This window comes from Chryseobacterium sp. Mn2064 (assembly GCF_049319685.1).
GTDB lineage: Bacteria > Bacteroidota > Bacteroidia > Flavobacteriales > Weeksellaceae > Chryseobacterium.
On sequence record NZ_JBMOUE010000005.1, the window covers coordinates 288357 to 346027 of the forward strand.

The window sequence follows — 57671 nt, forward strand, 5'->3', positions numbered from 1 at the left end:
CGCCTAACGCTCTGTTCATTCCCACACTTTTTCTGATGCCCGGATGAAGTTCTCCAAATAACGTTTTTACGTTGATATGGTCATCACTCATCGGATAATCCAGATAGAATCTCTGGCTCTGATTCTGAAGCATATTCAGATCATAGTTTCCGTAGCTTGCCCATGTCAAATCTTCGGAATCGTATTCGGCTCTTAGAATATCAAAGGCATCTTCCAGCAAAACGCCTTCATTATCCAGCATATTTTGTGTTAGCGTCGTAAGTTCTGTACAAAACGGACTTACTTTTGAATATTGAGGTTTTACCAAAATACCCTCATTTTTAGAGATTCTACCGGTCCTGGCATTCATAATGCATACACCGATCTCGATGATCTCGCTTTCCTGACCTCTCGGCGGCCGGTTGTCCCAGCATGTTGCTTCAAGGTCTACTATTACTATATTTTCTGTTGTTTTCACTTGTTTATATTTTTAAAAGTATGAAAGACAGATGCCGATAGAAAGCTCTTTGTATATCTAAACTTTCTGTCTGCACCAGACTTCAAACCTTAATTATTTTATTCCAGAATTTTACTTTAAATTCTGGAGGCACTATCAGTTTCTTGGTGCAAATGGTGGTTCCCATTTTTTCTGTTTCATGATCTCTTTTACTTCTTCGTAAGAAATCGGGTAGAAATTATGACAGTCTACCCCTACATCAAAGCTCAGCGCCATTTCATCATCCGGCAAGGTTCCGTGTGAGTGACCGTACAGTTGCCAAACTCCACGGTGAGAGCCATTCCAGGTACGCATAGCGTAATGAAAAAGAATGATTTTCTGTTTTCCGTTCTTATTATCGGCCTCATCAATTCTTAGCTCGTGATAATCTCTGATGGAAGCAAATCGTTTAGGATAGGTAAGAGCTGCACCTTCATGGTTTCCTTTTATTAAATGGATATTACCGTTCAATTTATCAAGGATTTCCTTGGTAAAATCGGGTTTCCCTAAACTGAAATCTCCCAAATGGTAGACGGTATCCCCTGGTTCTACCTTTTCGTTCCATCTTTTAATCAGTTCTTCGTTCATATGCTCCAAAGATTCAAAAGGTCTTTCGGAGAATTTTATAATATTTTCATGACCAAAATGATGGTCTGCTGTAAAAAATATATTGGGTTTCATATTTTAATTATTTTTTTAAATGCTTTATAAAAAGCGGTTTCTATTTCCTGTTGATCACTTTCCGTATATCTTCTTGAAAAGTGAATCGGGATGGCTTGTTTTACCTGACAGTCATTCATTATTTTTCCTGAGGCGGAAGCAAAGCTGTGATAATTCAGATTCGCAAATTCCTGATCGGCGTCTTTGTAAAACGTTTCAATATACACAAGATCAGCTCCTTCAAAAACGGTTTTTATTTTTTGATAATTGTCTTCTATAGCCGCATGATCCATAATAACGCCCAGTTTATATCCTGGATTTCTTGTCAGCAAATGAAAGAGATCAGAAGCTTTATGCATTGCTTCTTCAATTTCTATTTCTCTATCTGCGTTATTATTTTCAAAAGCTGTTTTCAGTTCACCAATCCATTTTCCTTTTTTGAATGTAGAAGCATTTTCATGGAACGTTACTGAGTCTTTTTCTTTAAAAAGATAGGCTACAGAGTCTGTTTTATGATCCAGAATGGTAAAATCAACGGTTATATATTCATCTTCAAAAAGGAAATCCTGCGTTTTTACGGATTCGAGATTCCAAAAAGGAGGACGAATTCTATACACATGTATTTCTTTTTCTGAAATGATTTCCCGAATTTCATATTCGATAGCGTTTTCGTCTATTAAATTCCAGGTGTAAGATTTTAATCTGGCTTCAACCTGATGGTGAATATTTTTCGGACCGCAAATCACAACTTTTTCTCCACTTCCGATCTGATGTCTGAAAATTCCGTCAAAATTCGAAAAATGGTCAATATGGGTATGACTGATAAAAAGCGCCGATATCGCCTGAGTTTCTTTCACCGTTAATAAACTTGCTTCGCCACAATCACACAGATAATGTTTTCCTGAGTTGGGAACTTTGATCAATATGCTAATGTCTTCCTTTAAAAGACTTTTTATTTCTGCCTGTAACATTTTTTTTATTTTTTTAAACCACTCTAACCACCCCGTCAAAAATTCTTTGAATTTTTGCCACCCCTCCAGAGGAAGGGAATTTCTGTACCGTCAATTGTATATTTATAATCGGAAATCTTAGGTCTACTTTTTAAACTTAGTTACAGCCTAAAAATAACGAAAGTGTTCATTTTTGTGGTTGAGTTTATCCATAAAAAAGTTTCGATAAAATGAATTACCGAAACTTAATTTCTATTTTAAACAATAGGTTCTTTTATCGCTTTTCTACGTACACCAAAGTCAGATTTCCTGATCTTACACATACGGTTGTCTGCTGTATGATGAAAAACAATACCTTCCATATTATTCTCAGCATTGCTTAAAAAGTTTTTGATAAACTCAAAATCCAAGCTTTCTAAACTAAGAATATTATGGCCATGTTTTACGAGTAAATTACCTTTAATATTTTCAGGATTGCCTTGTACTTTCTCACCGATAAGTTCGTAAGTACCATCTTCCACCTTGCCTGATGCAGCCAAAGCATTGAAGCCTTCCCAGAAGTATTGATCATCTTTTTTCGACATACTACACTCTACCCAATGCGGATGATGGCCTGTAATAAGGTCTGCTTCCTGACATGGAATTGCGCCTTCAGGGGCTGTTTTACCTTTTTTGGCATCGTATCTTTTGAATAATTTACCGTTGATCACTGCGCATGCAGAACCATCAAACTTTTGTGTAGCAATAGCGTTTCCATCAAAAACCCAATTGTTTTCAGGATTAATTTCGTTAATAACTCTTCCTAAATTATTTATATCTTTTTTGAATAATGTACTTATCTTTTTCATTTTTAATTGTTTTAGCGGCAAAAGTTCTTCATCCATTGGTATTGTTACCTCTGCACTGCTTTTGCTGAAATTAATTCTTCTTTAACAATGTCTATCACTAAAGAATTCAACTTTTTGTTGATTCTTTTATGCTCTTCTTTCTCAATAACAGTGAAAGCGGCTGGGAAATCTTTTTCAAAATCCTCCAAAATATCCTGTGCAAAAAGGCCAATCACCTTTCCTACCATTTTAGGTTCAAACTCACCTATTTTGCTCAAAACGTTATTCAAACGATTTACAGTTGCATACTTCTGGATTTCGTCCCAGGTATTCTGAGCTGTTTCGCTGAATTGGATCTGTTTTTGAACGGTTTTATTCTGTTTTCTTACTACTTTGGACTTTTCGATCCATTTTTCATTCTTATTTTTAAGAATAACTCTGGCTCCATTTCCAAAATAACGGGTTTTCAAAGTTTTGATAATGGTTCCTTCACACATATTGTTCAATTCCGGTAGCTCTAACCAGGTTGGAATTTTAGAATTGAAAACATTCGGGAATTTCAACGCTTCATCCAAAGTTCCCTGAAATAAGGTTTTTGCATAGAAAAATCCGGTTTCTTCGAAAATTGGGTTGATGATATCGGTATCCAGATAGGTGGCTCCATTCAACTTAATATCGAAGGCATAAAATTCGTTGTAAGGTGCATATTCAATACCTTTCTGAACTTTTACAGCACCTTCTACAGGTTCTACTTCTTTATGTTTATAGCCGCCACCGAACAATTCACCATAGATCACAACAGTTTCAACATCCGGATACAATGCTTTCACTTTTTGAAACATTTGTATTACATTTTTTCTGTAACGTTCCAAGATCTGATGGGCATTGAAAAATTTTTCATCCTTTTCAATGAAAGCTGTTCTCTTTGCTATTTTAATTTCCTTTCCATCGGTAAAAAAGGAAAAGTTAGCTCCATGAACTTTTTCCTGTACGATGAAAACCTCATCTCCAAAGCCCTGTAACCTGATCTGATCGATTACCCTGGCCTGGTAAGCATTTTCTATAGCATTATATGTTTTGAAAATCATTTCTTTAATTTTTTAATAGTTTTTGAAGTTTTCCAAAAGGCTTTCAATATTTTTCTTTCCTACAGGATTCATGGAATGGCAATAGAATTTGGGTAAATCTAAATAGTTCTCCATACAATATTCTACCAGCCATTTTGCACAATCATAACCTGTTTTTTCAACATATTCGTTGGAAGCCTTTAGGTAATGTTCGTCTGCAAGATCATGGTCAAAAGAGATCATTTCCGGAAGTCCTTTTTTCAAAATCCTGTTGACAAACTGTTCGAAATTTCTAACGATATGCCAGTCACTTCTGAGGAAAATGTCCTGTTTCGTGTAATGATAAGCCTCAATGGGATATCTTATATCATCCAGAAACAATAATCTTTTTGTAAGTTCCATGAGTTATTTTTTTAAAACATGATACAGTAATCTTGCGGTGTTCATTGCATCATCTGCACCATTATGGGGCATCCCTTCAAATTCCATATTTCTTGTATGAAGTTCTTTCAACAGTCCAATAGGTTTTTCACCATGCATCAACGTCAGCAGCACTTTCAAATCAAGATAGGTTTCACTGAAAGGAAATTTCACATTCAATTCTTTACACTGGCTTTCAAAAATGGATTTGTCAAATTCTCCATAACCAGCATAGGTTCTTCTCAAAGAGTTATATCTGTTTTTTATGTTTGAACAGGCCTCTTTAAATAAAACGCCTTCTTTTTCCAGCTTTTCTGAAGTAATTCCTGTAAGTTGTGTACAATAGTCGCTTACTTCAGATTGTGCAGGTTTTATCAGATAGCTTCTTTTATCTTCGATACTTCCGTCTTTCATATTGAGTTTACAGATTCCAATTTCAATGATTTCCGGTTTCTGATTTTCGGGAATTTTTCCCTTTTCCCAACAGGTAGCTTCAATATCTATGACTATTACTTTATCGTATAAAAACATTTTAATCGCTGTTTTAATTGGAAAAGTAGATATTCAATGCTTTGATTACACTTTTCACGTTCGTATTAGGATAAAATCCCGAACTGTTGATACAGTTTATTTCTACAATTTTCCAGCCTTCACCGGTTAAGCAAATATCCATTACAAAGGCTTTTTCAAGGTTGTAAAGCTGAATCATATCTTTAGCGAAAATCAATCCTTCTTCTGAAACTTTTTCTTCAAAAGGAGTATTATCATTAAATTTATAATATCCGGCATGTATAATTTTTCCATCTATAATCCAAAGTCTGGCTTCCTTTAAGGTATCTTTAGCTTCTGAAATCTGAATTAAAGATTGTTCTGTAATTCTGTTTGATTGATTTTCCAAAGCTTCAAAAACAAAATCTTTCCATTCTATTTCCGTAAATACTTTTCCGGTAAAAATCTTTGCTTCATCGTAAGGCTTGATGAATTTTTTTTCATCTGTTCCCCAACTTAGTTCTTCTGAAATCTTATGAACAGAAATCTTGTGATTAAGTAGATTTTCACCATAAAATTGAGAATATACTTCATACAGATGATTACCTCCATAAAAAGAACCGGGAAACCAATGTGCATTCTGCTTAGCCAATCGTGCAATGGTTACAGAACCATATACAAAAACGTCTTTTCGATCTGTTTCGAAATCTATTTTTTCTGCAGATGGATGAATATTAATAACTTCATAGTCAATATTTAATTCTTCCAAAGCTTCAAAAATTTTGTAATGATCGGGGTCTAAATACACATTAGCCTGAACTAAAAAAAACATGGTTATTAGTTTATTTTTATTATTGATTTAGGTTTATACCATCATATCAGCACAGTTGGAACTTGCGAAAGCAAAAGGCTTAGCTTTAAACACATATCCCATTCCCAGAATATATCCCATGGCATCTTTCAGAGCCACATTGGATTTGAAATCCGGGTCGGTATTAATGTCTGCGTGTACCTCCATTTCCACACCATAAGTATCCAACACAGAACAGATAGCGTATGCGATTTCTACGGATTTGTTTACCTCATTCAACATTCGCTCTTTGATACTGATATTCTGTATTTCTCTTTCTTTTCTAATAAAGGTAAACGCTCCTTTTCCTTCACGAATAAACACTACTGCCGTAGCATAGTTGATGGCATCTCCGTATACATGGGAATCTGATCCCACACACACTTTAAGACGGTGTCCGTCTGCCTGTTCGCGGATAATGGCTTTTTCTACCAGCTGTGTGATAGAGTCCTGGAAAATTTTTCCATTCATATTCTGCCATGTTTGTTGTTGCGTTTCCATTTTTTCTACATGTTTTAAATTTCGTTTTAAATTAATTCTTGAACGATGAATCGTCGTTAGTTAAATTCATTATCGACTATTCATTTTTTGCACTCCGAACCGGACTCGAACCAGTACTATCAGTTTTGGAGACTGAGATGCTACCATTACAATATCAGAGTAAATAGAGTTGATTCATCAGGACTCGAACCTGAACAACAAGAGTCAAAGTCTTGTATGCTGGCCAATTACACTATGAATCAGATATATTGAAAACATTTGTAAGCGTACTGATTGCTTATTGTATGTTTTGTGGAACAGACAGGAATTGAACCTGTACCTCTAGTTTTTCAGACTAGCGTGCAACACCTTGTACACCACTCTTCCTGATATTATAAGTAATGAGTAATTGGTTATGAGTAATATGGCAATCTGCCGTCAGTATCATTACTCAATACTCATTATTTATATTCTGGTACGGAAAGAGGGACTCGAACCCCCAGAAGCCTGATCCTAAATCAGGAGTGTCTACCATTCCACCATTCCCGCAGTTTTTATAAGTAATCATTACTGTTTTTATGAGTACTTATTATTTTAGGTTTGAGAAAGCTCTGTCTATATTTATAAACTATGCCTGCTTTTGTTTGAAAGATCTTCTGCTCTTGACAAACCTTTCTCATTGCCTAATTCTACTATTCATTTTTTGATGTTCAGAAAAAAAGGCTGTCATTATTTTTATTGACTAAAGATCTCCTACGCTCGACAGACCTTTTTTCTCTTCTCTTATTTTTTGTGAGTGATAACTGGCCAATTCATTTTTTACATTTGAACTTTCATGGTATTATTATCAATTCAGGATTGACCAGTTCATTCACATCTGTACTCTATAAGGGAATCGAACCCTTGTTTTCTGCTCGAAAGGCAGGCGTCCTGACCGTTAGACGAATAGAGCAATAAAAACCAACCGACTAGGAATCGAACCTAAACAACAAGAGTACATTTCCTGCATGCTGCCATTACATTATCAGTAGGTATGGTGGAAGTAGTAGGATTCGAACCTACTCAGCAATGAAGCAACAGATTTACAGTCTGCCCCGACTCTCCAACTTCGGCGTACTTCCGGATTTCATGAGTTATTAATAATTTTTACTATTCACTCATTTCCCTGTTTTAAAAAGAAAAGGTCTGTCTTTATTGAATGTTTAATTAAAGATCTTCTGCGCTCGACAGCCTTTTTCTTTCTTAATAAAGGATTATTGAGATGGTTATGGGATTCAAACCCACTCAGCTTATGCAACGGTTTTGCAGACCGCCCCGACTCTTCCACTTCGGCGAACCATCAGGTTATTAGTTCTCAATGATCATTCATAGATGATCTCCCTGTAATCATTTTAACTTCCATTTATTGCCATTTCTAAAAAAAATAAAGCCTGTCTTAATTTTTTAATTTGATGTAAGAACTTCTGCGCTTGACAAACTTTATTTTTACCTAAAATTTTATAAATGATATGTTTTACTTTCTAACTGCTTTCATTGAGATCAAGAAAAGTTTGTCTGTTTTTCTGTGTTTGGCGTAAAGATCTTCTGCTCTTGACAAACTTTCACTTTTTCTCCTGAAACAATTAACATTTAGTTACCTGCGATTCTGGAAAGATTCGAACTTTCAACTTCCGGTTTAACAGACCGGTGCTCTACCATTGAGCTACAAAATCTTTTGTATTCCATAAGGGAGTCGAACCCTTGTCGTTCGGTAGAAAGCCGAATGCACTTACCACTATGCTAATGGAACCTATAGTCTGGAAAGCAAGATTCGAACTTGCGACCTCCTGCGTCCAAGGCAGGTAAACAACCACCGTTATCTTTCCAGTTTTGCAGATTCACTTCAATATTCTGTTCCGGGAGACAGCCGGAACTTACTTTTCTATGAATCTTTGCGGTCTATGCGAGAATCGAACTCGCAGTGCCCAAGAGACAGTCGGGCAGGTTAGCCATTACCTCAATAGACCTTTTATTGTAGTTCCGACAGGATTCGAACCTGTAACCCTGGGTTTAGAAAACCCATGCTCTATCCAATTGAGCCACGGAACTGTTTGTAATCCCAGAAGGACTTGAACCTTCAACCTTCGACGTATCAGGCCGACGCTCTAACCAATTGAGCTATGGGATCTTATATTTTGGGGTATCTCCGGGGATCGAACCCTGTTCTCCGGTTCCACAGACCGGCGCTTTACCAAATAAGCTAGAGAAACCATAAAAAAAAGCGCCTCTTTTTGGGAGGCGCTTCATATATTTTAACGTAAGAGATCATTAGCTGACCCACGTATATAAGCACCTTTCATCCACAACTTCACTATCAAGAATACACACAGCTCCTGTCGGTTCTTGTCCGAATAGTCTTGAATATTGATTGAATATGTTATGAAATTGTTTCATTTTATTTTTGTTTGTTTCTAAATTATTTTTAATTGAATCCTGAAAACCTGTTGCTTTCAATTTTCGGTTGCAAAGTAAATATGATTTTTTTTAACTCACAAATAAATTTTTAAATCAACTATTTGATAATCAATTAATTAAATGTAAATTTCAGAATAAGAAGTTCCTGTCCACAATAGTTTGTGGATATCTTAAATACCTAAATGACTGTCTCTCACTGGGTTACTTATCACTCTTATTTATCGTATTAAAGTTTCATTGTTTATTAAAAAATTTTCATGTTTATGGTTATTTTTTTTCATTCTAAATAATTTCTGACCTAAAAAACAAAAAACGCCTCGAAAAATCGAGGCGTTTCTGTCGTATTTTGATTAATTTTTTACAAGTTTACAGTAAATAATTTCCAAAGTCAGCACATTTCGCCTCATTCCATATCGTCCATTCATACCCGAATAATCCTTTATTAGAAGGACTTCCGAATAGTTCTGCATTGATATGTGCTCTTTGTATTGTCATAATTTTCTGGTGCAAAGATAAATCTTTTTTGTAATTATTTTACTATTTCTACAATAGGAGGAGATAAAACGGTTTGTTTCTAAGCCCTTTCTATAGCGGAATTGCTGGCTTCATATATAAAATTTTCAACGGTTCATTTCTTCGTCCAGCTTTTCCAGGCTTTTAAGTGTTACTGGAAGTTCTTTTAATTTCTGAACATTTTGTTCCTGCTTGTTTTAAATCTGGAAATATCTTTTAGGATTACCTCATCGTCAGGATTGAAGTATTTCAATTCATTCACAATTTCTGATCTTGACGCTACTTTTTCGGCGATGATTTCGTAAGCAATACTTCTGGCGGCTTCCTGTAATTTTACATCTTTTTTAAATTCATACTTCATTGCTTCCAGATAGGTGATCTTTTTGTAATCGGGAGTTTTTTCATATAAATCACGAATTTCTGTTTTCAGCTCGTTGATATCGAAAATATTAGCGAAATAATTATTCAAACAGTTGAATGCGTCTTTATCTTCTTCCCAGCCTTTCAGAAGTATTTTTTGAGCTTCCGGTATTTTCTCCATTTTTTTACGATAGATTAAGGAAGCCTTTACCATCTGATTATTGGCTGTATAATCATCTACAACCATTTGATAATAGGTATGGGCGTTTTTAAGATCATTAATTTCTTTATATAGATCGCCTACCTTTTCTTTCTGCTCCATTTCTTTGTAAAGGTCGATGGCTTTTTTATATTGCCTGGCCTTTTCATAACAGATGGCAGCGTCGGATTTGTTTTTTAGTTTTTTAAGATAAATAGCAGCTGCTTCATTATAAAATCCGCCGTCTTCCAGTGTTCTGGCTCCTCTATAATAATCTTTCAGAAGGTTGATATATACTTTTGCTGCTCTTTTATAATCTTTTTCAGCTATATATTTTTCGGCAAGATCTTCATATTGGCTTCTGATTTTATCGAACAACGAAGATTCTATATAGAAATTTCCACCGCCGGCTCTACTTCTTCCGCCGCCGGAACTTTTATCTTTCTCCTTATCTTCCAAAAGGGTAAGAACTACGAAAATGATTAAAGCTACAATGATAAAAATCACCAAAGTTCCGATAACGCTCCAGAAACTCTCATGAAAAAGCTGTGCTAAAATCCCAATGACCTTGATGACCGCCAAAATAAAAAATGCGGCCACGAATTTATCTATAAACTTCTGCCTATTCATCTTTATCAGTTTTTAAAATGGTTTTGTCTTCGCTAAAAAGACGGTAAAGAAGCAATATAACGCAGATTATGAGAATCCATACAAACCAGTTGTAGCCGAACATCTCGATCAAAGGATAGAAAATATACAACAGCATCCCAACCAGAACAACGATAAGAAAAATTTTAATTCCGTTGGGAACATTTGCTCCGCCAATATTCAAAGATTTTCTTTTTACGATAAAAGAATACAACCCTACAACACCTGTCATGAAAATAATTAACCAAATAATTTCAGAAAAAGAGATGTCCTGCTTCGAGTAAGGTTTTTCTTTTCCAAATGTTTTTACTTTTTGGGCATTCTTGGGATCAACAGGAGGTTCTATATTTTCTTTTGTACCATAAATTTTTCCTAAAGAGTCTTCCACCAGCATCTGTTTCTTTTTCAGAATGGTTTTTACAATTCCCTGATCGGCAGGCTTTCCTGAGCTCATCTTATTAAGAGAATCTGTAATTTTTTTCTTATATTTTTCTTCACTTTGAGCTAAATATTTCACAATCTTTTTGCGGTAAACTCTTCTTAAAGAATCTCTTGCCATTGTCATTTTATGATCCAGAGAATCAACGTCTCTGGATACTTTTTCAATAGGTCTGCCTCCGTTTTTCAGATATTGTTCATAGAGATTTTCTTTACTCTTTGTATAGTATAATGCCGTTACAGCAACATGTTCATTCATCAGATGATACCGTGTTGCTCCGTACATCGAATCGACCTTCATATCAATATCCGTAACACCGGATTGATAAGCCACAACAGGTTTTATCATATCTTTATTTATATCCGAAACGTTTTCTGATGTATTAAAAGGTATGGTCTTGTCAGAATCCTTTTTATTGAAATACATAAACAGTCTGGCCAATCCGATAACAATTAAAAAGACCCAAAATATCCAACGGTATTTTTGAGAATAGGTTGAATCTGAACGACCTTCCGAATCTCCACCGAATAATTTCCCCAACCATGAACTATGAAATTTAAATTTTCCAAAACCGTCTCCTCTTGAAGTTCCCATAATGTCTAGCGGAACTCCCAATTCTACAGCTCTGTCAGGGTATTTTTCAATATATTTTAAATACTTTTCAATTTCTTTTTGATTTCCTGCCATTACTTTTTTGAGATCAAAAGGAAGATTTTTCATCCATTCTTCCTCTGTTTGCGGAGCTTGTAATGCCTGGAGAACTTTTTCATCATCCATCTCCACGGTGTAGCTTTCTATTTTTTCAGGAACAGAAACACCGTTCAGAGGTTTTCTGATATTGGCTTCTATTTTTCCTGGTTCCAGAATCAAAGCCAGCCAATCTATTTCATCTGATAGTTTTACCAATCCAAAGTCGGGATGCATAATAATGAAAGAAGAGTCCAGCTGTTCCCAGTCTTCAGGATTGATTTTAGGATAAAAAGTAGTGTTTTCAGGAATAAAGAAACGGTTATCTACACATTGGAAGTAAGCATTTCTTCCGATTTCCTGCGGAGCATGGGGATCGAAAATAAGAAAACATCCGTACAATTCATTAGGGATATTGGATGGAATAGGAAAAGACTGTACGTCATTCAAATGAATCCCAAGATTTTCCATTTCCTGAAGCCATATCAATGGTGAGGTACCTTTAATCAAAAGGCCTCTTCTCGGATAATTATTTTTCGGGAAAGGTTGTATTCTAAGTTCCATAATCCAAAATCTGCTGTATAAATGCTTCTAAAAATCGGGTATACATTTCTTCAATCGGTTTCACTTTCAACAAGGTATGTTCCGGAAGGTAATATTCTGTTCCGCCAAATTCGCTGTACGTGGCCAGAGAGAGAAGTCCAAATGTAGTGGAAGGAATAAAAAATTCTTCAATTCCTTTATTACTGCTCCTGAAAGTTAATATTCCACGATTGTCAGCAATAATTTCGCTTCCATCGGGAAATATGAATTTATTTTTGTTCTGCTCTGCTAAGATTTTCATCTCCCACTCGTTCTTATAAAGGTTTAATGAATTCTTAGAGGTATTTTCCAGCTCATTTCCGGAAATAACGATATTATGGTTTTCATTAATTCCTATATTATAAAAATTGCTGATAATTTTCAAACCGCTGCCGTTCAGCTTTGTAACTTCCAGGTCTACTTTTTCACAGCTTTTCTCCAGTCCTCTGTTTCTCTCGGAAATCAATTCCAAGGAAACATTTCCATCCATATTAATTTTATAATACTCAGGATTGGCGAGGTAATACAGGTAGAAATTCTTACTAAAATACACCAGCTTGTAAGAATTGGAAAGATTCAATCCTGTAAGGTTTTGTTCTGAATATTCTTTCGTGTTCAGATTAAGCTTTGATATTAATTTTTTATCAGGTTGATACTGACAAAGTATATAATGCTGCTGTTTATTTCTTGCCAGAGCAAACTGTCCGCTTCGTCTCAGAGAAATATTTTCAAACAAAACTTCGCAACCGTGATAGGTTTTATAGTACTCATAAGAATATCTGTCATAATAATTATCTGAAAGGTAAGTCTTGAGCAGTTGCTTTTTCGAAGTCAGAATAAAAAACTCACCTTCATATAAAAAATGAGCAATCTTACCCTTCGGAGTTGGAAATAAAAGTGGGTAATTGAGCGGAAAATCGGTTTTCTTGCCACCGAAATTGCGTACCACATTTTTTTGCTTAGGCGGATTGGCCCATAACTCATGAAGAGGGAGTTTTATTCTCTGAATATGCTTTCTTGCTCCTTTATGATGCTTATAAAAATTAATTTCTCCATCAGAAGCAGTGGTTACCAGGAACTTTAGCCGGTCTCTATTTTCATGAATAATTTTCTGAAGGTTTTTCTCCGCCAGATTTTCATGATTGGTGATAAAAAAAACTTCAATGTCTTTTTGTGAATGTTCTTCGTTGAAAAACTTTTCCAGTGCTTTCGAAACTTCCAGTACAGGACTTACCTGATTCAGGCTTTCAATCACTTCTTCTACTTTATCTAAAGAAATCGGAGTTCCTGTCTGTCCCAGTGCAAACACTTTACATTCTGAATGGGCTTTGGGATGTTTGATCACAGCAATTGCGGATGCAAAAGCCAACACTTTCGGAGTTCCCCAATTTCTAAGTGAGGTATCGATCAGGATAATTCTTTCAAAAATATTTTCTTCGGGTGGGATTTCTCTTTGAATGTAGAGAGCCTCATTGTTGGCTACCCTATTCATGAATACTTCATCCTCATTGGCAAATTCAGACAGAAGCATTCTGTTGAAATCTCCTTTATTGGTCATATCTGAGATTCCTCCAATGGGCTGCTCTCCCGGAGAAAGATGTCGCATAGGAATTTTGAGTCCGCTCCATATTCTTTTGATAAGACTTCCAACCTGGAATGTCTTGGGCTCTTCTACCAATTCTTTTATAAAGTCACTATCGGTATCAGCAGTAGCTTCTTCTTCCACGACCTCATCATCAAGCTCCGGTTCTTTCACAAGACCTTTCATCGCATCAATGATAGACTGAACAGAGGGAAAGGCTTCGTTTTTGTTCAGAGTTTTAAGATCCCGATATACTATGGATGAAGTTGCTGCTTTTTTCTCAGCGCTTTCGGCAAGCTCATAAGGTCTTTTATAATATCTGTTTAAAATTGCCTCTGCCTGAGCTGAAGTTATTTTGGAATCTTTGCTTAGTAGCGTCTCCAGCAGAATGATTCTGTTTTGACCTTGTTTATAAACATTAGGCAGGTTTTTTATTTTTTCGAGGAATTCAATCGCTTCTTCAGTATCAAAATCCAGATCGGGTGTTTTGTAAAAATCTGCTGTACGTCTTAAAGGTTCTGCAAAATCAGTATAACCATCCTGCATCGCATATAAAACCATAATCAATGCTCCAAATGGAGGCCATCCGTACAGCTGAACCTCTTTAAGAGTTTCTATTACATAAGGTCTATAAGCTATTGCCCCTACTCCAGGGATAGAGAGGAGATTATTCTCATGATATCCGGCATCACCGGGAACATCTTCATCGGTTTTCCATTCCCAGAAATAATTTTCATAAGACTGGAAGTATCGCTTTAGTTCCATTCTGTTGATTTTTCAGTAAGACGGAATGAACTGATAGAAAGCGGCCGGAAATCTGAACTTTTTATTGAAAGACATTTCCCATTCTCATCCCATAAAAGCCATCCGTCTGATTCATTGTTATATTTTTGGTTTAACAGCGTACTTAGATTCTTAAACTCAAAATCCAGTCCGGCAGGTAATAAATGTTTATTGCTTGCCCAATATGTTTTTCCCGGAAGACTTAATAATGGGGTTCCCAGAAATAGAGCTTTCTCTCCAATCATCACCCACTGTATTTTTTCAAGTTTAAATTTCGGTATTGCAGCCATGCTTTCTTTAATATCGGCTATTGAAGACAATAATGCGATTACCGGCTGTTCTTCATTACTTTCCGTAAGGTTGATCTGAACTTTTTCATGGATTCCGAAATAATTATTGTTGGATATCGGGAGCGTCAGTTTTAAAGCCTTATCAATGGATACCCACAATAATGCCGTTCTCATCTTTTTGCTGGGCACCAATGCATTCTTTCTAAACAAAAGATTTTCACGAAGTTCATAGAGAACAAAATCCGGAAGCTGATATATTTCCGAAGATTCCGATTGTTCTTCTGTAAAGCCTTTCAGCCAGATCGTCTCATCATCCAAAGCAATCTGAATGTTTTTCCAGTCCCGGATGAATCCCAGATAGTCTTCTCCCGAACGGGGAAGTTCTGCCCAAAATTCTTTTATATGCTTTGAAGGATTTTCTGCCATAAGCTTTCAATTTCCTGTTGAATGTATTGTTTCTGTTCAGGGTTTCTGACCCAGTCACAACGGGTTTGCAGATATCTCAGTTTATCTTTGATCACGTTTTGTTCCTCGAAGTTCAACGCTCCTGTATTCCATTTATCCACAAGAATTTTCACATCTTTCATGACTTCTTCCGGATTGGGAGTTTTGTTCTGCATGGCCTGAGGATGAGACTTTGGATGATCATCTTTTTCGATGGTTCTGTTGATAATTCCTTCAAGAATTTCAATCTGTTCCTCGGTGTCCCAGATATGTTTCAGCACCCAAAGGTCTGAAAGTACCGCTTCATTTCTTCCGCAAATTAAAGCACTGGCTGCAATCAGATTCTGTAGCTTCACTGCTCTACGGTCAGAGATTGCGATGCCTGTATTCCTCAGGCTCATAATGGTATTCAGGTATACTTCGTAAATAGGTTTAAGATCTACCGTTTTACACAAGTTCTGAAGTTCTTTTATTTCCTCGGCATGAATTTCCGGGATTTCGGTTTCTTCTTCGTTTTCCAGTTTTCTTCCTGCGAGAAGAACCTGCTGCAATAGTTCAGGATTTACGTAATCAACATTAATTCTCACCAGAAAACGGTCGAATAAAGCATTCAAAGCTTCATCTTCAGGAAGAACGTTACTTGCTCCCACAAACATTAGTGCGGGAAGATGTTTGGTTTCTTTTCCTCTTTTAAATATTTTCTCGTTGAGAGCCATCAACAGGGAGTTCAAAATGGCAGAATTCGCGTTGAAAATCTCATCCAAAAATACCAAAGACGCTTCCGGCATCATTCCTTCGGTATTGGTAAGGAGTTCTCCTTCTTTGAGTTTTCTGATATCAAAAGGGCCGAAAATTTCGTTGGGTTCTGTAAAACGGGTTAACAGGTATTCAAAGTTTTTACCATCTTTTACTGTTTTGGCCAGTGTTCTTACGATAGCCGATTTTGCGGTTCCCGGAGGTCCATACAAGAAAGCGTTTTCTCTTGCCAGAAGGCAGATTCCCAATAAGTCTACTACATCATTCTTGCCTACGAAAGTATCTTTTACGTAGGTCAGAACCGTATTGAGTTTATGAATATTTTGAGTCATTGATTTTCTTCAGTTATTATTTTTAATTCTCTCCAGAAAGCATCTTTATACATTCCGAATTCTGCGATCAGCAGTTTATTGATGAACGGAATTTCCGCCAGTTTATAATCTTTTTTATGAACAATTCTTTCCAGATAGAGTTTCCGGTAGGTTTTGTCTTTAAGTTCTTCTTCCCAGTTTATTTTTTCAAGATCAAAATCGAGATCATATCCAATTCCTGAATAATGAAAAACGGACAGAATATCTTCAAGTATTTTTATGAGTTCGTCTTCCGGATCTACGTCATTTAACGCAATGATGATCTGAGGTAAAAATCTCAGTGAAAGATCTGCCGACAATATTGATGAAACATCTCTGCGTCCTTTAAACAATGGAATTAAAGTACTTATACTTTTGGTTGTATTTTCTCTGACAAGATAGAGTTGGGCACTATGATACAGAACTTTTGCTGCCCAGACTGCTGTTTCTTTATCACAGGTAATCTGGTCAGATAAAAATTCAAGTCTTTCTTTTTCAAATTCAGTTTCGAAATAATCTGCTGCCTCCGATTCTTCTTTTGAGGAAATCTCCTGTAAGTCTGAGAAAAGGGTGATGCATTCATTTTTTCTGAGAAGAAAGATTGTATCCAAAAACGGCGATTGGTTTTCCATCATCTAACAAAAATAAAATTATTTTGTTGAGAATAAAACTTTTAGTTGAAGGGATTGTCAATAAAATAGTAACTGTATTATTTTTTTACTACCAAACGTTGGAAAATATCATACAATAAAGTTTTAAAGAGATATAAATGAATGCTTCCATGAACTTTAAAAAAAAAAAAACAGTTCACACTTGTGATGTGAACTGGATCAGCCAACACGAATTTGGACTTTGAGAATTAAACTGTATTTTATTTTTTTACAATCAATTTATTATTCAACCATCTTCTGACCGGGATGTCATAGAATTTCATGAAAAGATATGCAAAGACAATAGAAATGATGACGGTTGCAATTCCTACCAACCATGTTAATGGTTCATTCAACGTATGTTTTCCGTTCACGGCCCAAGCCATATATACATACACTAGAGGAAAATGGGTAATATAAATAGGATAGGAAATATCACCTAAAAATTTACATAATCGATTGCCCTTTTCTCCGATAACTTTTCCACCTGCTCCCAATAGAATCACAATTGGGAACATTATGACCAAAGTAAAGCACTCATAAAAAGCATTTTGCCAATGCGCCGTATTTCCACCTAAACGAGGAAATACAAAAAGGAAAATAAGAAGAGCACTGGTTATTAAAAAAGCGTTTTTGGTATATTTTAATTTAGCTGTTCTGGCTAAGAAAATCCCCATTAAGAAAGGGAAAGCGAGTCTTGTAAACCCTATTCTCATCTGAACGGCATCATCAATAGACCATCCTCCAATGAGATCTCCATTAGGATTGGTAAAAGCATAGTGGATGGTTACTCCTGCGGAAATCAATACCAAGATTCCCAATACTAGTTTTGAAGCTTTCCTCAGGAAAAGAGCATATGCTATATTGGCGATGTACTCGAAAAATAATGACCAGGCAGGTCCATTCAGCGGATGCATTTCATTCCAGCCCCGTATATCCAGACCTTTACCTACGGGAATTACTGTCATTCCGATAAACATGACCAACAGTAATTTCCAGACCGGCGTTACAGCAATATTGCTCCAGCCTAAACCTTCAGAATATTGAAAATAAAATAAAAGAGCACCTACTAAGGAACCTATAATAATCATAGGTTGTAATCTTACCAAACGACGTAAGAAAAAATCTTTTAAAGTCATTTGGCTCCAACGGTTGTCATAGGCATAACTGATGACATAACCAGAAAGCATAAAGAAAAAATCTACCGCCAAATATCCATGATTGATCATTTGCTGGGTGTGATCTCCATTTGAAAATGTTTCAAAAACATGAAAAAAAACGACCACAATTGCCGCTACACCACGAAGGCCATCAAGAATTTCGTAATGAGGTCTTGATTGAGAAAGATTAAAAGATTGATTCATATTGTCTTAAAATGATACAATACAAAAGTAATATGATATTATTCGACTATATTGTCTTATATTTTTTTATCATTGTCTTATATTTACTTCATCATCCTGCTATGAAACAACAGTTAAAATATTATCCAAACAACAAAACCAGCACTTTCCATTTTGATCATGTTCATATTACATGGGATCAGCAGGTACCTCTTCACCAGCAGCAAACTTGGGAACTATCTTATATTATTACAGGAAGCGGAGTAAGAACTATTGGAAATACGGTTGAGAATTTTTCAAAAGGAGAAATTATTCTTATCCCTCCCAATATTCCGCATTGCTGGGCTTTTGATGAATCTGTATCCGATAATGATGGTAAAATTGAAAATGTAACAATAGTTATTGAGAATGATTTTCTGATACAGTGCAGTAGTCTTTTTCCTGAGTTATCTTCAGCTATTTCCGAACTTCAAAGCAATGAAAATGCAGTATCTTTTGAGGGCGAATTATTGGACAAGCTTCAGCTTCTTATGTATTCTATGATCTTTCAAAATCCTATTGAAAGACTTTCTTCCTTCATCCATTTATTAGAGTTGATCTCCTATTGCAAAGAAATGCATATCGTGGGAAGACCTGTTCTTGACAACAAAGAAGAAAGAACACTCCAGGCTATCCATCTTTTTATTTTAGGAAATTTTCAGCGAAATATTACCTTACAGGAAATTTCAAAATCTGTAGGAATGCAGAAATCATCATTTTGTGTATTCTTCAAAAAAATGACAAGCCAATCTTTTTTCACCTATGTCACAGAATTCAGGATAGAATCATCCTGCCAAATGCTGTTAAAAACAAAGCTGTCTGTAGCGGAAATATGCATAGCCTCTGGCTTTAACGATATTCCATATTATAACCGGGTGTTTAAAAGAATAAAAAAGGTAACCCCTACACAATATCGGAAACAATTTGAAGAATAGAATCTCTTTCTAAACCTTATCTCGATTTGTTCTCCTCAAAGCTTAGAAATCCCAAAGACTTATCTAAAAACGAATGTTAAAAAGTAAACTGTAGATGCTCCTCATGGCACAGTCAATCTAAAAGTTATTATCTTTGTCTATTCAAAATAACATTATGAGTATTCACATCAGTGCAAAAAAAGGTGAAATTGCCAAAGTAGTATTACAGCCGGGAGATCCTCTTCGTGCTCAGTATATTGCTGAAAATTATTTAGAAAATGCCAAGCTGGTAAGCAAAACCAGAGGAATATTTTATTATACAGGTCTTTATAAAGGTAAAGAAATTACGGTGGGGGCAAGTGGAATGGGCTTTCCAAGCATCGGAATCTACTCTTTTGAGTTATTTACAGAATATGAAGTAGAAACCATCATCAGAATCGGAACTTGTGGTGCTTACAATACGGATCTTAAACTTTTTGATATTTTAAATATTGAAAATGCAGCCAGCGAAAGTACTTACGCAAAATATGCATGGGGAATTGAAGAGGAAATCCTTTCTCACCAGGGAAATGTTTTCAATACCATCAATGAAACGTCTAAAGAACTTTCATTAGACGCTAAAGCGATCAACATTCACAGTAGTGATATTTTCTACAGAAAAGATCCTGAAACTCCGGCTATCGCTACAAAATATAACTGTCCTGCAGTAGAAATGGAAGCTTTCGGACTTTTTGCTAATGCTCAGCACTTAGGAAAAAATGCAGCAACTATTCTTACCGTAACAGATATTATCCCAACTCACGAGAAAATTTCTGCTGACGAAAGAGAAACAGCTTTAAAACCAATGATGGAGTTGGCTTTAGAGTCTGCAATAAAGAGTCTATAAAAGTAAATCGGCTTATTATCTTTTAAATATTACTAAGCCTTTTACAATTTTACCATAAAAAAAGAGCTTTACTTTATCAGTAGAGCTCTTTTTTATAGTCTGAAAAAATCTCGGGTCGTTTCCGTAGTTTCGTCTGCCACTTCAGCAATGCTGATTTTTTTGAAATGAGCAATCGTTTGTGCCACATAGGGTAAAAATGAAGGTTCATTTCTTCTATTCTGAGTCCTGGACATGTTCTTCGGAAGCATAAAAGGAGCATCTGTTTCAATCATCATACGTTCGAGAGGAACGTACCTTATTACTTCTTCCAGCTGTTTAAATCTTTTTTCGTCACTGATTGCGCCTGTGAACCCAAGATAAAAACCTTTATCCAGATAAACTTTTGCTTCATTCAACGTTCCGGTAAAGCAATGTACCACCGCTTTGGGCAGTTGAGAAAGATAATGGTCTGTGATCTCATTAAATCTTTTAAAGGCCGATCTTTCATGCAGGAAAAGTGGTTTATTGACTTCAATAGCCAATTCCAACTGTGCCTGATAGCATTTTTCCTGAGCTGGTCTGGGAGAAAAATCACGGTCAAAATCCAACCCGCACTCTCCTACTGAGATGACATGATCCTGTTTTAATAATTTCCTGAGCTCAGCAATGCTTTCCTGATTAAAAGATTTGGCATCGTGAGGATGAATTCCCGCTGTTGAAAAAAGGATATCAGGATATTCTTGTGCAATTTCAGCAGATTCTTTACTTCCACGGACACTTGTTCCGGTAAGAATCATCTGCTCTACCCCATTATCCAAGGCACGGTTAATAATTTCTTCGTGTTCATTATAGAACTGTTTATTGGTCAGATTAATGCCAATATCAATGTATGTATTCATTTATTATTTTATTATTTTTTCAATCATTTTCTTTAACTCCGGTAAGGCTGAAGAACTGCTTTCTTTCAGGATCTTCAATGTTTTTATCCCTCTTACAATATGGTGAAAATAAGTATCATCTTCTGGATTGATAATCACAATATGTTTAGCTCTTATTTTTACCGTTTCTACAATGCCAACGGGTAATGCCGTAGAACCTGAAGTTCCGATTACAAAAAGAATATCTGTATGATCTGATATATGATAAGCGGTATCAAAATGATAATATTTTTCATTATAAGATTCATCAAACCATAATGTATGAGGCCTTAGCCAACCTCCACATTGGGTACACTTCAATCCGTTTTTGTCTTCTTCTGTAAGGTCTTCGTCATATTCCTTTTGCTTTACACTCTCCGGGAAATCAATGGGACCGCTGCATTCTTTTGAACAGCGTACTTTCTGCTTATTCCCGTGAATTTCATAAACTTTTTGAGTTCCGGCTCTTTGATGAAGTCCATCTACATTCTGAGTAATGAGCTTGAATCTGTCGCCTAACAGCTTTTCTATTTCAGTCAATGCAAGATGTCCTTCATTGGGTTGAGCCTCAGCGATCAGCTTTTTCCAGAAAAGGTTATACTGCCATACTTCTTCTGTTTCTTTACTGAAATATTTGAACGTTCCAAATTCTTCAGGGCGATGATATTTTGTTCCTTTAATCCATATTCCGTCTATGGATCGGTAAGTAGGAAGTCCGCTTTCTGCTGAAATTCCGGCCCCGGTAAGAAAAGTAATATACCCTTGCTTTTCTTTGATAATTGTATTTAAAATTGCTTGTAGCTCTTCCATGATTATTTTTTTTAAAACAGAAACAAACCGGAATCGAACCGGCAACTCTTCAACTTATTGGAATGTTTTTCCTATTAAACTATTGTTTCTGTATATTTTCTTTATGATTCTGCTTCAAGAAAACTAAAATATTCTTCAGCAGTTAAAGGTCTTACATTTCCTTTCGGTATCACTTCCGTTTTCAGTTCACAGATTAAAAGATCTCCCTGTCTTTTCAGACATTGTATATGAGGAATTATGTTCTCATGAATTCTGAATGTAGAGGCAATGGCAGCCAGGGCGTCATCTTTATACTGCGGTTCTATCCACAGCCAATGTTCTTCTAAGGTAGAAGGGCACCAGCATTTTACTGCGTAAGAGTATTTTTCTCTGCCCCACAACGAAAGCCGAAAATTTTCATTCTCTACTTCAAATATTTCATAGTGATTTGTTCTTCTTAAAGACTTTTTATTCCCATTTTTATCATAGGTACAATAATTCACCAGAATTTCTTTCTGATTGATTTTCTTTGCATTCAGTTTCTCCATCAAAGCCCCTACCCCGAAATAACTAAAACAGAACAATCTAAAACCTCTGTCGTAATGGGTGAAAAATTCTTCATAAGTAATAGGCTCTACAGAAGTCCATATTTTTTCAATATTATGGAGAACTTTCGAAAAATTGGGAGAACTGTAATTGATCCATTCTCTTTCGTATTCACGAGTTATAAAGTTTTGAAAACTTTTGTGCCGCAGCTTCAAAATAGAAACCAATTTTTGCAGCGGCTGAAGAAAATGTTCTGAAATATTGTTGGGGAGTGTCTGTGCAATGTAGCATTTGTCGGGAGTGATGTAGAGATTATCTTTCACTTTGAAATAAATCTGTTCCGCAAAGTCTTCGAACGCATCATTTTCATCATATAAATAATGTCCGATCTTTTGCAATGAAGGAAGCTTTGATCCTTTTTGTTTTTCATTGGTCAGACATCCGATATATTCTAAAGATTTGAAGTTAAAGCTCTCATCAAATACGACCACTCCACCAATTTTTTTCAAATGATCAAATTCGCAGTATTTATTCATAACCAGATTCCCAACTTCTTCAATATTCTTAGCAATGATTTTGGAGGTATAAAATGTTCTTTTAACCATTTTCAGTTCTGTCATCTCACATTCTTCATAACTATCACTAGCAAGATCTACCTTTACTTCTCTCAATATGGGAAATTTTCCTCTGGAATTATATTTGATCCGAACATTTCCAGCTTTTTCCAACAATGGAAATGCTGCGTAAGAACTATTCTTGATTTCAATATTTCCTACGAGCTCCTGAAGTGCAGGAAAACACACATTAGGCTTATCCACAGTCAACACTCCCATCATTTTCTTAAGCGTTGGAAAATCGTGATCGAACTCTACTTCATTTTTTTTCTGGCTTTTTATTTTTAGCTGCCCATGGATATATTCAAGGTTAGGAAAAGAAACATTCTTCCCATATATTGTCATCTTTCCACGGATTTGCTGATGTAAGAAAGTAATGTCATCACCCTTAACATCCACGTTAAAAATACCGTCTTTGGGTAAAAAATCAACCTGATACTGATGAAGAACTTCAATGATTCGTTTTAGATCCTTCAGTTTTTTATCGGCGGCGTATACTTCTGCATTTTTTAATTCAATGCTGCCTTCAATTTTGATGCTATTTTTAAATCTAAAATTGACAATGCATTTCAAGTCTCCTTTTACTTTTTCAAGCCTGTCAAGAACTGCCGAAGCATGTATCGCAACATTACCGCCTACATTTTTTAGATTTGGGAAACTACAATTTCCGGCATCCACAGATAGATTGCCGTTAATATTCTGAAGATCAGGAAAACTGCAACCTTCTCCTCTTACTAAAAGATTTCCTTCTATTTCTGTAAAACTGAAGGTCATATTTTTAGCATAAATCTCTATTGAAGCATATTCATCCGTAGAAACTTCCCGCAAATCTTCGTGGGAAAATATCTTATATCTTTTTATAGGGTTAATCGTATGCATTTTCGTTGAGTTGGGTTATCGGATTGTATTCCTGTTGAATGTATTTTACAAAATACGAACTTTCTATACGAATCATCTGATGTTCGTTATGGGTAATGAAAGCATCTCCCTGAATGGAAAAGGTTTCAGTACTGTCATTACGGTTCAGTAACTTATAAGAAGATACTTTCATCATATGCTGATTACTCGTTTTTTCAAGGCAGTATTCAGTATAATTTTTTGTATGTTCTTTGAAGTTTTTAATTTTCTCTTTTTCAACGGGTTTTATTTTTCCTAAAGGCACAATTCCGGAAGGAATGATTATTTCAGCGGCTTTTTTCTCTTCTACCTTTGTTCCTTTTTCTTTCTCCGGTTTAGCTAAAGGCTTTCGGGCTGATCCTCTTTCTAAAGGAACAGGCATCTGAATTTCGTCGATAATTCTGAAAAAAATTAATAGTTCTTTAAACATGACATTCTATTTTAAAAGTAAAAGAAAACCGGGATCGAACCGATAATGCATTCTCCTGAATAAGTTTTTCCAGATTAAACTATTTCTTTTACTGTTTTAATGGGGAGATAAGCGGGATTCGAACCCGCATTTATTCCGGAGCAGGGAATACTTTTTCCATTAAATTACTATCTCCGTTGTTATTTTGGGAGTACAGCAGGACTCGAACCTGCAACCTCTGCCGTGATATGGCAGCATTCTTCACTGTTGAACTATGTACTCCTTGGGAAACGTACGGGACTCGAACCCGTAACCTCTGACTTGGAGGGCCAACGCTCTTCCTTTGAGCTAACGTTTCTGTTTTGGGAGGTAAGCAGGATTTGAACCCACAACTCATTTTAGCATAATGTATTTTTCCATTTTATTACTATTACCTCCGTTTATCATTACCAGGTATGAATTTTATAATTTTTCAATAAAACTCCACTGAAATAATTCCCCTTGATTCCTTCTGCAATCGGATGAAGAATTCTAGAAGCTCCATCTACAGAATCCAATGGCGGAATATATCCCTGCTCAAACTGTTTTTTTCTGAGACTTTCTTTAGCTCCTGTAGAAATCCATCCAACATCTACGGCACTCATATAAATCTGATCTTTTTCAAATTCTCTGGCCGAGGTAAGCGTCATCATATTGAGTGCAGCCTTTGTCATATTGGTATGCGGATGAAATATGGTTTTATTATCGTAGCTGAAGATTCCTTCCGAAGATGTTACATTAATGATAAACTTTTCTTTATGGGTAGAGTTTTTCATTAAAGGTTTCAATTCTTTGATCAGAAAATAGGGCGCAATATGATTGATGAGATTTACTTCTACCAGCTCATACATAGAAACTTCTTCCAGAGTTGAATTCCAGCTCGTTTTATCTCTATTATCTACTGGCTGACCGAAACGGGTGAGCTCAACCTGGGTAACTTCATTTTCTGCGTATTCCAGTTTTGCCGTTTCATTTGAAATTTCAGTCTGATTGGGAATAAGTTTTGGGTTATTCTCATATTCCAGAAGCATTTCTTTTTCCCGTTTTATAATAGGCAAGTAATATTCATCAGGATATTTGATCGTCTGTGCTGCATTATTAATGAGAATATCCACCGTCTCAAACTTGGATTTATAAAAATCTATAAAATCCTGAATGGCTTTAAGGTTTCTCAAATCCAGACCGTAGATCCAAAGTCGGTCTTTCCAGTTGTCGAAATCTGCTTCCTGCTGCATGAATTCCATAGCCAATGCCGGGAATCGGGTTGTCAAAACCAAATGGGCTCCGTTTCTCAGCAATTTCAATGCGGTGGCAAAACCTACTTTTACTCTTCCTCCTGTAAGAATTACATTTCTCCCTGTGAGATCTGCCGTTTCAAATCTTTTTTCATAATTTTCTCCGGCACACTGTGGGCATAATCTTGTGTAGAAAGAGTGAGCATACTGATAGCTTCTGTTACAGCAGTAGCAGTTTTTGGGAATCTGAAGTTGTGTCAGTTGTGTTTCTTCTTTTTCATCATCGTAAAAATCTGAAACTCCAGCTAAAGCTTTCTGTACCAATACAGAGCCGAAATTCACAGCAAGGTCATGAGACTTCATCCCGGCATAGCTGTTATTACGGTTTTGCTTTTTGGCATTTTTGTGAATTTTTGTAATCAATCCCGAAAAAGTGTTGTTGTCAGGATTAATAAAAGGGTCATCTTTCAAGGCATTCAGTACCTTGAGGCAGTTTTCCCATTCTTCTTTTGAAAATTTTTGTTCTGAAAAATCCATTGCTTCAGTTTTTACATCTGCAAAACTAGAAGCATAGTGCGCAATCTTTTTACGCAGATAAAAAAAGAAGAAAATTCATTAAAAATTGTATGAAATTAAGTCAACAGTTTTCCTCAAGATGTAAAAATGACCGATTAGAAAATATACTTTTCAGTGATTGGTTATTCGTTGATAAATTTTTCCAGAAATCCAATAAGTTTTGTTCCTCCATGGCTCCAGCGGATTCCGTGACCTTCTTTTTCCCTGACTTCAAAGACGAGTTCATGTTTATAGTGAAAGAAGACGTTCCACCAGGTTTTATGATCCAGAATATCATGAATTTTAGCCATTACTTTTTCCTGCTTCTGCTGATTATTTCCTTTGATTTGTCCCCAGAAGTCATCATCCATTCTTCCAACGTGTTTCTCCCAAGCTCTTTGCGCAATGATAATTTCACTGTTAAAAGGTTCTTCACAGGATTTTATCAATGTTCTTTTCAAGGGAGGAATAGCATTTTCATCTCGAATACTTGCAGAAGTAAGTCTTTGTCCTAAAACATTCAACCAGTCTTCAAACGGAATTGTCTCTATTTGTTGGGCTTTTACCTCATCAGAATCTCTGTTATTCAGGATATGAATAAATTTTTCGAAGCTTTCTTCTCTGTTGATTTTAATTTCTTCATTAAAGTACGGCAAATCCCACACACAATTATTTTCCTGAAATAATCGAATATTCAACTCTAAACGATCCAAATGTTCTTTTGCTATAACCGCCTGATATTTTTCTTTCCAGGTCTTTGAAAGGAGCGGGATATATTTTTCAATATGATACATACTTTATTGTGTTCTAATAAGGTTAGCCGGAAGGTTTTCCTCTTTGATCAGGTATTCGATAAGATTGAACCATTTTTTACAGTGATCCAAAATCCAGGCATCTGAAGAAACAACAATTTCGTGACTTTCTGCCAAAAATTTATCCGGATTATATTGTAATTCAGCATCCCAATTGAGTTTATGTTCTGCTGCAAACTCGAGAATAATCTGCTTTATTCTTCCGCTGTTGGAAACCGGCTGATCAAAAATCCAGACCAGCTTATGAATTTCATTCTTTGTAAAAAATTCTGCAACCGCCTGAATTACCCCCGCAGTTTGGTTTACTCTTTTATACGTACCGTGAACTCCAGAAAGATCTCGAAAGCAACCGTCTACTCCTTCAAAAATATAGGCATCAGACAATAAGCTTTCTAAAAGGATCAATACATTGAAGCCATCAAGATAAACTGTTTGTTCTTTTACCTCTTCTGCTTTCAGCTGCTTCAATTTTCGATTACTGATTTGTATTTCTGAAGCCGAAGCTCCTCTTAAAGCCTGAATTTGTCGTGTTTTTAAACGATAACGATTGCCTACTAATTCTGAAGCGGCTTTCTCCGGATATTCTCTTGTCAGCAGATATTGCATATCCTGTACAGCCATTCTCAGCTTAGTAAGCTGTTTTTCTGAAGCAAATAAAGTATCATCTCCTGTATTTTTTCCACGGTTCCTGTTATTCATATTCAAAAATAAAATTTTTATTGAGTGAAAGCCTTATTGATCATGCTTTTACCATGAATAAATTCAATTTACTATTAATAACATGATATATTCTATTCAAACCAAGGGATTATTTGTTATATATTCTACAACAAAAGAGAGATTTTATACAAAGTTTCTAAGATGTATTACTTCTAAGTTTGCAAAGACTTAAAAAATACTACTATGAATACTCTGAAAAAATTATGTTATCTGTCGGCGGCACTTCTTTTATCTGCATCATTCGTGTCGTGTTCAAATGACGATACAGAAATTATGATTGAGCAGCAGACTTCCTCACAACTTCTGTCTTCTACTCCATGGGAAACTACGGGGGCTAAAGATAAAAACGGAAATAATGTTGCACTTACAGATGCCAACGTGTCCGGATATGTAGGGTTTGCTTATTTTAAAGCTGACGGGAATTTTGCGATTTACAATTTAACCGATGTTCTGAGATCAAGGGGAACATGGTCTGTAGATCCTCAGGGGAAAACAAGAACTATTGCGTCTTTAAATCCTGATGGAACAACAATTTTCACCCGTGATGTTGAGATTCTTGTCCTTAATAAAAATGAGTTTACGTATCGAATTCGCCCGAATTCCAGTGATCCATCTGTGTATTATGACATTATCCACACAAAAACATCCCATACTGAGCCGAGCAACGGACAGCTGACTTTAGCTTCTACTCCATGGGAAACGACAGGAGCAAAGGACAAAAGTGGAAATACTATTGCTTTAACCGATAGCAACGTTGCCGGATATGTAGGATATTCTTACTTCAAAGCTAATGGAAGTTTTAAAATTTTCGGTTTAAATGATGTTTTGAGATCTGAAGGAACATGGACTATTTCTCCGGATGGAAAAAAGAGAACGATTACAACGGCAACTTTCACCCGTATTGTGGATATTCTTGTTCTGAATGAAACGACATTTACGTACAGAATTATTCCTGATGCGACCAATCCTGCTGTATTTTATGATATTATCCATACTAAAGTGAGCCATAAGGAACCCTAGTAGAAATTATTTTTTTGATCATAAGGAAAAAGCTGCCCAATAATTGGACAGCTTTTTTGTTGGTTAATATTTTCCTGGTTCTAAAAACTCTGTTTTGAACATAATTTTCATAAGCGAGAACAAGCAGTTTGTATTACATATATTCTTTCCACCACTTATTCCAGGTACTGTTTCCCAGTTGTTTCAAGTCTACTTTTTCTCCAATCTTCGGAAGAGTAATCGGAATATTATTTTCTTCGGCATGTCGTGCTGCAAGTTCCAGAGGTTCATACCAGGGATGTTGTGCCAGTTTAAATTTCGAATTGTGTACCGGGATAAAGTTTTTAGCTTTCAATTCCTGTAATTCGCGTATTAACTGCTCCGGCAAGGTATGAATGTATGGCCATTTTTCATTGTACTGACCACTTTCCATCACAGCAAAATCAAAGGGTCCATATTGACGGCCAATTTCTGTAAAGTGATTGCCATAGCCACTATCGCCCCCAAGAAAAAGATTCATAGAAGGGGTTTTAAGTACAAATGAAGTCCAGAGCGAAATATTTCTGTTCAGTAATCTTCCTGAAAAATGTCTTGACGGAGTGAGCGTGATTTTGAAACCTTCTGCAATATCTACACTTTCCCACCAGTTTTTTTCGATCAGCTGATGAGGATCCCAGCCCCAGTATTCAAAATGTTGCGCGGTTCCTAATCCACAAATCACTTTGCCTACTTTATTCTTTAAAGCCTGTACCGTTTTATAATCCAAATGATCCCAATGATCGTGAGAAATAAGCAGGAAGTCTATTGCCGGCATATGTTCCGGTTTATAATAATCTGCTCCCTGAAAAGCTTTTATAGATCCTGGCATTGGAGAGGCATTTCCACTGAAAACCGGATCGATAAGAAACGTTTTCCCATCAACCTGTATAAAGTAAGAACTGTGGCCAAACCATAGGAGTACATTTTCTTTTGGATCGAGGTTCTTCAGATCTGTAACCACGTAAGGAAGCTCTGCCTTGGGAGAGGTATTTTCTACTTTACACAAGCTTTGAAGGAGCGCTTTTGTCATACTTTCTCCTTCTAATAATGCAGGAGTGGGAAGTATATTCTGAAATTTTCCATCAAGATAGTTAGGAAGTGTACTGAAATATTCTTTTCTTTTTTCATCGGGAAATTGCCCGAGTTGCTTTACTAAATTCATTCCTTTTCTTTTTTACATTCTAAGCCTTTCTTCTTCCATATAACAAATTATTAAACAATGTATTATACATTGTTTTTCTCAAAAACATCCTCTTCTGTCAACAAAATATAATCAAAAGATTTAATTTTAGAATAATCAAAATCTATAAAAAATCTGATGCTTGCAATTCAATCTAATTAGAATTTTGAATTTCTTCGAGGGAATATGAATCGTTAAAGGTAAGACGTATAAATAGCTTTTTGATAAAATTGAAATCTGTTTTTTTATTCTTTTCTATGATTCTAAGTTACTGTTTTTCTCCTTATTTATTATAATGTCAAAATATATCATTTTGTTGTATTCTATAGGCTATTTTTAGGATACATGTCACGTCTGCAACATTCACGAAGAGTCGTAATCTATATTGGAAGTTATCAACCAGCTCAGGAGCGTATAGATAATCAGACCTAACTGTGTATTGATAAAACAGTTTTCTTCATGGATGGTTTAGCCTTCTGTACCTTAGGATTCACAAATAATTCAGTAGAAAACTCTTTTCTATCCTGGTGAAAAGTAATCCTATATTTTATCGGACATTTACCCTGTTTATTTAGTTTCTCTTTTTGTAATAGAAAAACAATCGATAATTCATTGATTTAAATTTTAGAAAATGAGTCACCAAAAAGTAAAAGTGGGATACCTAATAGGCCACCTTTTAATAAGCATTCTATACATCTGATTAAATAGAGCAAATTGAATTGTAGTAATTAAGACAATACTAAAACAACCTGAAATAGGGAATAAGGCACAAAAAAACACTTACATTTCTGTAAGTGTCTGATTTTATGTGGTCCCACCTGGGCTCGAACTAATATCTTATTTTTCCATTATTTAATGGGCATTCAGCAATTCACAAAATATTCGGGGAGAAAAATAGGGAGTTTTTCAATTTTTTTTCCAACAAATAATTAATCACTTAATTTATGTGTTAAATCAAATTCTAACAAATAAAAAACATCTTTTTTCCGATATCCAAAAGCTCTATATTTTTGAGTAACTCTAAACTTGTAAACAACCTCATCAGAAGCTAGAGAATATTTCTTAGTAAAATAATCTTGATTATGATATTTTTCATAAGCAAGACCTACCTTTCCATCTCCTTTTCCTCCTTGCTTTAAGATATTTTCCCAACTCGCTTCCGAGAACATGTCAAAACTATTTTTGAATTGAATCTCATCCCTATTATCCGTTATCAAATCAAAGCTATCATTAGAATTAAGTTTCGAAAAATTAAGTTTTTTTGCTGGATAATAATTTTTACAGTACGATTCAAAACTTAGCTGATTATTTGTATATAAATTAAGCACCAAATCTTTTACATGGGTAAAGTTTAGTAAATCTTGGGGAGGATTATTTTCTTTTATTACTTCGATTAAAGGGTTAAGATAGTCTGATGGAGAAATAGAAATTAAACTAGATTTTCTCTCGTAACATTCTGCTAATGCAGAATTACTTACAATCTGCTTTCCATATAAATATTTCGCCTTACCATCACACAAACTATTAGAATCCCAATACGGATCATCGAAAATATTAAATAACTGAGTTTTAAACTTTCTCATTACATCAGTCCTACCCATATCTCCTGAAATCATTATCTCGTGTAATGTATAACCACTATAAACTTCTCGAGAATAAACATCTGACTTTTTAGATAGAGAAATACAGCCTTCTTTATGTAAATTAAGAAACTTTATCATTTCTAACAAAGCAGTATCCTTAAAATGTTCAAAGGAAGTAAATTGATTATGGATAGATAGCTCATTTAACAAAACTTCCATATAATTATCTTAGATTTAATAATTCATCCAGATCATTATCAAATTGATCAAATAATCCTTCCTTCATATCTAATATTCTTCCTTCTTCATTTAAACAAATAGCATAATTAGTCGATATACTATTTTCATCTAATTCAAAAAAATGAATTTCAGCCAATTCTTTGGAAATTTCTTGTTTATTAATAGATTTTCTAACTCCATTAAATATATGGTCAGAATGAGTCTCAATAATAAGTTGCACCCCCTTACTAGCCACAAAACATAAAAAAGCAGCCAATTCAGATTGAGCTTTAGGATGTAAATGTATTTCGGGATTCTCTAAGACAATGGTTTCATCTTTTGAAGCACTTAAACAAAGTATAATAATACCCACTGTATAGCTAATACCCGCACCAATATGATATGGTCTGACAGGTTTATTATCTTTATAATTATAATTAGCAGTAATGATATTACCAGAAATAATATTATCTAAATTAATATTGGCATTTAATATTTTTTTTAGCCATAAATTTACATGATATCCCAAAGTATTACTTTGCTTATCATACATACGTTCTTCATCAATCGTTTTACTAGCATTTCTATATAAATAATCTATTAGAAATTCAGCATTTTCTCCGATAAAATTTTTAGTAGAAGTTATTTTGTGATAAAAATCTTTTGGTCCAACTCTATTAGCTGAAATATAATTTAGCTTTTTGTAGCTTTCTTTTTTTTCGCAATAAATATCATTCTCATCTATACAAAGATTATATTCAATTTCATTTTGTTCAATTGCAATATTTATAGCCTCTCTTCTAATAATAAAGTTTCTTATTTCTTCAAAATATCCTAAATTCAACCATTTACTATTTAAAGAGTTTTCCTCTGATAAGCAATTATCTATTAAAAGTAACGATTGAATCGCAGAAGATTTTCCCGAAGAATTAGTTCCACAAAAGATATTTATGTTTTTCAAAGGAATTTCAACTTTATCAAAACATTTAAAGTTATCTATAATTAATTTTTGAATCATTTTAGCTTAATAATTTTATTGTTTCAATGGATTTATCTACTATATCAAATCTTCTATAAACTGATTTATTACTATCAACAGTATATGTTAAGCTCCTAACAAAATTATCATCTTCATCACCTGTTTCTTTATACCTTTCATTGTTTTTCAACCTATGATATTCTGAAATAACTAAATCCTTATTATTCTCGAAACAGTCTTCTATCTCAATAAAAAAGTAAACAAATACCTCAAACAAAGCCATATTGATTGGTCTTCTAATTTTTCCATCTTTTGGAAGCCTAAAGCAATCGTCACTAAATAAGCTATAAGCATTTTCCATTGCTTTATTGAAACTTTCAAATAGATCATTATAAAAAATGTCCTCGTTTAAAATCAGGTTATCTAATTCCTCTTTCGAATATTTCTCACCTTTTATATCTGAAATATCAAAGCTTTTAGTATTCATAAATCTCATAGACTTTGCCAAAAAGTCTTCTAAATCACTTCGATATTCAATATTATTTTTATTAATAGATTCGTAATCAACAGAGATTTTTTTTCGCCAAAGATAAAAAGATAATGTTCTTAATATTAAATATCTATCTTTCATTCTATGAGTAGGCACATTAGACGTTACCAATCGAAAAGTATCTAATTTACTGAGAGTTTTGAGAAATTTAGTACAACTGCCTTGATAAATTGCATTTCGCATCTCTTGATTATTTAGCCTAGTTCCTCCTCTATTAACCCTATCAAATAAATCGTAAGTTAATCTCTCAGGTGTAGGTTCTTTTATAATATGCAGAACCAAATTTACATCTTCTATTTTACCTCTAATGTTAGACTTGAGGAAGTCTTTATGAGTATTTTCAACATCATTATTAGATTCTTTTTCTTCACTAAACTTAAATCCATTATATTCTTTTAAAATCGATAAATTTGATAATGCGAATTTATTATCCATAAAATCAAATATAGTAGACAACCTTTGTCTTCCATCAATTAAAATCCAATCTCCTTCTTTATTTTCTTTTATATACAAAATTGGCAAGGGAATACCTATGATAATAGATTCAATTAATTCAGATTTTTGTTTTAGATTCCATACTCCTTCCCTTTGAAATTCTGGGTCAAGCTTAATAATATTATTATTATATTTTCTATATAATTGAAAAGCTGATAAAGTATCTCTAGCAATATTAATATTTTTATAAGGGTAAATATCATCCTCACTAGAACTTGCATCTAATGTTTCTTCCCCTTCAAAATCCTTAATCGCTTCATCGACGGGATTTATAATATTATTATCTTCCATTAAATTTTGTTTTTATATTCTCCAAAATTAGTAATTCTATGTTAGCTATTATTTAATAATAAATTATAAATTTAAGTTCGGGAATTATGTTTCATTTTTCATCAACCAATTTACATGGTCAAAAATTCATCAACAATCTTAAAGACATACGGAAATCCTGCAATTGCACTAAAATTGATTTTTGAGGCATTTATATCTTTCCTGAAGACATTAAATAAGAATCTCTGATTAGGTATCATTAATTAATATCAGATCAGATTATCTGGCAATCGCTTTCAACTTACATGTTTATAAAATCTTCATCGAAGAAAATACCATGAATCAGCCTTCAATCAAATTTGCTTTCATTAGGTAATCCACGCAATCCCCTATATGCTCTTAGTTGATTAGTTCTATATCTATTTACTTTAGACAAGAAGCTATTATTTATTAACCTATTTAACGTTTAATATAAATCTTATATATAACTGAATACAACTTTACTTTTTGATTTTATTTAACCGTTTTTTTAGTTGAGCCCTAAACAAGGTTGCGTATGTCGGTTTGACATTTTTTAAAAAACTTTCATAAATATCGATGTACTCTTGTTCAATTTGTCTTTGATCTCTTTTGAGAAATGGAATAATATACTGCCTAAATCTATCCATTTTTATTTTTTGTAGGCCCAAGAATTGCAAATAATGATCTATCGGAGTTTTATTTTTCCCTCGCTTTCGTTCTCCTTCTACTTTCGTTTGAAGTTGGTCGTAAATAATTTTCTTTTCAATTGCTGGAGATAATACATTGACAAAGGTAAAATCATTAAATTTGGTGTAAAGCAATTTTGCTAACTGATTCCACCTTTCCCTTACATTATACAAGAAATCTAAATCACCAAAATCTTTAGGAAGATTGCCACTAATTGCTGAAATTTTGATTTCGTATCTAATGTAAGCTTTCTTATTTTTTAGATTTTTTTTAAAATTATCCCTTCTAACATAGTTCATACTACCGAGTAGTTCTCCTTTAGAAAATGTTCGATCAAGCTTATCATAAATTGAAACCTGATAATTATTCCCAATAAATTTTACTCCAGAATTTTCATAAACATGTTTCCTAGGCAAATTTTTTAAGCTTCCAAAGCATGAAAAAATTCCTTTCATTGGCGTATTGAATTCTAAAGTAACTCCTAATTCTATTTGGGTAACCTTTGCGTTCCAAAAAACTTCACGATCTAATTCAAACTCATCTGCCCAAAAATTAATTTCTTCTTCAAATTGAGAGAAATTCAAGTCTCCCATTGCGCTTTCAACATTACCAAATTTTTTTCTTCCGAAATAATCTTTTCTAATATTTTGCTGAAACCACAACTTTCCCTTATTTTCACCAACTACTCTTAGAAACTTAATTGAAAAATGTTCATATTCTAGCCTATCTTTATTGAAGTCATCTACATCATCAATATCATTATACTTTAATTTCTTGTAGTAGCAGTATTCTTTATTATTACGTGTTTTATAAAATCTACTAAATTTTTTTTTAGCATTTTCATTAAGCTCCACATCTGCAACATAAAATTTTATAACATCAACCATTGTTATTTCTTTAAAAACTTATCAATATCAGATTTTTTAACCATAATTCTTCCATTTCTCTTAGGCTGATACACTTTTAATCCTGAATCTCTGTATCTATCGAAAGTGGAACGGCTAATTCCATAGACTTTCAGAACTTCATCCACTGTAAATGTTTCTTTTAAAGTTTTCTCCTCTAAAAAATCTTCTAATGATTTTACTCTCTTTTCTAAAGCCTTCAATCTTTTTAGAAGAAAGGTATTATTCGGTATCTCTTTACCCTCCATTAAATATGATTTATATTTCAGATGAAATTAAACATTTTTAAAGTAATAGAAAAGTTATTTACGATCAGCCTTTTAACTTCTTGAAGAGCATTTTTCCATTATTTTTCATGCTAATCAAGCCTATGGCAGTAGTTACAATATCACGACTTCCCTGATTACAACTATTCATGTATCTGTAAATCCTATTTTCTCAATTCTAAAACTTTATCCAATGATTTATTTACAATATCCATTAATTGAGAAGTTGTACCAATAAAATTTATTTTACTTTCTAAATTCAAAAAGAAATCTTTTTCAGTTGAAAATGGTTTTGTCTTGGATAGTTTGATTAATGCTTTTGAAGTGTAGTTTTTAACTTTATCAAATTGTTTATCAAAGCTACCTAAATGTTTTGCAAAGGTATCTCCATTCTCCATAGTCATTGCATTTTGCATAAAACTCAAATCTGCTCCATTCTTTGCACCTCTTGAGCAATTGAATGCTATCTTAACTAAATTCTCATATCTTGATGCCTGTGTATAAAATTCAGCACTCATTATTTTTATTATTTTGTTAATAATACAGTTGCTACTGCTCCAACTATTCCACCAATTACAGAGCATATTAGACCAACTACAAGAGCATTACTGCTAAGTTTATTCCACATTCTCATGTAATAATCTGGATTAAGCCTTTTCTTTTCTTCTTCCACCCATTCGTACGCTCCTTTGAGTTTTGCAGAGGCAAAATTATCTCCTTCATTATATTCGAAGGATTCCGTAGTATCTACATCCTTAACTACCTTTCTTGTTAAAACTTTAAATTGAACTAATTTATTAGCCATTAAATCCTCGAAACTTTGATTGCCCTCAATTTTAAGAATATATCTGCCCTCACGACTTACGGTCTGCATTATTAAATCCATAATTCTTCTTTCATCGTCTATTCCCATTACACGAAAAGTTATTGTTGCCATATTTTAATAGTTTATTTGTTATTTCTGCAATCTTGTATCTTCATACTTTGATCGTTCAGTTTTCAAAGACATTAGCCAGTCCAAATACATTTCTTCGGGCATACTGCGATACCCTATTTTGTGGATGTGGCTGTATTCTTTATTCATCAAATCAAACAATTCTTTAGCCTTTGGATTGCTTAATGTAGCCTGAATATCTTTTGTATTCTGCTCTTTCATTAATTTTTGAAATTGTTTTGTATGCGTTTCAGCTTGTAATAATAAGGCATTAGCTAAATATGGATGAATCTGGATTGCTCTTTCTGCGCATTTCAACGGGAAATTCCCGTCATTATCTGGGAAACTTCTATTGTAGGCATTTGCCAAATCTACCAATAGCAATGCAAGACTTTCCTTATTGTTCAGGGCTTTCATAAACACACCGTTTTTAATGGCATCTAAATGAATGAACCCTGAAGCTGATAGCCAAGCATCAATCGGAAATATACCGCTTGTAAGCTCAGTATTATACCAACCGATAGATTTTATATTATGCTTAATATAAACATGGTTTGGTGCTAATGCCAGATTTGCATCTGCTCCAATCTCTTCCGCTAAGATTTTGTATAGATACGGCATTGAGTTACAATTACCTTTCTGGGTATCTAATAATTTTGATACAAAAAGATTAGATAATTCTTTATGCCCGAATACGTCTTCAAAATCGTAAGTGAATGGTTTATATTTTATGGTGTCTTTCCCAACAATAACAGGAGTAGTTTGGCACATTACTGTGTAAATAGCTGCATACTTGCTTACTTTCTCCTGATCTCTTTCAGTATAGTTGAGCTTTCTGTTAGTAATAAGCTGATTGCAGAAGTTAGCTAAAAACCTAATTTTACGATTAAGTCCTTCTGTATCTAATTTTCCTTGATAATAAGCATTTTCAACACCAAATACGGCTTGTTTAAAACTGTACTGCTGTTTATCATTAAGCATATTATCAATAGTTTGATAGGCGTCATTGTAAAATTGATTAGATTGTGCTTTTGATTGAAAAACAGTTCCTAAAATAATTAATATGATGAGCTTTTTAAATTTAAAAAATTTCAGAGATATTTTATTATTTTTCAGTTGACTTTTACTTATGGTCATTCTATGCAAATATTTTGATTTTTCTCTAAGGAATAGTAGTGATTGTATTTGATAATAGTGGAGTCATTTAAAATATATTCTTTTGGAGATTCAATACCTTGTTGTATTAAATCACTTACAGGGATTATTCTAAAAGAATATTTTTTACCTAATTTTATTGTTTTACATTTATTTGTGCTATTTTCTTTAAACACCTCTATAATATCATTATTTTCTGCTATTAATACATTAACATCTTTATTTTCTTTAACAGAAACTATTTTTCTTGTAATAGAACTTGGTTTTGAACTAATAATTGTACTTTTTGTTTGGCAATTATATAGCGTAAGAGAAAAAAGTAAGAAAATTATCTTTTTCATATAATTATTTTTTTAGTCTTTTGTCATCAGAATAAACTTTATACAGAGGAAGAGTTTGAATTTTTCCATTAGCATCTTTTTTGCCTGCAAATCCTTCAAAATATCTTCTGTGGCTTCCTGTAGTCTCGTTCCTTGTTCTAGCAGAAATAATTAAGTTATCATAAGGCATCATGCTTCTCGTCATATCATGAAACTTATTAAAAACAGGATTTGGGTTGCCAGAAGTACTAATAGAAACATCACTTTTTGTATTGAAAGACTCCTGCGTAATAAGTACATTCTCTACAACTTCATGTGTCATTCCCGTTCCTTTTTGAGTTCCTGTAAAACTCTCGGCACTTCCTAATACTTCAGGATTTGTATATTGGGTTCCCGTACTCATATTTGTTGTAGAGTCATAATCAGCTCCACCAAAAGAACCACCAGGAATTAATCCTCCACTAGGAGTAACATTGTTATTGTCAGCAATAATTCTGGAGTCGATATTAGTATTCTTTATACCATCATATAAAACCTTATCTGTTGCAGACAATTTATTGTAATCACTCTTACTCAAATTTGCAGTACTCAACTTGCCATTTGAATCCTTTGTCATAGCAAGACTACTATTTGCATTTAATTGCTCAAGTGCTTTATCTGCTAAATTTCCCAAAATATGTATGTCTTCTGGGGCTAAACCTGTGGGATCAATATTTTTTAATGGGTTATTCATAGCATAATTATAAGGCGACCAACTTGGGAACTCTTCACTAAGCGGATCGGGAGACATCCAACGCCCATGAGTATCTCCAATAGGCTGAGCATCAGGATCAGATAAATCAACTTCCCTTACTTCAATGATATTGTTTCTTTTAGTATTAAACCTTACCGAACCAATCACTACAATACTATCTGTATCGTGAAATTCCAGATACTTTCCTTTACTGAGGGTAGCAATCTTGGGATAAACCCCATATTTAGCAAACGGATTTCCAATAGCAATATTTTTTCTTCGTCTCTCTGCTTCCTTTGGAGTTAATGAATCTTTTGTTTTCAAAACTTCATCCATATATGGACGGCTACGTTCTTCCTTTGTCAGCTTTACAGGATTTACCCATTTCTTTTCAGTTTTGGGTTTTAGAGTTTTTTTCTTGACTTGTGCTTGTGTAAATCCAGCTATCACTGCAAAAACAATCAGTAATATTCTTTTCATAGTCATTTGTTTTTATGATTTTTAAAATTATCCATTTTTTCTTTATAGTTTATTAGGATCAATTGGAAAATATCTCGGTTTTTGTTCCTGCTTTTTCTTTTCCTGCGCTTTTTTCAAAGCTTCCTGTTCTTGTCTTTCCTTTTGCTTTTGAAGTTGATACAAACGCATTCTTTCTGCCAATGCTTCGCTTTCCTGCTTGTTCTTTTCAGTTTTCAGGCTTCCGAGCCATGATTCGTAAGCCGATGCAGGCATTTCGGCATATCCTAAATTTTCAATAGTATTAAACTGCTCGTTGAGCTCTTTAAACTGTTCAACAGCTTTTGGAAAATACCCAGCTCTCTCCAAATCTCTTTTATCATCAGGGTTAATACCTAATCGTTGTAATACAGAAATTAATCTTGCCCGATCTACATTTGCTTTTTCCATATTAGGAGCAATTCCATTGGGATAAAGCTCCAATGCTTTATCTATTACCTTATTTACAAATTCATCATACCCGAACTTATGTACATATCCTCTCGCTAAATCAAAATAAGCCATTCCCAATAATTCTTTTTTAGAAAGATTTTCCATATACATTTTATTCTGTAAGGCTTCTGATTTAATATATCCTGATTCTAAAAATGAATTATCGGTAGGAAACATACCATTGGTAAGCTCTATATTTCTCATAGTTCCTTCATCATCTACAAAACGAATATAGGAATGATTGGGAGCTAATGATAAATAGGCTTCTGTATTCATTTCTTCAGCTAACATCAAATAGTATAAAGGCATTGAATGGCATTGTCCTGAGCCTGTTTTGAGGAGTTTGGAAACAAACATCTTAGAGTAATCTTTTTCACCCATATAATCCTTAAAATCATATTCAAAAGCTTTGTGAACTTTTCCTCCTAAAGTCATATCCTTAGAAAAATACTCGAATAACATCAGATTTTTAGAAACATTGCTTTCCGTATCTTGTTTCCTTTCCTTCATTTTTTGCAAAAGTTGCTTTGCCGTTTTCTGGATTCCTACTTTGAATTGGTTATATCCTGTTTTTTATCGTAAAAAGCATTTTCTACGGTAAAATTGACATCAGCTAGTGAGTAGTTTTCCAAGTCCATTCCAGAAATCTTGTTAAAAGCATCGTAATAGGCTTTTGTTCCTGCTTTCTCTGATAATGTCGGTAAGTCATACGATATATTTCTGCCGTCCTCTACCCATTTAAGAAATTGCATTTCCCGAACTTCTGCCATATCATGTTCTATCTCAAGCATTACAGCATCATTTTGTGATCTTGTATTTGATTCATAAACATTAGGTTGCTGAACTGTATTTGAGGATTTTTGATAGGAGCTTGGTAAAGACGGCTCATAGTTCCTTTGGGAACTCCTACCGTTTGTAATGCTTCCATAATTATTACTGGAATAATTACCTAAACTACTTGCTTGTGGAGTAGGGAAGCTCGGAATTTGACCGAAACTCGCCATACTTAAATATAATAGGAGAAAAACGTATAGTTTTTTCATCATGGATATTAGTTTTTAAGTTATTTTGCGTTTTCCGCAATTTACAAATTTTTCTACGAGTAGTGAAACATATAACCTATATAAGTTTTTCACAAATGTATTTCGGCATAACGACAAAACTTGACGTGTTATATCTTATTTTTAATAGTTCTGATAAGCAAGAAACCAATTAAAAATCGGAAACGCTACTTTCTACTCAAAATGATCTTTAGAGGGAATTTTCGGCATTTCTAAACCTTTTTACTTGTATTGCTTAATCTCTAACAGGCTTAAAAGTTGCAATTTCCCTTAGTATCAGGGCTTTTTCTCTTTCGTGCTTCATAGAGCCTTTTCAGGCAACCCTTACTTGCTTCTTCTTGTATTTTCACTTCTATTTTCACTTCTATTTTACTTGTTATTTCAGTAAAACATATCATGCTTTTACTTGCTTTCGACTTGTTTTATTTTTCCTTTAAAATCTTGATATTCTAAATATACATACTTTTAGAGAGTATTAAAATGTAATCTTATAGGTTCCCATAGAACTTATATCGGCTTTTTCAGCCTTTACATATTTTTTGATCCAACCGATTGATGTTGCTGTAATGCAAGAATCTGAAACCCCTCCTGATCTTCTGGCAGAAACTACATTCCCTGCTTTATCTACGGTATAGGCAATAGTAATAGAACCGTTTGCCGTGCAACTATGAGAAGGTTGTATCCCTCCTCTTCCCATCGTTCCAGGAATATAACCTATTAATTTTCGATCAACCCCAATTCTACCGATGTTTTTATCACCGCCTAAAGGATCTCCTGTATTTTCATTTTGGATTACTTCTTTTCCTCTTCCTTTTATAAGATTCCCAAAGACGAGATTTTCTTTTTCATTCTCAATATTTTTTTCATTTTTATCACTCCGATAATATTTAATTTTTTCCGCCTTCATAAATCCTTCGACATCACGAAAAGTTATCTTATCTAAACTATTGGTAATACTCTGAATATACGTTTTGCTATTTTTACATTTTTTGGAAGTAAAATCAATAACATTTCCGTTATTATCTTTGTATATCTCGGTTTTTTCCAGTTTTTCCGCTTTTACATTAATATAGGAGACGTAATATCTGACTTGGCTCGCACACGTTGTATCTAACAAAAAGAAATCAAGGCTTTTTTCAGCTCCAACCAAGATTCCATCTTCATTGAAGTAATAGTCATAAGATGTTTTGCTATCTCCGATATGCCCCCATAAATCATCAGATTTACTGATATAGACAATTTTATTATTTTTTCTGAGAATTTTATAGAACATTTCCCACTGAAACTCAAATTCCTCCACAGGATTATCAGTTTTACTTTGCTTTATTCTACCGTCAGTCAGTTTAACATACTCAATAACTTTTGACGGCTGATTTTTTAAAACTCCTTTCACAAACGATTTCGTCTGCTTAAATTCGTTTTCATAAGAATTTTGGGAATAAAAAACTGAGAAAATGCACAGATTGATAAGTACGATTAAGTTTTTCATGATTAATTGATTTGTATTGAGTCTTCTTCCAATATTTCATTTTTCTTATTGTCGAATTCATCCTGATAGATTTCGTCCGATTTATATTTATCAGCAGAATAGTTATATGTATTCTCATAAGTAGGGTGATAGGATTCGTTAATTTTGGCTGATTGTTTTCTTTCTTTAAAAATTTCCTCATGTTTTAGGCTTTCATCTTCAAATATAACCTTTGTTAATCCCAATATTCCGTAAGCTGTAATGAGGTTTTCTTTTGAATTTTCGTCTCTGAATACCAATTTTCTCAGGATCACCAAATCTTCCTCATAAATGCCAATATTTTTATATCCTTTTTTTGAAATACTATTCACAATAAAATTTTCAGAACTTTTCTCACTGAGTTCTTCACCAATAAAAATATTTTTAAACGTTTTTATGAGTTGAGGTTGGGAAATCATCATATCATTAACAATCTTATTCTGCATCTTAACCCTATCAGGCTTTAAGAAATAAGCAGAAACGCTAAACAATATGATTATACCAACGATTATATAAAATGAATAACTTTCTCCTGACTGCGTTTTTTGAGTGATGTAAAGGTCATTTACAGCCTTTTTATTAACATCTTTATCACCTGAATCGCGAACCTCATCAGGGAACATGATCGAAATATCCCGTAGTATTTCTAAAGCAAGATCATTATTATATTGTTCAACCATATTAGGAATTCTGAAGAGATCAATGATTGCCCAGATAAAAAATCCTCCTGCGGTAAGAATATACAATATCAGCCAACCCAATTTTTTAAGGTAGGCGTAATGCCATCCTAAAAGAAACCAAAGCAGGTAAGCTATTCCTACAGACTTCTTCCGTCTTTCAAATTCGTTAATAAAGATTTTTTGTTGTTCTGAGTTCAGCTCCCGAAATTTTTTCTGAATCAGATAAGAGAAATTTCCCACGATTAATAGTTAATGCCGCCAGTTCCAGACCGCTTTAAATATAGACATAGAAAAAGCGTGGAACTTAACCGTATTATCACCCGAGGTACTGGTATACCCACACAGACTAATAGGAAAAGCCCACGCATAGCGGGGCGTTTCACTATTTATTTTGTCTGTGTTGAAGATTACCAGTTTTCGGATGAGACAATAAACAGCTTACGCTTTATCGTTGAAGTATTTTATTCTATTTAATTCTTCATATAATTATAATTACATTCTATTTGTTTTTAACATTCTACAAATTTATAAAATTATCCGTAACGGCTTACATCCATTACGCTTCTTAAATTTTTAACGTTTGAGTTTGTATAAATCATCGTATTAGCGATTCTTCTATGCCCCAAAAGCTTACTTACTAAAGGTAGGGATACATTTTTATTGTTTACCAGATAGGAAGCAAAGGTATGCCTTCCTACATGGAAGCTGATCTCTTTATCTATATTACATTCTTCAGCTATTTTTTTTAAAATCCTATTTCCGACCTGATTAGATATTTCGGGAAATACTTTATCACTTGGTTTTTTATTAGTCAGAAATCTTGCAAGTAATGCTCTTATCTGCCTGTTTAGAGGAATATCTACAATATGTTTTGTTTTTAACATTTTTTTAGAGATAATTTTATTGTTCCAATCAATATCGGAGACTTTTAGCGAATATAAATCACCATATCTTAATCCTGTACAGCAGGATAGCAGGAACATATATTTAGTCGCTTTCATAGTAGCGGAAGTCGGTTTAAATTTTAAGATTTTGAGAACTTCTTCTTCATCTAAAAATATAGTCTTGTGATCTGGGGATTTTACTTTTAACGATTTTTTACTCTTATAGGGATTGTCACCCTTAAACTTTTTATATTCAATGGCTTCGTTAATAATACATTTCAAACATTTATGATGATTGTATAGTCCTCCTTCTCCTATTTCTAATTTCTTTAGATAATTATTAAATTTTGTTATAAAAACAGAGTCTATATCTGAAGTGAATAACTTAGCTTTGAAGCTCTTTAACCGTTTCCTTAAAGTTTCATACTTATATACGGTATCTTCGGCTAGTCCGTCTCCTTTCTTCATTTCCAAAACCTCATCAAATACAGCATAAAAATCATTGTTATTAGTACCTTTCAGAAAATTATCTACTAAAGTAAAGGAAAGAGGAATTCCTGCTAATTCGTTCTGACGGAGAAATAACTCCAAATCGGTTTTTTCTTTGGTTATCTTGTCGTTCAAAGGCTTATAGCCTTTTCCTTTTGCCTCTCCGCTTTTCTTATCCCAATCTTTAGGAGCAACGTTTTCGTTTAAAGTAAAGGTTTTCTTTACAGAATTAATGATTACCTGAAGATAAATCGGAGAATTCCCGTTTTTCAAAATTTTATCGGTTCGTAAAATTGGCTTAACCGAAACTTTATTTCCCATGTCGTTATTTTTTAATGAGTACAATTTTATATCCTGTAACATTAAATAATTAGCTAAGATAGATAAAAAATTACAAATTTCAAATATAAAAAATTGATAACCAATATTTTACATAAAATATTTTGCTTTAATTTAAAGATAAGCAAATTCTACGATTGGATTTTACATTTTCTCCCTTTTCTATGCAAAAATAATTCGGGGAGAAAAATAGGGAACTTTTTTATGGCGAAATATGAGCAACCATGACGAATATATTTCCCATATAAACATAAAAAAAGCCCCTAAAATAGAGGCTTTTTAATTTTTAAGGAAAAGTTCGATTTTCCAAAAAGTGGTCCCACCTGGGCTCGAACCAGGGACCACCTGATTATGAGTCAGGTGCTCTAACCAACTGAGCTATAGGACCTCAAAACTTGGTTAAATTTTGTGCTTGCAAAAATAGTAAAATTTCTTTCACTACAAAACTTTTTATTGCTTTTCTTGGCAAAGTTCTACCAACACGCCATTTGTAGACTTGGGATGAAGGAATACAACTAATTTGTTATCAGCACCTTCTTTAGGTTCTTCAGAGATAAATTGAAATCCTTCTTTTTTTAATCTTTTTACTTCTTCAAGGATATTTTCAACGCCAAATGCCAGATGATGGATGCCTTCGCCTTTTTTATCAATAAATTTTGATATCGGACTTTCCGGGTTACTGGCTTCTAGAAGTTCAATTTTACTTTCTCCCGTTTCATAGAAAGAAGTCACAACCCCTTCCCTTTCCACAGTTTCTTTTTTATAGGACTCTTTCCCTAATAATTTAGAAAAAAGCTCATCAGAAATTCCTAAAGATTTTACAGCAATGCCAATATGTTCTAGCTTCATAAATACTAATAAATATAATTAATTCTTAAATTTGATACTACAGCAGAATTTCAAAGTATCAATTCAAACAAAAGTACTAAATTTGCATAAATTATGGAAAGTAACAGACAAAGAAAAGTAGCACAGATCATTCAGGAAGATTTCGCAGAGCTTTTCCGCAAACAGGCTGCTGACAGCAAACAAAGTATATTGGTATCCGTTTCAGATGTAAAAGTAACGGCAGATTTGGGTATTGCTAAAATTTATTTAAGCATTTTCCCGCAGGAATTCCGTACAGCTGTAATGAAGGAAATTGAAGAAAACAAACCTCAGTACAGAAACTTTATCGGCCAAAAAATGGCAAAACAGGTACGTATTATACCACAGCTTAATTTTTATCTGGACACGGCTCTTGATGATGTTGAAAGACTAGACAGAGAACTAAGAGGTGAAGGTGACAATCCTGTTTTATAGATCTTGAAGAATATTGCATTTTACATAGCATCCAGGTACCTTTTGGCTAAGAAAGGCAGTACTGCCGTTACGTTTATTACGTGGCTGGCGGTAGGTGCCATGACGGTTGCTGTGGCTGCAATGTTCGTTATTATCTCTGTTTTTTCAGGGCTTGAGGATCTTAATAAAGACCTTATTTCTAACCTTCATGCCGATTTGACTTTAAAAAGTACTTCAGGGAAAACAATTAAAAACCTTGACGCCGTTAATAAAGTTTTAGGGAACAATAAAGACATCAGAAGTTACTCCCGTGTTATTGAAGAAAAAGTATATATCAGTTTCAATGGAAAAGGAGATATTGCCTATTTAAGAGGCGTTGACTCTGCTTATATCAAGGTAAACCCTATCAATAAAGATGTATTTTATGGAACCTATCCTAGCTTCAGATATTCTAATGAAGTGTTAATGGAAAACAGTCTAGATAACAGACTTTCTATTCCCGTAGATTCTTCCAATCACTATGCAACAGTCTTTATGCCTAAACCAGGTACCGGGATTATTAATAAGGAGGAAGATATTTATAATAAAAAAGATATTCTGGTAGCAGGGGTATTCCCCGGCAAAGATCAGTTGGATAACTACATCATTTCTCCAATTGAATTAACAGAAGAGTTATTGGGATTACCTAAGAAGTCTGCCTATCAAATTGTTATCAAATTAAAAAATCCGGAGAACGCTGATAGTGTAAAACAATCTCTACTTTCTTCTCTTGGAAAAAACATCGAAATAAAAACCAAAGAAGAAGAAAATGCTGCTTTTTGGAAAATGATCAACACAGAAAAGCTTTTCATTTATCTGATTTTTGCCTTGGTAATTTTCATTACAACTTTTAATCTTGCAGGAGCGATCATTATTTTACAGCTCGATAAAAAAGAACAGGCCAAATCTCTTATCTCGCTAGGATTTCCTTTAAGCCATTTAAGAATGACCTATTTCTATACCGGATTGCTCATTGTAATCTCTGGGATTATCACCGGATTACTCTTTGGGACAGCACTTTGCTATTTCCAATTGTACACAGAGTTCTTTAGAGCCAATGAAGTACTTCCTTTTCCCGTGAAAATTGTAGGTAAAAATTATTTCATCGTAGCACTTACCGCTGCCCTATTCGGAATCACTATTTCATGGTTCTTTTCAAAAATAAGCAAAGAGTATATTACTAAAAATTAATATATTAAGACAGCACATTTTGCGAAAATAATCCTTTACGCTTTCATTTTTTTGTACCTTTGAGCCCCAATTTTAAAAAAATGAAACGAATTTTATCAACTTTTCTATTAGGTTTTGCATTTATTAATGCATTTGCTCAAATTCCGGCAGGTTATTACGATGGTGCTGCAGGTTTAACGGGCCCCGCACTGAAGACCAAATTAAGCCAAATAATTTATTTGCCTAATTCATCAGCCATTGGTTATGGAGCCCTTTGGAATGCTTATTACACAACTGATAGAGACGTCTATTACGAGGGAGACAATACTGTTTTGGATATTTATACTGAAGTTCCTAACGGGCCAGATTTTTATACTTTCAACATGGGAACCAACCAATGTGGACAAAACGGTCCTGAAGGAACATGTTACAATAGAGAACACATTGTCCCTCAAAGTTTATTTGGTTCACAAAACCCTATGTATTCGGATGTACATTTTATAAGACCTACAGACAGTAAAGTAAATGGTATGAGAGGATCTTTTCCTTTTGGAAAAGTAGGTACAGCAACATATACTTCCTCAAATGGTTCTAAATTAGGAGCAAGCGTTTCAGCAGGATACACCTCTACAGTATTTGAACCGATTGACGAATTCAAAGGAGACATAGCCAGAATGATTTTTTACTTTGTAACACGATATGAAGATAAACTTTCAACATTCCAATCTGGTAATATGCTTGGAAATACAACATTCCCTGGTTTACAAGCTTGGGAAAAAGATCAGTTATTAGCTTGGCATTTACAAGATCCTGTATCACCTTCTGAAATTCTTAGAAACAATGCAAGCTACACTGTACAGGGAAACAGAAATCCATTTATCGATCACCCTGAATATGCTGTTCAAATCTGGGGGACTCCAGTTGTTGATACAGAAGCTCCTACAATTCCTACTAATTTAATTGCAAATAATCCTACATCAAGTTCTGTTTCATTGGCTTGGACTGCATCAACAGACAACACAGGAGTTGCAGCTTACGACGTTTATGCAAATGGAGTCTTAAAAGCAACTGTCAGCGGAACTTCCATTATAGTAACGGGACTATCTCCGCTTACACAATATACATTCTATGTTATTGCTAAAGATGCATACGGAAACTCTTCTCCACAAAGTGCTACGGCAACAGCGACAACTCTTGACGGACCCGCAGGAGGTGGAAGCTGTGGTACTGAAGATTTCAGCACCATGTTAGATGGTTCATTTCAGAATACTTCGTATGCTACAAGAACATGGACCAACAATAATATAACCTGGACTTCAACTTTAACAAGAACAGACCAAACAATTAACGGTAAAGCTGCATGTACTCAAAAAGGTGTTTTAACAAGTTCACTGATTGGTGGAGGTGTTCAAACTTTAACCTTAACAACCCAGCTTAAATTTAGCGGTAACAATGGTAACTTAAATGTATTTGTAAATGATGTTCAGGTAGGAACGATCCCTTACAGTGCTACAGTAACAACCACAACTATCAACGTGGGTGTAAGTGGAGATGCAGTTATTAAGATCGTAAATCCAAATACTGACAGAGTGGCAATGGATGATCTTAGCTGGACTTGTGCCACATTAGCTACATCTGAAGTGAAAAAAGACAAATCTGAATTCACCATCTACCCTAACCCGGTAAAAAACAACGAACTTTTTGTAAAAGGAGAAAAGCTTGATAAAATTTCAAAAGCAGATATCTATGATCTTTCAGGAAAATTGATTGAAACGATTGCTAACCCTTTCAAAAATTCAAACAAAATCAACCTTAAAGGTTTAGTAAAAGGAACTTACATTCTTAAAACAGATAATTTCTCTACTAAATTTATCATAGATTAATTATTAAAAAATAATTTAAATCAAAGGCCGGATTTCTCCGGTCTTTTTTTTATTTTTGATCATATGGATTCCAATAAAAAATTAGGATTAATAGGACGAAATATTTCCTACTCTTTTTCTAAAAAATTCTTCGAAAACAAATTCCAAAAGCTAATGCTGAAGGATTTCTCATACGATATTTTTGATTTGAGCGAAATTGATGAAGTAGAAAACCTTTTTTCTTCACCCGAACTTTTAGGATTCAATGTAACCATTCCTTATAAAGAAAAAATCATTGATTATCTTGACGAATTGAGTGATGAAGCCGAAAAAATAGGTGCTGTAAACTGCGTACTCATCCATGAAGGAAAAAAAACAGGATATAACACCGATGCCTTTGGTTTTGAAAAAACGCTCTTTTTACATAAAAAACCATCACAGGATAAAGCTCTGATTCTAGGAAATGGAGGCGCTGCAAAAGCGGTAAAATATATCTTGGATAAACATAACATCTCTTCCCAAACAATTTCCAGAAATACGGAGGTCAATTTTGATACTCTTACCGAAGAAATCGTAAAAGAACACAAGATCATTATTCAATGTACTCCGGTAGGTACTTTCCCAAATGTAAAAGAATGTCTGAATTTCCCCTTTGATGCTTTATCTCCGGAACATTTGGTCATAGATTTGATTTACAACCCGAATTACACACAGTTCATCATCAATGCTTCTGAAAAAGGAGCCAAAACTGTCAATGGTTATTATATGCTTGAACAGCAAGCAGAAAAAGCTTGGGAAATTTGGAATTTTCAAAAAAAATAACATAAATTAGTACTTTAATTGGCCTTACAGCTATATAGAAAGGATATTAACGCCACTCACATAAAAGATTTGCTATGACTACAGAAAACAATCTTTCTGAAAACGAAGAAAATAAAATTCCTAACGAAGTATCTCAGGAAACATCAAAAAACACCGTTTCTCATGATGCAGTCCCGCATGAAGATGACACAGAGCATCTGGAAGAGCATGAGGAGGTTGAAATTTCCCTGGCTGATGCGTTAAAGGAAATGGAAAAAATAATCAACACTCCCAATGCAGGAGAGAATTTTAAAAGATTCAACCAGCTGAAGGAGAAAGCAAGTCATTACATCCATGATGAAGTGGAAGATAAAAAGCATGAATATGTAGAAGCGGGAAATGCTGCTGAAAATTTCAGCTACGAGCATCCTTCACAAGCCAAATATTCAGCTTTGGTTAATATTTTCAGAGAAAAGCATGATGACTTCCAAAAAGGACAGGAAGAAGAACAGAAAAAAAATCTGGAACACCGTCAAAGCATCATAGAAAGACTTAAAAATCTTTACACTAGTTCAGAACCGGGAATCAATCTTTTCAAATCGATTCGTGAAATTAAAGAAGAATGGTCAAAAGCCGGTCAGGTGGCAAAATCTGAATTTAAAATTCTTAACAATAATTATTTCCACCATTTGAATCAGTTTTATCAGATGTTGGATCTGAATAAAGAATTTTTGGAGCAGGAATACAGCCACAATCTGGAAAAGAGACAGCATATTATTGCTCGTGCTCAGGAACTGGAAAATGAACCTGTCATTCAAAAAGCGTTAAACGAGCTTCAGTATCTTCACAAACTTTGGAAAGAAGAAGCTGAACCTGTAGCAGAAGAATTCCGTGAAAAAACATGGGAAGAGTTCAAAGAAATTTCCAACAAAATTCATGAAAGAAAATCTGAACTTTCAGCATCCATTGAAAAAGAACAGAATGTAAATCTTGAAAAGAAAAATCAGATTATTGCTGAAATCAAAAAACTTTCGGAACCATCTGAAACGCCTAACCACAACTACTGGCAAAATGCTATTAAAAGAGTGGAAGATCTTCGTTCTGAATTTTTAAAAACCGGAAGTGTACCAAGAAAACTATCCAACCAAAACTGGAATGATTTCAAAACGACACTCAGAGGATTCAACACTACAAAAAATAATTATTACAAATCTCTAAAAGGTTCTCAACAAGCGAATCTGGAAGAAAAACTGAAGCTTATCCAAACGGCTCAGGACAATAAAAATAATGAAGAATGGGACATCTCGGTTCCGTTATTCAAAAAACTTCAGGAAGACTGGAAAAAAATTGGCCACGTTCCCAAAAGCATGACCAACAAAATATGGGATGAATTCCGTGATGCGTGTAATGCTTTCTTCAACAATTACAGAGAAAAAAGCAACACTTCTACCGATAACTGGAAAGAAAACTATAAAAACAAAAAGGCTCTTCTTGATGAACTCAAAATGGTTTCCAACGAAGAAGGAAGCATTGAGAAAATTGAGCAGATCAAAACATCATGGAACAATATTGGTAAAGTTCCGAGAGATAAAATTTCTATCAATACAGAGTTTAATAAGACTTTAAGAGAGAAATTGAAGATCAATAAGATCAATGAGCTGGAGCTTAAAGAAGAAGGCCTATCCGAAAACCAACTTACGGATAAAGCAAGAAAGATTAAAAATCAGATCTCAGATCTTGAAGCAGAAATCGTAAAACTGGAAAACAACCTTTCTTTCTTCAACAAACCATCCAGAGAAAACCCTCTGTTAAGAGACACTTACAACACAATTGATGAAAAGAAAGCTCATCTGGAAACTTTAAAGCAAAATCTCCACAGCATTATTGCAGGAGAATAAATCTTAACAAAATAAATAAAGGCGGAGCAAAGCAATTTGTCTTCGCTTTTTCTTTTTACAAAATATATGAACAACGACGAATTATATATCAAAAGATGTATTGAACTGGCTCAAAAAGCATTGGGCAACACATATCCTAATCCACTTGTAGGAAGTGTAATTGTACATAATGGGGAAATCATTGGTGAAGGATATCATCATAAAGCAGGAGAAAACCATGCAGAAATTAATGCGATCAATTCCGTTGAAAACAAAGATTTGATTCCTGAATCTACCATTTATGTTTCATTGGAACCTTGCGCTCACTATGGAAAAACACCTCCATGTGCTTTAAAGATAAAAGAATTGGGATTCAAAAAAGTGGTAATAGGCGCTATGGATTCCCACGATAAAGTAAACGGAAAGGGAAAAAAGATCATTCAGGATGCAGGTATTGAAGCAATATCAGGAATTCTTGAAAAAGAATGCATTGAACTTAATAAACGATTTTTCACCTATCACGAAAAGAAAAGACCTTATATCATCTTAAAATGGGCGGAATCTGGTGACGGATTTTTAGACAAAGATTTCAAACCCACTGCAATTTCCAATACTTTGGTCAATCAATTTGTTCATCAGTTAAGGGCAGATGAACATGCAATTTTAGTAGGAACTCATACTGCATTCAATGACAATCCGAGTTTAACGGTTAGGAATGTGGAAGGAACAAATCCTGTCAGAATTTTAATTGACTTTGATTTGAAAGTTCCCGGCAACTTCAATATCTATAATAAAGAAGCAAAGACCTTGGTTTTAAATTCCGTTAAAGAAGGAACAGAGGACAATATTCAGTTTATTAAAATCAACAAAGAGAATTTTCTTCCTGAGCTCACGGAAGCTTTATACAAAGAACAAATCCAATCCGTCATTATTGAAGGGGGAAGTTTCACTTTACAAAAATTCATTGATGCCAGACTATGGGATGAGGCCATTGTTATTAAGAACAAAAATCTATTATTAGCAAATGGCACAAAAGCCCCTAAATTTGACCATACAGCTACGAAAACAGAAATCTATAGAGATAATTCAGTTTATTATTTTGAATTAAAATAAAAGCATTTTATCACCGTTAAATGAAATAATAGTTTTCTTTTAGAGTCATCAAAAATAAAATTACTATGAAAAATTTGAAAAAAGTATCAAGATCCGGTTTAAGAACGATTCAGGGAGGCGCTTTTGTCAATTGTACACTGCCAACTGGAGAAGTAACAAGATGTAGAGATAAATGTCCTCAGGATTTCTGTGGACCTACCAATTATATTTGCTTACTTCCTCTGGATTTTTGCGGATCGTAAGATTTACAGTTGATCATAAAAATCAAATACCGTAAGCCGTCAAATTTTGACGGCTTACTTTATAATCATAATGCAGATTAGCAAAGCATTTAATACTTTTGCATAAATAAAGCCGGAATACAGATGACGTTCGAATACAAAACCATAGAAAAACCGATAGAAAATACACTTTTAAAAGAAAAAGGAAGTAAATTCCTGGGATTTGCCTATCCGGTAAACAATGAAACCGAACTGAAAAATGCTCTGGAAAAAGTGAGAGAAGAGCATCCAAAAGCAACCCACCACTGCTACGCTTTCAGAATGGGACTGAACGGAGAAAATTATCGGGCCAATGATGATGGTGAACCTTCGGGGAGTGCCGGACTTCCAATCTACAATCAATTACTCGCCAATGAAATTACCAATGTACTGGTAATTTCGGTACGGTATTACGGAGGAACAAAACTTGGTGTTTCCGGACTGGTAAAAGCTTACAAAGAATCTGCAAAAATTACGCTGGAAGAAGCCAACATTATAACAAAAGAATTGGAAACGGAAATTGAAATCCAGTTCAACTTCAACCAGCAAAATATTATTTTCACCCTGTTATCAAAATTTGACGCTAAAGTTCTGAGTTTTGATGCCAATGAAAACTGCATCCTTACAGCTTCTTTAAAACTGGTTCAAAAAGAAAACATCTCAGAAAAACTTTCTGAGATGCAATATGTTTCGTTTGAATTTTCAGATTAATCTCTTCTTCCTCCAAGAAGCAAAGATCCCCAATACAGAAGCTGAGCCAAAGATCCTAAGGCTGCTACCACATACGTTCTTGCCGCCCATCTTAAACTATCCTGAACTCCTACAAACTCTTCAGCCGTTACCGTTCCTGTATCTTTAAGCCATTTCATTGCTCTGTTGCTTGCATCATATTCTACCGGCAATGTTACAAAGGCGAAAAGTGTTGTTACTGCAAACATTGCCACACCAATTGCCAGAACTGTAGTATTCCCGTTGGGATTTTCAATAGTTCTTGATGCAGCCATTACCGCGATACCCGCGATAAGAACAAACTGCATCAGATTGGAACTTATATTAACAATAGGAACCAGCTTTGAACGTAAATTCAACATCGAATATCCCACTGCGTGCTGTACTGCATGTCCGCATTCGTGAGCTGCAACTGCCGCTGCTGCTGCATTTCTCTGCATATAAACCCCTTCCGAGAGGTTTACTGTTTTATCTGCCGGATTATAGTGGTCCGTCAACTGTCCGGGAACTGATATTACCTGAACATCATTAATCCCGTTATCTCTCAACATTTTCTCCGCTACTTCTTTCCCCGAAAGTCCGTTTCGAAGATGTACGTTGGAATAATATTCAAATTTTGATTTCAATCTGGATGAAACCCACCAGCTCACCAGCATTGAAATACCAATAATGATATAATAACCCGCCATTTTATATAGATTTTGTGTTCAATTTTTATCCATAATCATATAAAAACTGTGCCAAAGTATAAGATATTATTATTTATATTTGTTCTCAAATTACCCTCGAAAATCATGTCAACAGTTTCAATTATTGAAGTAAAAACAGCCGATCAACTCAAGCAATTCGTAAGATTTCCGATGGATCTGTACAAAAATAACCCGTACTACGTTCCATCTTTTATCAATGATGAAATCAACATTTGGAATGCTGATGAAAATCCTGCTCTTCAATATTCTGAAGCCAAGCAATATTTAGCTTATAAAAATGACAAAATTGTAGGAAGAATTGCCGTATTGATCAACCATAAGGAAGAAAAAGAATTAGGAATCAAAAAAGTACGTTTCGGTTGGATAGATTTTATTGACGACGAAGAGGTTTCAAAGGCTTTGGTACAAAAAGCTGTTGATTACGCCAGAGAGAAAAACACTGATAAAATTGAAGGTCCTATGGGATTCACCAATCTCGATAAAGCAGGAATGCTGATTAAGGGATTTGATCAGCTCGCCACCATGATCGGAATCTACAACCATGACTATTATCCAAAGCACCTAGAAAGACTGGGAATGGTAAAAGAAAAGGAATGGGTAGAATTTGAAATCATTTTCCCTGAAACATTACCGGATAAAATTCATAAATTCAACGAACTGATTTCCCAGAAATACAAACTGAAGGTTTTAAGATTTAAAACAAAAGAAGAAATTATTCAGTATGTAGATCCTATGTTTGATCTTCTGGATGAGACGTATAAACATCTTTCTACCTACACTCCTATTTCTGACGAACAGCGTAAAACATACAAAGAAAAATATTTCAAACTTATTGATAAAGATTTCATCGTTTGCATCGTTGATGAGAATAATGATCTTATCTCTTTTGCGATTACGATGCCTTCTTACTCGAAAGCACTTCAAAAATCGGGCGGAAAACTGCTTCCGTTTGGATGGTGGCATTTCTTACAGGCAGGCAGGAAGAACGACAGAGCCAATTTCTATTTAATCGGTATTCATCCTGATTACCAAAGAAGAGGAGTTACCTCCATCATCTTTAAAGAAATTTGGAATATATTCAGGAAAAAAGGAGTGAAATATCTTGAAACCAATCCGGAGCTTGAAGAAAATAAAAGCATCCAGCTTTTGTGGCAAGATTACAATCCGGTGAATCATAAAAGAAGAAGAACATATTCTATGATGATAGGCAGTGAGTAATGAACAACATTGTTCACAACTTACACTTACCAATTAACCCCTTCAACTTACTTTCCAACTCTATGAAACCACAACTGATCATCTTCGCCATCCTGATTGCATGCTTTATTGTTTATAATCTTTTTTTTCAGTCTCCTGATGACAGAATGAATACAATAATCAACATTGCATTAGCCAGTATTCTTTTCGGATATATTTCATTTATGGCGTATTCTCTTCTTAAGAAAATGAAGAAATAACTGTTATTTTTATTGATTCTAAATTATCGGTTTTCACCATTTTCAGCCGACTTTTAACCTGATTAATTTCATGCTTTATTGTTTATTCGTTAAATTTGCAAATTGAGATAATAATGCAAAAATGAATTTACCTGAAAGTTATATTCCAATCCTTATCCAGGCAGGTGTAGCAGTAGGATTTGTCGCTGTTTCATTGCTTGGAGCACATTTCTTAGGTCCACAACAGAAAAAAGGAAATTCTGTAAAAAACCAAAGCTGGGAATGTGGGGTTCCTGTAGAAGGAAATGCGAGAACACCGTTTTCTATCAAGTATTTCCTGACGGCGGTATTGTTCGTACTATTCGATATTGAAATCGTATTCTTTTATCCTTATGCGGTAAACTTCAGAGAATTCGGTATGGAAGGATTCCTGGCTGTGCTTACATTCGTTGCGATCTTCTTCGTAGCGTTTTTCTATGTTTGGAAACGTGGTGCACTAGATTGGGACAAATAAATTTTAACATTAAAAGATTAGATCCGGGGAAGTCGTCTTAAAACTGGCAAGTCCTGTTTTTTACCTATTCACCTCTTTTGATCTTTAAATATTTACTAAAAATGTCAGATAAAAAACCAGTAATAAGAACAGATGCACCTGCTCCCGAAGGATATGAAGGAGAAGGGTTTTTCGCAACAAAACTGAGCAGTGTAATCGGGATGGCTAGAAAGTTTTCACTTTGGCCGTTACCATTTGCAACCTCTTGTTGCGGTATTGAGTTTATGGCTACCCTGAACCCTACTTATGATGCTTCAAGATTTGGAATGGAAAGAAACTCTTTCTCTCCAAGACAAGCAGATATGCTGATGGTTTGCGGAACTATATCAAAGAAATTAGGACCAGTCCTTAAGGAAGTATACACTCAGATGGCTGAGCCGAAATGGGTAGTAGCTGTGGGAGCTTGTGCTTCCAGTGGTGGTATTTTTGATACCTATTCTGTACTTCAGGGAATTGATAAAATTATTCCGGTAGACGTATATGTTCCGGGATGTCCTCCAAGACCTGAGCAGATCATTGAAGGTGTAATGCAGGTACAGGCTCTTGCAGAAAGCGAAAGCATCAGAAGAAGAGATATGCCGGAATACCAGAAGTTATTAGATTCTTACAACATAAGCAACTAAACGGAAATGACAAACGAATTTGTATTAGAAGCAATCACAAGAGAATTTCCGGAATCTGTTATTTCAAGCTCAGAACCTTACGGAATGCTGACTATTGAAGTAAAGAAAGACGACATTAAGAAAATCATTCACTATCTGAAAGATTCATCATTGGAATTTAATTTCCTTACTGACATCTGTGGAATCCATTACCCTGAATTTCCAGAAAAAGAAATAGGAGTTGTATATCACCTGCATAATATGATGGCCAATTTCAGATTACGTCTGAAAATCTTTATGTCCAGAGAAAATATTGAAGTAGATTCCCTTGTGGAACTATATGCCG

59 protein-coding genes and 20 tRNA genes (2 of these 79 cut by a window edge) are annotated in these 57671 nt (G+C 34.4%); 16 read left to right on the forward strand and 63 right to left on the reverse strand.

The genetic code is table 11. From position 1 onward, the window contains the following. From ACL9RH_RS18850 to ACL9RH_RS19000, 31 genes are all read right to left on the reverse strand, one after another. On the reverse strand, positions 1–457 hold the 5' portion of the coding sequence (locus ACL9RH_RS18850) for an exonuclease domain-containing protein (protein WP_422694895.1). The gene continues 95 nt to the left of window position 1, outside the view; the window shows 457 of its 552 coding nt (coding positions 1–457); it begins with the start codon at positions 455–457; the stop codon falls past the left edge of the window. 135 nt (positions 458–592) lie between these two features. Continuing rightward, positions 593–1156 carry a metallophosphoesterase family protein gene (locus tag ACL9RH_RS18855; RefSeq protein ID WP_422694896.1) on the reverse strand — a complete coding sequence of 188 codons (564 nt, stop codon included), beginning with the start codon at positions 1154–1156 and terminating at the stop codon, positions 593–595. Further along, a complete protein-coding gene (locus tag ACL9RH_RS18860) occupies positions 1153–2106 on the reverse strand; it encodes a peptidase (RefSeq protein WP_422694897.1) in 954 nt (317 codons plus the stop codon). Before ACL9RH_RS18860 ends, ACL9RH_RS18855 begins: the two co-directional genes overlap by 4 nt. A 236-nt stretch (positions 2107–2342) precedes the next feature. Next, positions 2343–2933 (reverse strand): hypothetical protein, encoded by a 591-nt coding sequence (locus ACL9RH_RS18865; protein WP_422694898.1) that lies wholly within the window; start codon positions 2931–2933, stop codon positions 2343–2345. A 44-nt stretch (positions 2934–2977) separates the two neighbouring features. Further along, positions 2978–4000, reverse strand: coding sequence for an RNA ligase, Rnl2 family (locus tag ACL9RH_RS18870; protein WP_422694899.1), 1023 nt, complete (start codon positions 3998–4000; stop codon positions 2978–2980). Between the two features lie 12 nt (positions 4001–4012). Beyond that, entirely contained in the window at positions 4013–4381 is a 369-nt protein-coding gene (locus ACL9RH_RS18875) for a cyclic-phosphate processing receiver domain-containing protein (protein ID WP_422694900.1), read from the reverse strand. Positions 4382–4384: 3 nt separating this feature from the next. Then, entirely contained in the window at positions 4385–4930 is a 546-nt protein-coding gene (locus tag ACL9RH_RS18880; protein ID WP_422694901.1) for an exonuclease domain-containing protein, read from the reverse strand. 13 nt (positions 4931–4943) lie between these two features. Then, positions 4944–5720, reverse strand: a complete 777-nt coding sequence (locus ACL9RH_RS18885) for an ATP-grasp domain-containing protein (RefSeq protein ID WP_422694902.1) — start codon at positions 5718–5720, stop codon at positions 4944–4946. Positions 5721–5753: 33 nt separating this feature from the next. Continuing rightward, positions 5754–6239 (reverse strand): ribonuclease H-like YkuK family protein, encoded by a 486-nt coding sequence (locus ACL9RH_RS18890; protein WP_422694903.1) that lies wholly within the window; start codon positions 6237–6239, stop codon positions 5754–5756. Between the two features lie 90 nt (positions 6240–6329). Further along, positions 6330–6400, reverse strand: a tRNA-Trp gene (locus ACL9RH_RS18895). An 8-nt stretch (positions 6401–6408) separates the two neighbouring features. Beyond that, a tRNA-Gln gene (locus tag ACL9RH_RS18900) sits at positions 6409–6481 on the reverse strand. Positions 6482–6531: 50 nt separating this feature from the next. Continuing rightward, positions 6532–6605 (reverse strand) — tRNA-Phe (locus ACL9RH_RS18905). 86 nt (positions 6606–6691) lie between these two features. After that, positions 6692–6767, reverse strand: a tRNA-Leu gene (locus tag ACL9RH_RS18910). Positions 6768–7098: 331 nt separating this feature from the next. Beyond that, positions 7099–7170: transfer RNA gene (locus tag ACL9RH_RS18915), tRNA-Glu, on the reverse strand. 82 nt (positions 7171–7252) lie between these two features. Beyond that, positions 7253–7339, reverse strand: a tRNA-Tyr gene (locus ACL9RH_RS18920). A gap of 138 nt (positions 7340–7477) precedes the next feature. After that, a tRNA-Cys gene (locus ACL9RH_RS18925) sits at positions 7478–7559 on the reverse strand. A gap of 299 nt (positions 7560–7858) precedes the next feature. Continuing rightward, a tRNA-Asn gene (locus tag ACL9RH_RS18930) sits at positions 7859–7930 on the reverse strand. Positions 7931–7935: 5 nt separating this feature from the next. Beyond that, positions 7936–8007, reverse strand: a tRNA-Glu gene (locus ACL9RH_RS18935). A 6-nt stretch (positions 8008–8013) separates the two neighbouring features. Next, positions 8014–8085, reverse strand: a tRNA-Pro gene (locus tag ACL9RH_RS18940). Positions 8086–8152: 67 nt separating this feature from the next. Further along, a tRNA-Asp gene (locus tag ACL9RH_RS18945) sits at positions 8153–8224 on the reverse strand. Positions 8225–8232: 8 nt separating this feature from the next. Continuing rightward, positions 8233–8306, reverse strand: a tRNA-Arg gene (locus tag ACL9RH_RS18950). A 5-nt stretch (positions 8307–8311) separates the two neighbouring features. Continuing rightward, positions 8312–8385 (reverse strand) — tRNA-Ile (locus tag ACL9RH_RS18955). Positions 8386–8393: 8 nt separating this feature from the next. After that, a tRNA-His gene (locus tag ACL9RH_RS18960) sits at positions 8394–8467 on the reverse strand. Between the two features lie 571 nt (positions 8468–9038). Then, entirely contained in the window at positions 9039–9167 is a 129-nt protein-coding gene (locus tag ACL9RH_RS18965) for a penicillin-binding protein (protein ID WP_422694904.1), read from the reverse strand. A gap of 184 nt (positions 9168–9351) precedes the next feature. Next, positions 9352–10374 carry a tetratricopeptide repeat protein gene (locus ACL9RH_RS18970; protein WP_422694905.1) on the reverse strand — a complete coding sequence of 341 codons (1023 nt, stop codon included), beginning with the start codon at positions 10372–10374 and terminating at the stop codon, positions 9352–9354. Further along, positions 10367–12082 (reverse strand): APC family permease, encoded by a 1716-nt coding sequence (locus tag ACL9RH_RS18975; protein ID WP_422694906.1) that lies wholly within the window; start codon positions 12080–12082, stop codon positions 10367–10369. The genes ACL9RH_RS18970 and ACL9RH_RS18975 overlap by 8 nt, the downstream gene beginning before the upstream one ends. Beyond that, the gene (locus tag ACL9RH_RS18980) at positions 12072–14447 is read right to left on the reverse strand and encodes a hypothetical protein (RefSeq protein WP_422694907.1); all 2376 of its coding nucleotides are present in this window, start codon (positions 14445–14447) and stop codon (positions 12072–12074) included. Before ACL9RH_RS18980 ends, ACL9RH_RS18975 begins: the two co-directional genes overlap by 11 nt. Beyond that, positions 14438–15181, reverse strand: a complete 744-nt coding sequence (locus tag ACL9RH_RS18985; RefSeq protein WP_422694908.1) for a hypothetical protein — start codon at positions 15179–15181, stop codon at positions 14438–14440. Before ACL9RH_RS18985 ends, ACL9RH_RS18980 begins: the two co-directional genes overlap by 10 nt. Next, complete coding sequence (locus ACL9RH_RS18990) at positions 15154–16287, reverse strand: AAA family ATPase (RefSeq protein WP_422694909.1); 1134 nt, start codon at positions 16285–16287, stop codon at positions 15154–15156. Before ACL9RH_RS18990 ends, ACL9RH_RS18985 begins: the two co-directional genes overlap by 28 nt. After that, positions 16284–16940 carry a hypothetical protein gene (locus ACL9RH_RS18995; RefSeq protein ID WP_422694910.1) on the reverse strand — a complete coding sequence of 219 codons (657 nt, stop codon included), beginning with the start codon at positions 16938–16940 and terminating at the stop codon, positions 16284–16286. The genes ACL9RH_RS18990 and ACL9RH_RS18995 overlap by 4 nt, the downstream gene beginning before the upstream one ends. Positions 16941–17176: 236 nt before the next feature. Next, positions 17177–18319, reverse strand: a complete 1143-nt coding sequence (locus tag ACL9RH_RS19000) for an acyltransferase family protein (protein WP_422694911.1) — start codon at positions 18317–18319, stop codon at positions 17177–17179. 101 nt (positions 18320–18420) lie between these two features. Here ACL9RH_RS19000 and ACL9RH_RS19005 point away from each other — a divergent pair, with 101 nt between their 5' ends. Further along, a complete protein-coding gene (locus ACL9RH_RS19005) occupies positions 18421–19272 on the forward strand; it encodes an AraC family transcriptional regulator (protein WP_422694912.1) in 852 nt (283 codons plus the stop codon). A 154-nt stretch (positions 19273–19426) separates the two neighbouring features. After that, positions 19427–20137, forward strand: coding sequence for a purine-nucleoside phosphorylase (gene deoD / locus ACL9RH_RS19010; protein ID WP_422694913.1), 711 nt, complete (start codon positions 19427–19429; stop codon positions 20135–20137). 92 nt (positions 20138–20229) lie between these two features. Here the strand turns inward: deoD and ACL9RH_RS19015 are convergent, their stop codons facing one another. The 12 genes from ACL9RH_RS19015 to ACL9RH_RS19070 all read right to left on the reverse strand — a co-directional run bounded on the left by ACL9RH_RS19015 (position 20230) and on the right by ACL9RH_RS19070 (position 27628). Further along, positions 20230–21015: a TatD family hydrolase gene (locus ACL9RH_RS19015; RefSeq protein ID WP_422694914.1), complete on the reverse strand. Its 786-nt coding sequence runs from the start codon at positions 21013–21015 to the stop codon at positions 20230–20232. Between the two features lie 3 nt (positions 21016–21018). After that, complete coding sequence (locus ACL9RH_RS19020) at positions 21019–21843, reverse strand: SIR2 family NAD-dependent protein deacylase (protein WP_422694915.1); 825 nt, start codon at positions 21841–21843, stop codon at positions 21019–21021. 18 nt (positions 21844–21861) lie between these two features. Then, positions 21862–21932: transfer RNA gene (locus tag ACL9RH_RS19025), tRNA-OTHER, on the reverse strand. Positions 21933–21944: 12 nt separating this feature from the next. Next, positions 21945–23861: a hypothetical protein gene (locus ACL9RH_RS19030; RefSeq protein ID WP_422694916.1), complete on the reverse strand. Its 1917-nt coding sequence runs from the start codon at positions 23859–23861 to the stop codon at positions 21945–21947. After that, positions 23848–24309: a hypothetical protein gene (locus ACL9RH_RS19035; protein ID WP_422694917.1), complete on the reverse strand. Its 462-nt coding sequence runs from the start codon at positions 24307–24309 to the stop codon at positions 23848–23850. Before ACL9RH_RS19035 ends, ACL9RH_RS19030 begins: the two co-directional genes overlap by 14 nt. A 100-nt stretch (positions 24310–24409) precedes the next feature. Beyond that, positions 24410–24483 (reverse strand) — tRNA-Ser (locus ACL9RH_RS19040). Between the two features lie 13 nt (positions 24484–24496). After that, positions 24497–24570, reverse strand: a tRNA-Asp gene (locus ACL9RH_RS19045). A gap of 4 nt (positions 24571–24574) precedes the next feature. Next, positions 24575–24646: transfer RNA gene (locus ACL9RH_RS19050), tRNA-Gly, on the reverse strand. 7 nt (positions 24647–24653) lie between these two features. Further along, a tRNA-Ser gene (locus ACL9RH_RS19055) sits at positions 24654–24725 on the reverse strand. A 9-nt stretch (positions 24726–24734) separates the two neighbouring features. Next, the gene (locus ACL9RH_RS19060; protein ID WP_422694918.1) at positions 24735–26099 is read right to left on the reverse strand and encodes an SDR family oxidoreductase; all 1365 of its coding nucleotides are present in this window, start codon (positions 26097–26099) and stop codon (positions 24735–24737) included. Between the two features lie 161 nt (positions 26100–26260). Beyond that, positions 26261–26911, reverse strand: coding sequence for a hypothetical protein (locus tag ACL9RH_RS19065; RefSeq protein WP_422694919.1), 651 nt, complete (start codon positions 26909–26911; stop codon positions 26261–26263). A gap of 3 nt (positions 26912–26914) precedes the next feature. After that, complete coding sequence (locus tag ACL9RH_RS19070; RefSeq protein ID WP_422694920.1) at positions 26915–27628, reverse strand: DUF434 domain-containing protein; 714 nt, start codon at positions 27626–27628, stop codon at positions 26915–26917. A gap of 204 nt (positions 27629–27832) precedes the next feature. Between ACL9RH_RS19070 and ACL9RH_RS19075 the strand changes: the two genes are divergently transcribed. After that, a complete protein-coding gene (locus ACL9RH_RS19075) occupies positions 27833–28669 on the forward strand; it encodes a DUF4822 domain-containing protein (RefSeq protein WP_422694921.1) in 837 nt (278 codons plus the stop codon). 133 nt (positions 28670–28802) lie between these two features. Here the strand turns inward: ACL9RH_RS19075 and ACL9RH_RS19080 are convergent, their stop codons facing one another. The 19 genes from ACL9RH_RS19080 to mce form a co-directional block, all read right to left on the reverse strand. Next, entirely contained in the window at positions 28803–29849 is a 1047-nt protein-coding gene (locus ACL9RH_RS19080) for an MBL fold metallo-hydrolase (RefSeq protein ID WP_422694922.1), read from the reverse strand. Positions 29850–30295: 446 nt separating this feature from the next. After that, positions 30296–30484 carry a hypothetical protein gene (locus ACL9RH_RS19085; RefSeq protein WP_422695027.1) on the reverse strand — a complete coding sequence of 63 codons (189 nt, stop codon included), beginning with the start codon at positions 30482–30484 and terminating at the stop codon, positions 30296–30298. Positions 30485–30796: 312 nt separating this feature from the next. Beyond that, positions 30797–31669 carry a hypothetical protein gene (locus ACL9RH_RS19090; RefSeq protein ID WP_422694923.1) on the reverse strand — a complete coding sequence of 291 codons (873 nt, stop codon included), beginning with the start codon at positions 31667–31669 and terminating at the stop codon, positions 30797–30799. Between the two features lie 4 nt (positions 31670–31673). Further along, positions 31674–32687 carry an AAA family ATPase gene (locus ACL9RH_RS19095; RefSeq protein ID WP_422694924.1) on the reverse strand — a complete coding sequence of 338 codons (1014 nt, stop codon included), beginning with the start codon at positions 32685–32687 and terminating at the stop codon, positions 31674–31676. A 1-nt stretch (position 32688) separates the two neighbouring features. Then, the gene (locus ACL9RH_RS19100; protein ID WP_422694925.1) at positions 32689–33984 is read right to left on the reverse strand and encodes a DUF262 domain-containing protein; all 1296 of its coding nucleotides are present in this window, start codon (positions 33982–33984) and stop codon (positions 32689–32691) included. A gap of 479 nt (positions 33985–34463) precedes the next feature. Then, positions 34464–35558 carry a hypothetical protein gene (locus ACL9RH_RS19105; RefSeq protein ID WP_422694926.1) on the reverse strand — a complete coding sequence of 365 codons (1095 nt, stop codon included), beginning with the start codon at positions 35556–35558 and terminating at the stop codon, positions 34464–34466. A gap of 2 nt (positions 35559–35560) precedes the next feature. Further along, the gene (locus tag ACL9RH_RS19110; RefSeq protein WP_422694927.1) at positions 35561–35824 is read right to left on the reverse strand and encodes a helix-turn-helix domain-containing protein; all 264 of its coding nucleotides are present in this window, start codon (positions 35822–35824) and stop codon (positions 35561–35563) included. 182 nt (positions 35825–36006) lie between these two features. Further along, positions 36007–36360, reverse strand: a complete 354-nt coding sequence (locus ACL9RH_RS19115; RefSeq protein WP_422694928.1) for a hypothetical protein — start codon at positions 36358–36360, stop codon at positions 36007–36009. A gap of 8 nt (positions 36361–36368) precedes the next feature. Then, positions 36369–36779 carry a hypothetical protein gene (locus ACL9RH_RS19120; protein WP_306614529.1) on the reverse strand — a complete coding sequence of 137 codons (411 nt, stop codon included), beginning with the start codon at positions 36777–36779 and terminating at the stop codon, positions 36369–36371. Positions 36780–36797: 18 nt separating this feature from the next. Next, positions 36798–37913 (reverse strand): hypothetical protein, encoded by a 1116-nt coding sequence (locus ACL9RH_RS19125; RefSeq protein ID WP_422694929.1) that lies wholly within the window; start codon positions 37911–37913, stop codon positions 36798–36800. Beyond that, on the reverse strand, positions 37910–38272 hold the full coding sequence (locus tag ACL9RH_RS19130; protein ID WP_422694930.1) for a hypothetical protein: 363 nt from the start codon (positions 38270–38272) through the stop codon (positions 37910–37912). The genes ACL9RH_RS19125 and ACL9RH_RS19130 overlap by 4 nt, the downstream gene beginning before the upstream one ends. 4 nt (positions 38273–38276) lie before the next feature. Continuing rightward, entirely contained in the window at positions 38277–39464 is a 1188-nt protein-coding gene (locus ACL9RH_RS19135; protein WP_422694931.1) for an RHS repeat-associated core domain-containing protein, read from the reverse strand. Between the two features lie 42 nt (positions 39465–39506). Beyond that, positions 39507–40442: a hypothetical protein gene (locus tag ACL9RH_RS19140; RefSeq protein WP_422694932.1), complete on the reverse strand. Its 936-nt coding sequence runs from the start codon at positions 40440–40442 to the stop codon at positions 39507–39509. A gap of 35 nt (positions 40443–40477) precedes the next feature. Beyond that, positions 40478–40978 carry a hypothetical protein gene (locus ACL9RH_RS19145; protein WP_422694933.1) on the reverse strand — a complete coding sequence of 167 codons (501 nt, stop codon included), beginning with the start codon at positions 40976–40978 and terminating at the stop codon, positions 40478–40480. A 490-nt stretch (positions 40979–41468) separates the two neighbouring features. Further along, entirely contained in the window at positions 41469–42482 is a 1014-nt protein-coding gene (locus ACL9RH_RS19150) for a hypothetical protein (protein WP_422694934.1), read from the reverse strand. 2 nt (positions 42483–42484) lie between these two features. Beyond that, positions 42485–43420 carry a TM2 domain-containing protein gene (locus ACL9RH_RS19155; RefSeq protein WP_422694935.1) on the reverse strand — a complete coding sequence of 312 codons (936 nt, stop codon included), beginning with the start codon at positions 43418–43420 and terminating at the stop codon, positions 42485–42487. 293 nt (positions 43421–43713) lie between these two features. Further along, positions 43714–44874: a tyrosine-type recombinase/integrase gene (locus ACL9RH_RS19160; protein WP_422694936.1), complete on the reverse strand. Its 1161-nt coding sequence runs from the start codon at positions 44872–44874 to the stop codon at positions 43714–43716. 332 nt (positions 44875–45206) lie between these two features. Further along, positions 45207–45280 (reverse strand) — tRNA-Ile (locus ACL9RH_RS19165). 62 nt (positions 45281–45342) lie between these two features. Continuing rightward, positions 45343–45741: a methylmalonyl-CoA epimerase gene (gene mce, locus ACL9RH_RS19170; protein WP_422694937.1), complete on the reverse strand. Its 399-nt coding sequence runs from the start codon at positions 45739–45741 to the stop codon at positions 45343–45345. Between the two features lie 93 nt (positions 45742–45834). Between mce and rbfA the strand changes: the two genes are divergently transcribed. The 8 genes from rbfA (at position 45835) to ACL9RH_RS19210 (ending at position 54006) form a co-directional block, all read left to right on the forward strand. Then, positions 45835–46194, forward strand: coding sequence for a 30S ribosome-binding factor RbfA (gene rbfA / locus ACL9RH_RS19175; RefSeq protein ID WP_065396629.1), 360 nt, complete (start codon positions 45835–45837; stop codon positions 46192–46194). Between the two features lie 3 nt (positions 46195–46197). After that, positions 46198–47403 (forward strand): ABC transporter permease, encoded by a 1206-nt coding sequence (locus ACL9RH_RS19180; protein ID WP_422694938.1) that lies wholly within the window; start codon positions 46198–46200, stop codon positions 47401–47403. Positions 47404–47483: 80 nt separating this feature from the next. Beyond that, positions 47484–49265 carry an endonuclease gene (locus tag ACL9RH_RS19185; RefSeq protein ID WP_422694939.1) on the forward strand — a complete coding sequence of 594 codons (1782 nt, stop codon included), beginning with the start codon at positions 47484–47486 and terminating at the stop codon, positions 49263–49265. Between the two features lie 63 nt (positions 49266–49328). After that, positions 49329–50066 (forward strand): shikimate dehydrogenase family protein, encoded by a 738-nt coding sequence (locus tag ACL9RH_RS19190; RefSeq protein ID WP_422694940.1) that lies wholly within the window; start codon positions 49329–49331, stop codon positions 50064–50066. Positions 50067–50140: 74 nt separating this feature from the next. Then, positions 50141–51943, forward strand: coding sequence for a DUF349 domain-containing protein (locus ACL9RH_RS19195; protein ID WP_422694941.1), 1803 nt, complete (start codon positions 50141–50143; stop codon positions 51941–51943). A gap of 66 nt (positions 51944–52009) precedes the next feature. Then, entirely contained in the window at positions 52010–53035 is a 1026-nt protein-coding gene (ribD, locus tag ACL9RH_RS19200; protein ID WP_422694942.1) for a bifunctional diaminohydroxyphosphoribosylaminopyrimidine deaminase/5-amino-6-(5-phosphoribosylamino)uracil reductase RibD, read from the forward strand. 65 nt (positions 53036–53100) lie between these two features. Beyond that, a complete protein-coding gene (locus ACL9RH_RS19205; protein ID WP_422694943.1) occupies positions 53101–53277 on the forward strand; it encodes a bacteriocin-like protein in 177 nt (58 codons plus the stop codon). Between the two features lie 123 nt (positions 53278–53400). Next, positions 53401–54006, forward strand: a complete 606-nt coding sequence (locus ACL9RH_RS19210; RefSeq protein ID WP_422694944.1) for an IMPACT family protein — start codon at positions 53401–53403, stop codon at positions 54004–54006. On the opposite strand, the gene ACL9RH_RS19215 is transcribed toward ACL9RH_RS19210, so the two are convergent. Further along, complete coding sequence (locus ACL9RH_RS19215) at positions 54003–54713, reverse strand: zinc metallopeptidase (RefSeq protein ID WP_422694945.1); 711 nt, start codon at positions 54711–54713, stop codon at positions 54003–54005. The two genes, ACL9RH_RS19210 and ACL9RH_RS19215, sit on opposite strands and share 4 nt — an antisense overlap. A 105-nt stretch (positions 54714–54818) precedes the next feature. Between ACL9RH_RS19215 and ACL9RH_RS19220 the strand changes: the two genes are divergently transcribed. The 5 genes from ACL9RH_RS19220 to ACL9RH_RS19240 form a co-directional block, all read left to right on the forward strand. Then, positions 54819–55952 (forward strand): GNAT family N-acetyltransferase, encoded by a 1134-nt coding sequence (locus ACL9RH_RS19220; RefSeq protein WP_422694946.1) that lies wholly within the window; start codon positions 54819–54821, stop codon positions 55950–55952. A gap of 62 nt (positions 55953–56014) precedes the next feature. Further along, positions 56015–56191, forward strand: coding sequence for a hypothetical protein (locus ACL9RH_RS19225; RefSeq protein ID WP_422694947.1), 177 nt, complete (start codon positions 56015–56017; stop codon positions 56189–56191). A 121-nt stretch (positions 56192–56312) separates the two neighbouring features. Further along, the gene (locus ACL9RH_RS19230; protein WP_034693436.1) at positions 56313–56684 is read left to right on the forward strand and encodes an NADH-quinone oxidoreductase subunit A; all 372 of its coding nucleotides are present in this window, start codon (positions 56313–56315) and stop codon (positions 56682–56684) included. Between the two features lie 101 nt (positions 56685–56785). After that, positions 56786–57346, forward strand: coding sequence for an NADH-quinone oxidoreductase subunit B (locus tag ACL9RH_RS19235; protein WP_002983540.1), 561 nt, complete (start codon positions 56786–56788; stop codon positions 57344–57346). 6 nt (positions 57347–57352) lie between these two features. Further along, on the forward strand, positions 57353–57671 hold the 5' portion of the coding sequence (locus tag ACL9RH_RS19240; protein ID WP_422694948.1) for an NADH-quinone oxidoreductase subunit C. 176 nt of this gene lie beyond the right edge of the window; only the first 319 of its 495 coding nucleotides appear in the window; its start codon is at positions 57353–57355; the stop codon falls past the right edge of the window.

Excerpts from the sequence above, each read along its gene's own strand:
- ACL9RH_RS18855 (WP_422694896.1), bottom strand. The coding sequence starts at position 1,156 with ATGAAACCCAATATATTTTTTACAGCAGACCATCATTTTGGTCATGAA.
- ACL9RH_RS18860 (WP_422694897.1), bottom strand. The coding sequence starts at position 2,106 with ATGTTACAGGCAGAAATAAAAAGTCTTTTAAAGGAAGACATTAGCATA.
- ACL9RH_RS18865 (WP_422694898.1), bottom strand. The coding sequence starts at position 2,933 with ATGAAAAAGATAAGTACATTATTCAAAAAAGATATAAATAATTTAGGA.
- ACL9RH_RS18870 (WP_422694899.1), bottom strand. The coding sequence starts at position 4,000 with ATGATTTTCAAAACATATAATGCTATAGAAAATGCTTACCAGGCCAGG.
- ACL9RH_RS18875 (WP_422694900.1), bottom strand. The coding sequence starts at position 4,381 with ATGGAACTTACAAAAAGATTATTGTTTCTGGATGATATAAGATATCCC.
- ACL9RH_RS18880 (WP_422694901.1), bottom strand. The coding sequence starts at position 4,930 with ATGTTTTTATACGATAAAGTAATAGTCATAGATATTGAAGCTACCTGT.
- ACL9RH_RS18885 (WP_422694902.1), bottom strand. The coding sequence starts at position 5,720 with ATGTTTTTTTTAGTTCAGGCTAATGTGTATTTAGACCCCGATCATTAC.
- ACL9RH_RS18890 (WP_422694903.1), bottom strand. The coding sequence starts at position 6,239 with ATGGAAACGCAACAACAAACATGGCAGAATATGAATGGAAAAATTTTC.
- ACL9RH_RS18965 (WP_422694904.1), bottom strand. The coding sequence starts at position 9,167 with ATGACAATACAAAGAGCACATATCAATGCAGAACTATTCGGAAGTCCT.
- ACL9RH_RS18970 (WP_422694905.1), bottom strand. The coding sequence starts at position 10,374 with ATGAATAGGCAGAAGTTTATAGATAAATTCGTGGCCGCATTTTTTATT.
- ACL9RH_RS18975 (WP_422694906.1), bottom strand. The coding sequence starts at position 12,082 with ATGGAACTTAGAATACAACCTTTCCCGAAAAATAATTATCCGAGAAGA.
- ACL9RH_RS18980 (WP_422694907.1), bottom strand. The coding sequence starts at position 14,447 with ATGGAACTAAAGCGATACTTCCAGTCTTATGAAAATTATTTCTGGGAA.
- ACL9RH_RS18985 (WP_422694908.1), bottom strand. The coding sequence starts at position 15,181 with ATGGCAGAAAATCCTTCAAAGCATATAAAAGAATTTTGGGCAGAACTT.
- ACL9RH_RS18990 (WP_422694909.1), bottom strand. The coding sequence starts at position 16,287 with ATGACTCAAAATATTCATAAACTCAATACGGTTCTGACCTACGTAAAA.
- ACL9RH_RS18995 (WP_422694910.1), bottom strand. The coding sequence starts at position 16,940 with ATGATGGAAAACCAATCGCCGTTTTTGGATACAATCTTTCTTCTCAGA.
- ACL9RH_RS19000 (WP_422694911.1), bottom strand. The coding sequence starts at position 18,319 with ATGAATCAATCTTTTAATCTTTCTCAATCAAGACCTCATTACGAAATT.
- ACL9RH_RS19005 (WP_422694912.1), top strand. The coding sequence starts at position 18,421 with ATGAAACAACAGTTAAAATATTATCCAAACAACAAAACCAGCACTTTC.
- deoD (WP_422694913.1), top strand. The coding sequence starts at position 19,427 with ATGAGTATTCACATCAGTGCAAAAAAAGGTGAAATTGCCAAAGTAGTA.
- ACL9RH_RS19015 (WP_422694914.1), bottom strand. The coding sequence starts at position 21,015 with ATGAATACATACATTGATATTGGCATTAATCTGACCAATAAACAGTTC.
- ACL9RH_RS19020 (WP_422694915.1), bottom strand. The coding sequence starts at position 21,843 with ATGGAAGAGCTACAAGCAATTTTAAATACAATTATCAAAGAAAAGCAA.
- ACL9RH_RS19030 (WP_422694916.1), bottom strand. The coding sequence starts at position 23,861 with ATGCATACGATTAACCCTATAAAAAGATATAAGATATTTTCCCACGAA.
- ACL9RH_RS19035 (WP_422694917.1), bottom strand. The coding sequence starts at position 24,309 with ATGTTTAAAGAACTATTAATTTTTTTCAGAATTATCGACGAAATTCAG.
- ACL9RH_RS19060 (WP_422694918.1), bottom strand. The coding sequence starts at position 26,099 with ATGGATTTTTCAGAACAAAAATTTTCAAAAGAAGAATGGGAAAACTGC.
- ACL9RH_RS19065 (WP_422694919.1), bottom strand. The coding sequence starts at position 26,911 with ATGTATCATATTGAAAAATATATCCCGCTCCTTTCAAAGACCTGGAAA.
- ACL9RH_RS19070 (WP_422694920.1), bottom strand. The coding sequence starts at position 27,628 with ATGAATAACAGGAACCGTGGAAAAAATACAGGAGATGATACTTTATTT.
- ACL9RH_RS19075 (WP_422694921.1), top strand. The coding sequence starts at position 27,833 with ATGAATACTCTGAAAAAATTATGTTATCTGTCGGCGGCACTTCTTTTA.
- ACL9RH_RS19080 (WP_422694922.1), bottom strand. The coding sequence starts at position 29,849 with ATGAATTTAGTAAAGCAACTCGGGCAATTTCCCGATGAAAAAAGAAAA.
- ACL9RH_RS19090 (WP_422694923.1), bottom strand. The coding sequence starts at position 31,669 with ATGGAAGTTTTGTTAAATGAGCTATCTATCCATAATCAATTTACTTCC.
- ACL9RH_RS19095 (WP_422694924.1), bottom strand. The coding sequence starts at position 32,687 with ATGATTCAAAAATTAATTATAGATAACTTTAAATGTTTTGATAAAGTT.
- ACL9RH_RS19100 (WP_422694925.1), bottom strand. The coding sequence starts at position 33,984 with ATGGAAGATAATAATATTATAAATCCCGTCGATGAAGCGATTAAGGAT.
- ACL9RH_RS19105 (WP_422694926.1), bottom strand. The coding sequence starts at position 35,558 with ATGGTTGATGTTATAAAATTTTATGTTGCAGATGTGGAGCTTAATGAA.
- ACL9RH_RS19110 (WP_422694927.1), bottom strand. The coding sequence starts at position 35,824 with ATGGAGGGTAAAGAGATACCGAATAATACCTTTCTTCTAAAAAGATTG.
- ACL9RH_RS19115 (WP_422694928.1), bottom strand. The coding sequence starts at position 36,360 with ATGAGTGCTGAATTTTATACACAGGCATCAAGATATGAGAATTTAGTT.
- ACL9RH_RS19120 (WP_306614529.1), bottom strand. The coding sequence starts at position 36,779 with ATGGCAACAATAACTTTTCGTGTAATGGGAATAGACGATGAAAGAAGA.
- ACL9RH_RS19125 (WP_422694929.1), bottom strand. The coding sequence starts at position 37,913 with ATGACCATAAGTAAAAGTCAACTGAAAAATAATAAAATATCTCTGAAA.
- ACL9RH_RS19130 (WP_422694930.1), bottom strand. The coding sequence starts at position 38,272 with ATGAAAAAGATAATTTTCTTACTTTTTTCTCTTACGCTATATAATTGC.
- ACL9RH_RS19135 (WP_422694931.1), bottom strand. The coding sequence starts at position 39,464 with ATGAAAAGAATATTACTGATTGTTTTTGCAGTGATAGCTGGATTTACA.
- ACL9RH_RS19140 (WP_422694932.1), bottom strand. The coding sequence starts at position 40,442 with ATGAAGGAAAGGAAACAAGATACGGAAAGCAATGTTTCTAAAAATCTG.
- ACL9RH_RS19145 (WP_422694933.1), bottom strand. The coding sequence starts at position 40,978 with ATGATGAAAAAACTATACGTTTTTCTCCTATTATATTTAAGTATGGCG.
- ACL9RH_RS19150 (WP_422694934.1), bottom strand. The coding sequence starts at position 42,482 with ATGAAAAACTTAATCGTACTTATCAATCTGTGCATTTTCTCAGTTTTT.
- ACL9RH_RS19160 (WP_422694936.1), bottom strand. The coding sequence starts at position 44,874 with ATGGGAAATAAAGTTTCGGTTAAGCCAATTTTACGAACCGATAAAATT.
- mce (WP_422694937.1), bottom strand. The coding sequence starts at position 45,741 with ATGAAGCTAGAACATATTGGCATTGCTGTAAAATCTTTAGGAATTTCT.
- rbfA (WP_065396629.1), top strand. The coding sequence starts at position 45,835 with ATGGAAAGTAACAGACAAAGAAAAGTAGCACAGATCATTCAGGAAGAT.
- ACL9RH_RS19185 (WP_422694939.1), top strand. The coding sequence starts at position 47,484 with ATGAAACGAATTTTATCAACTTTTCTATTAGGTTTTGCATTTATTAAT.
- ACL9RH_RS19190 (WP_422694940.1), top strand. The coding sequence starts at position 49,329 with ATGGATTCCAATAAAAAATTAGGATTAATAGGACGAAATATTTCCTAC.
- ACL9RH_RS19195 (WP_422694941.1), top strand. The coding sequence starts at position 50,141 with ATGACTACAGAAAACAATCTTTCTGAAAACGAAGAAAATAAAATTCCT.
- ribD (WP_422694942.1), top strand. The coding sequence starts at position 52,010 with ATGAACAACGACGAATTATATATCAAAAGATGTATTGAACTGGCTCAA.
- ACL9RH_RS19205 (WP_422694943.1), top strand. The coding sequence starts at position 53,101 with ATGAAAAATTTGAAAAAAGTATCAAGATCCGGTTTAAGAACGATTCAG.
- ACL9RH_RS19210 (WP_422694944.1), top strand. The coding sequence starts at position 53,401 with ATGACGTTCGAATACAAAACCATAGAAAAACCGATAGAAAATACACTT.
- ACL9RH_RS19215 (WP_422694945.1), bottom strand. The coding sequence starts at position 54,713 with ATGGCGGGTTATTATATCATTATTGGTATTTCAATGCTGGTGAGCTGG.
- ACL9RH_RS19220 (WP_422694946.1), top strand. The coding sequence starts at position 54,819 with ATGTCAACAGTTTCAATTATTGAAGTAAAAACAGCCGATCAACTCAAG.
- ACL9RH_RS19225 (WP_422694947.1), top strand. The coding sequence starts at position 56,015 with ATGAAACCACAACTGATCATCTTCGCCATCCTGATTGCATGCTTTATT.
- ACL9RH_RS19230 (WP_034693436.1), top strand. The coding sequence starts at position 56,313 with ATGAATTTACCTGAAAGTTATATTCCAATCCTTATCCAGGCAGGTGTA.
- ACL9RH_RS19235 (WP_002983540.1), top strand. The coding sequence starts at position 56,786 with ATGTCAGATAAAAAACCAGTAATAAGAACAGATGCACCTGCTCCCGAA.